The 54668-nt window shown below is 58.8% G+C and carries 58 protein-coding genes (2 of these 58 cut by a window edge); 28 read left to right on the top strand and 30 right to left on the bottom strand.

Annotation, left to right across the window (positions count from 1 at the left end):
* From AC07OG_RS12380 to cysB, 5 genes are all read left to right on the top strand, one after another.
* Positions 1 to 110, top strand: partial view of a thioredoxin family protein gene (locus AC07OG_RS12380; protein ID WP_060540929.1) — the final stretch only. It extends 277 nt beyond the left edge of the window; the window shows 110 of its 387 coding nt (coding positions 278-387); the start codon falls outside the window, past its left edge; it ends in the stop codon at positions 108 to 110.
* On the top strand, positions 107 to 1063 hold the full coding sequence (locus AC07OG_RS12385) for a putative 2-dehydropantoate 2-reductase (protein ID WP_495067153.1): 957 nt from the start codon (positions 107 to 109) through the stop codon (positions 1061 to 1063). Before AC07OG_RS12380 ends, AC07OG_RS12385 begins: the two co-directional genes overlap by 4 nt.
* A gap of 20 nt (positions 1064 to 1083) precedes the next feature.
* Positions 1084 to 1989, top strand: a complete 906-nt coding sequence (locus AC07OG_RS12390; protein ID WP_495067154.1) for a 5'-nucleotidase — start codon at positions 1084 to 1086, stop codon at positions 1987 to 1989.
* A gap of 95 nt (positions 1990 to 2084) precedes the next feature.
* Complete coding sequence (locus AC07OG_RS12395) at positions 2085 to 2588, top strand: universal stress protein (RefSeq protein ID WP_060540932.1); 504 nt, start codon at positions 2085 to 2087, stop codon at positions 2586 to 2588.
* Positions 2589 to 2701: 113 nt separating this feature from the next.
* Positions 2702 to 3676 (top strand): HTH-type transcriptional regulator CysB, encoded by a 975-nt coding sequence (cysB, locus tag AC07OG_RS12400; protein ID WP_053161674.1) that lies wholly within the window; start codon positions 2702 to 2704, stop codon positions 3674 to 3676.
* 6 nt (positions 3677 to 3682) lie between these two features.
* On the opposite strand, the gene AC07OG_RS12405 is transcribed toward cysB, so the two are convergent.
* Together AC07OG_RS12405 and AC07OG_RS12410 are read right to left on the bottom strand one after the other, a co-directional pair.
* A complete protein-coding gene (locus tag AC07OG_RS12405) occupies positions 3683 to 4165 on the bottom strand; it encodes a GreA/GreB family elongation factor (RefSeq protein ID WP_060540934.1) in 483 nt (160 codons plus the stop codon).
* A 2-nt stretch (positions 4166 to 4167) separates the two neighbouring features.
* Positions 4168 to 4578: a hypothetical protein gene (locus AC07OG_RS12410; protein WP_060540935.1), complete on the bottom strand. Its 411-nt coding sequence runs from the start codon at positions 4576 to 4578 to the stop codon at positions 4168 to 4170.
* Between the two features lie 123 nt (positions 4579 to 4701).
* Here AC07OG_RS12410 and earP point away from each other — a divergent pair, with 123 nt between their 5' ends.
* Both earP and AC07OG_RS12420 read left to right on the top strand, forming a co-directional pair.
* The gene (earP, locus tag AC07OG_RS12415) at positions 4702 to 5844 is read left to right on the top strand and encodes an elongation factor P maturation arginine rhamnosyltransferase EarP (RefSeq protein ID WP_495067155.1); all 1143 of its coding nucleotides are present in this window, start codon (positions 4702 to 4704) and stop codon (positions 5842 to 5844) included.
* Positions 5845 to 5892: 48 nt separating this feature from the next.
* On the top strand, positions 5893 to 6462 hold the full coding sequence (locus AC07OG_RS12420; RefSeq protein ID WP_060540937.1) for an elongation factor P: 570 nt from the start codon (positions 5893 to 5895) through the stop codon (positions 6460 to 6462).
* A gap of 204 nt (positions 6463 to 6666) precedes the next feature.
* On the opposite strand, the gene AC07OG_RS12425 is transcribed toward AC07OG_RS12420, so the two are convergent.
* The 3 genes from AC07OG_RS12425 to AC07OG_RS12435 all read right to left on the bottom strand — a co-directional run bounded on the left by AC07OG_RS12425 (position 6667) and on the right by AC07OG_RS12435 (position 8921).
* Complete coding sequence (locus AC07OG_RS12425; protein ID WP_060540938.1) at positions 6667 to 7086, bottom strand: organic hydroperoxide resistance protein; 420 nt, start codon at positions 7084 to 7086, stop codon at positions 6667 to 6669.
* Positions 7087 to 7418: 332 nt separating this feature from the next.
* Entirely contained in the window at positions 7419 to 7880 is a 462-nt protein-coding gene (locus AC07OG_RS12430; protein ID WP_495067156.1) for a MarR family winged helix-turn-helix transcriptional regulator, read from the bottom strand.
* Positions 7881 to 7964: 84 nt separating this feature from the next.
* Positions 7965 to 8921: a LysR family transcriptional regulator gene (locus AC07OG_RS12435; RefSeq protein ID WP_495067157.1), complete on the bottom strand. Its 957-nt coding sequence runs from the start codon at positions 8919 to 8921 to the stop codon at positions 7965 to 7967.
* 125 nt (positions 8922 to 9046) lie between these two features.
* On the opposite strand from AC07OG_RS12435, the gene AC07OG_RS12440 reads away from it, so the two are divergent.
* Complete coding sequence (locus AC07OG_RS12440; RefSeq protein ID WP_060540941.1) at positions 9047 to 9781, top strand: sulfite exporter TauE/SafE family protein; 735 nt, start codon at positions 9047 to 9049, stop codon at positions 9779 to 9781.
* Here AC07OG_RS12440 and AC07OG_RS12445 read toward each other — a convergent pair.
* Positions 9771 to 10625, bottom strand: coding sequence for a LysR substrate-binding domain-containing protein (locus AC07OG_RS12445; protein ID WP_060540942.1), 855 nt, complete (start codon positions 10623 to 10625; stop codon positions 9771 to 9773). The two genes, AC07OG_RS12440 and AC07OG_RS12445, sit on opposite strands and share 11 nt — an antisense overlap.
* A gap of 95 nt (positions 10626 to 10720) precedes the next feature.
* Here AC07OG_RS12445 and AC07OG_RS12450 point away from each other — a divergent pair, with 95 nt between their 5' ends.
* The 3 genes from AC07OG_RS12450 (at position 10721) to AC07OG_RS12460 (ending at position 12641) form a co-directional block, all read left to right on the top strand.
* On the top strand, positions 10721 to 10942 hold the full coding sequence (locus AC07OG_RS12450) for a DUF1127 domain-containing protein (protein ID WP_060540943.1): 222 nt from the start codon (positions 10721 to 10723) through the stop codon (positions 10940 to 10942).
* A gap of 160 nt (positions 10943 to 11102) precedes the next feature.
* Entirely contained in the window at positions 11103 to 11342 is a 240-nt protein-coding gene (locus tag AC07OG_RS12455; protein WP_082457509.1) for a DUF1127 domain-containing protein, read from the top strand.
* A gap of 69 nt (positions 11343 to 11411) precedes the next feature.
* Complete coding sequence (locus AC07OG_RS12460) at positions 11412 to 12641, top strand: winged helix-turn-helix domain-containing protein (RefSeq protein WP_495067158.1); 1230 nt, start codon at positions 11412 to 11414, stop codon at positions 12639 to 12641.
* Between the two features lie 93 nt (positions 12642 to 12734).
* Here the strand turns inward: AC07OG_RS12460 and AC07OG_RS12465 are convergent, their stop codons facing one another.
* Entirely contained in the window at positions 12735 to 14081 is a 1347-nt protein-coding gene (locus AC07OG_RS12465) for a class II 3-deoxy-7-phosphoheptulonate synthase (protein WP_060540945.1), read from the bottom strand.
* Positions 14082 to 14231: 150 nt separating this feature from the next.
* On the opposite strand from AC07OG_RS12465, the gene AC07OG_RS12470 reads away from it, so the two are divergent.
* Entirely contained in the window at positions 14232 to 14987 is a 756-nt protein-coding gene (locus AC07OG_RS12470) for a spermidine synthase (RefSeq protein ID WP_060540946.1), read from the top strand.
* 120 nt (positions 14988 to 15107) lie between these two features.
* Here the strand turns inward: AC07OG_RS12470 and AC07OG_RS12475 are convergent, their stop codons facing one another.
* Entirely contained in the window at positions 15108 to 15899 is a 792-nt protein-coding gene (locus AC07OG_RS12475; RefSeq protein WP_218425320.1) for a crotonase/enoyl-CoA hydratase family protein, read from the bottom strand.
* 421 nt (positions 15900 to 16320) lie between these two features.
* On the opposite strand from AC07OG_RS12475, the gene AC07OG_RS12480 reads away from it, so the two are divergent.
* Positions 16321 to 17994 carry a DEAD/DEAH box helicase gene (locus AC07OG_RS12480; protein ID WP_060540948.1) on the top strand — a complete coding sequence of 558 codons (1674 nt, stop codon included), beginning with the start codon at positions 16321 to 16323 and terminating at the stop codon, positions 17992 to 17994.
* A gap of 205 nt (positions 17995 to 18199) precedes the next feature.
* Here AC07OG_RS12480 and AC07OG_RS12485 read toward each other — a convergent pair whose 3' ends face one another.
* A complete protein-coding gene (locus tag AC07OG_RS12485; RefSeq protein ID WP_495067159.1) occupies positions 18200 to 18967 on the bottom strand; it encodes a DODA-type extradiol aromatic ring-opening family dioxygenase in 768 nt (255 codons plus the stop codon).
* Between the two features lie 103 nt (positions 18968 to 19070).
* Here AC07OG_RS12485 and AC07OG_RS12490 point away from each other — a divergent pair, with 103 nt between their 5' ends.
* The gene (locus AC07OG_RS12490; protein WP_060540950.1) at positions 19071 to 19727 is read left to right on the top strand and encodes a thiopurine S-methyltransferase; all 657 of its coding nucleotides are present in this window, start codon (positions 19071 to 19073) and stop codon (positions 19725 to 19727) included.
* A 194-nt stretch (positions 19728 to 19921) separates the two neighbouring features.
* Here the strand turns inward: AC07OG_RS12490 and htpX are convergent, their stop codons facing one another.
* Both htpX and AC07OG_RS12500 read right to left on the bottom strand, forming a co-directional pair.
* The gene (gene htpX / locus AC07OG_RS12495) at positions 19922 to 20812 is read right to left on the bottom strand and encodes a protease HtpX (protein ID WP_095061105.1); all 891 of its coding nucleotides are present in this window, start codon (positions 20810 to 20812) and stop codon (positions 19922 to 19924) included.
* Between the two features lie 314 nt (positions 20813 to 21126).
* Positions 21127 to 22338 carry a pyridoxal phosphate-dependent aminotransferase gene (locus tag AC07OG_RS12500; protein WP_060540951.1) on the bottom strand — a complete coding sequence of 404 codons (1212 nt, stop codon included), beginning with the start codon at positions 22336 to 22338 and terminating at the stop codon, positions 21127 to 21129.
* 224 nt (positions 22339 to 22562) lie between these two features.
* On the opposite strand from AC07OG_RS12500, the gene msrB reads away from it, so the two are divergent.
* From msrB to AC07OG_RS12515, 3 genes are all read left to right on the top strand, one after another.
* Positions 22563 to 22958 (top strand): peptide-methionine (R)-S-oxide reductase MsrB, encoded by a 396-nt coding sequence (gene msrB / locus AC07OG_RS12505; RefSeq protein ID WP_218425322.1) that lies wholly within the window; start codon positions 22563 to 22565, stop codon positions 22956 to 22958.
* Positions 22959 to 23160: 202 nt separating this feature from the next.
* Positions 23161 to 23646, top strand: coding sequence for a glutathione peroxidase (locus AC07OG_RS12510; RefSeq protein WP_060540952.1), 486 nt, complete (start codon positions 23161 to 23163; stop codon positions 23644 to 23646).
* Positions 23643 to 24104 (top strand): MarR family winged helix-turn-helix transcriptional regulator, encoded by a 462-nt coding sequence (locus AC07OG_RS12515; RefSeq protein ID WP_060540953.1) that lies wholly within the window; start codon positions 23643 to 23645, stop codon positions 24102 to 24104. The genes AC07OG_RS12510 and AC07OG_RS12515 overlap by 4 nt, the downstream gene beginning before the upstream one ends.
* Here the strand turns inward: AC07OG_RS12515 and AC07OG_RS12520 are convergent.
* Positions 24088 to 26409, bottom strand: coding sequence for a hybrid sensor histidine kinase/response regulator (locus AC07OG_RS12520; RefSeq protein ID WP_495067160.1), 2322 nt, complete (start codon positions 26407 to 26409; stop codon positions 24088 to 24090). The two genes, AC07OG_RS12515 and AC07OG_RS12520, sit on opposite strands and share 17 nt — an antisense overlap.
* 164 nt (positions 26410 to 26573) lie before the next feature.
* Here AC07OG_RS12520 and AC07OG_RS12525 point away from each other — a divergent pair, with 164 nt between their 5' ends.
* Both AC07OG_RS12525 and AC07OG_RS12530 read left to right on the top strand, forming a co-directional pair.
* Positions 26574 to 27464 (top strand): ATP-binding protein, encoded by an 891-nt coding sequence (locus AC07OG_RS12525; RefSeq protein WP_218425324.1) that lies wholly within the window; start codon positions 26574 to 26576, stop codon positions 27462 to 27464.
* Positions 27461 to 27943 (top strand): GAF domain-containing protein, encoded by a 483-nt coding sequence (locus AC07OG_RS12530; protein ID WP_060540956.1) that lies wholly within the window; start codon positions 27461 to 27463, stop codon positions 27941 to 27943. Before AC07OG_RS12525 ends, AC07OG_RS12530 begins: the two co-directional genes overlap by 4 nt.
* On the opposite strand, the gene AC07OG_RS12535 is transcribed toward AC07OG_RS12530, so the two are convergent.
* From AC07OG_RS12535 to AC07OG_RS12570, 8 genes are all read right to left on the bottom strand, one after another.
* Positions 27944 to 30886, bottom strand: a complete 2943-nt coding sequence (locus AC07OG_RS12535; RefSeq protein ID WP_495067161.1) for an HD domain-containing phosphohydrolase — start codon at positions 30884 to 30886, stop codon at positions 27944 to 27946.
* 48 nt (positions 30887 to 30934) lie between these two features.
* On the bottom strand, positions 30935 to 34576 hold the full coding sequence (locus AC07OG_RS12540; RefSeq protein ID WP_495067162.1) for a transporter substrate-binding domain-containing protein: 3642 nt from the start codon (positions 34574 to 34576) through the stop codon (positions 30935 to 30937).
* 8 nt (positions 34577 to 34584) lie between these two features.
* A complete protein-coding gene (locus tag AC07OG_RS12545; protein WP_060540959.1) occupies positions 34585 to 35211 on the bottom strand; it encodes a response regulator transcription factor in 627 nt (208 codons plus the stop codon).
* Positions 35212 to 35443: 232 nt separating this feature from the next.
* Positions 35444 to 35836: a response regulator gene (locus AC07OG_RS12550; protein WP_495067163.1), complete on the bottom strand. Its 393-nt coding sequence runs from the start codon at positions 35834 to 35836 to the stop codon at positions 35444 to 35446.
* A 178-nt stretch (positions 35837 to 36014) separates the two neighbouring features.
* Complete coding sequence (locus AC07OG_RS12555) at positions 36015 to 37343, bottom strand: deoxyguanosinetriphosphate triphosphohydrolase (protein WP_495067164.1); 1329 nt, start codon at positions 37341 to 37343, stop codon at positions 36015 to 36017.
* A 200-nt stretch (positions 37344 to 37543) separates the two neighbouring features.
* Entirely contained in the window at positions 37544 to 37888 is a 345-nt protein-coding gene (locus tag AC07OG_RS12560; protein WP_060540962.1) for a hypothetical protein, read from the bottom strand.
* A complete protein-coding gene (locus AC07OG_RS12565; protein WP_060540963.1) occupies positions 37885 to 38274 on the bottom strand; it encodes a phage holin family protein in 390 nt (129 codons plus the stop codon). The genes AC07OG_RS12560 and AC07OG_RS12565 overlap by 4 nt, the downstream gene beginning before the upstream one ends.
* A 1-nt stretch (position 38275) precedes the next feature.
* Positions 38276 to 38590: an ElaB/YgaM/YqjD family protein gene (locus AC07OG_RS12570; RefSeq protein ID WP_060540964.1), complete on the bottom strand. Its 315-nt coding sequence runs from the start codon at positions 38588 to 38590 to the stop codon at positions 38276 to 38278.
* Positions 38591 to 38915: 325 nt separating this feature from the next.
* On the opposite strand from AC07OG_RS12570, the gene AC07OG_RS12575 reads away from it, so the two are divergent.
* Entirely contained in the window at positions 38916 to 40124 is a 1209-nt protein-coding gene (locus tag AC07OG_RS12575; RefSeq protein WP_060540965.1) for an ammonium transporter, read from the top strand.
* Position 40125: 1 nt separating this feature from the next.
* Here AC07OG_RS12575 and AC07OG_RS12580 read toward each other — a convergent pair whose 3' ends face one another.
* Positions 40126 to 41838 carry a cation:proton antiporter gene (locus AC07OG_RS12580; protein WP_495067165.1) on the bottom strand — a complete coding sequence of 571 codons (1713 nt, stop codon included), beginning with the start codon at positions 41836 to 41838 and terminating at the stop codon, positions 40126 to 40128.
* Between the two features lie 207 nt (positions 41839 to 42045).
* Between AC07OG_RS12580 and AC07OG_RS12585 the strand changes: the two genes are divergently transcribed.
* The 3 genes from AC07OG_RS12585 to AC07OG_RS12595 all read left to right on the top strand — a co-directional run bounded on the left by AC07OG_RS12585 (position 42046) and on the right by AC07OG_RS12595 (position 43728).
* Positions 42046 to 42282: a glutaredoxin family protein gene (locus AC07OG_RS12585; protein WP_060540967.1), complete on the top strand. Its 237-nt coding sequence runs from the start codon at positions 42046 to 42048 to the stop codon at positions 42280 to 42282.
* Between the two features lie 167 nt (positions 42283 to 42449).
* The gene (locus AC07OG_RS12590; RefSeq protein ID WP_060540968.1) at positions 42450 to 42767 is read left to right on the top strand and encodes a hypothetical protein; all 318 of its coding nucleotides are present in this window, start codon (positions 42450 to 42452) and stop codon (positions 42765 to 42767) included.
* Between the two features lie 70 nt (positions 42768 to 42837).
* Positions 42838 to 43728 carry a pseudouridine synthase gene (locus tag AC07OG_RS12595; RefSeq protein WP_218425335.1) on the top strand — a complete coding sequence of 297 codons (891 nt, stop codon included), beginning with the start codon at positions 42838 to 42840 and terminating at the stop codon, positions 43726 to 43728.
* A gap of 85 nt (positions 43729 to 43813) precedes the next feature.
* Here AC07OG_RS12595 and AC07OG_RS12600 read toward each other — a convergent pair whose 3' ends face one another.
* Together AC07OG_RS12600 and mobA are read right to left on the bottom strand one after the other, a co-directional pair.
* Entirely contained in the window at positions 43814 to 44035 is a 222-nt protein-coding gene (locus tag AC07OG_RS12600; protein WP_060540970.1) for a YgdI/YgdR family lipoprotein, read from the bottom strand.
* Positions 44036 to 44109: 74 nt separating this feature from the next.
* Positions 44110 to 44712 carry a molybdenum cofactor guanylyltransferase MobA gene (gene mobA / locus AC07OG_RS12605; RefSeq protein ID WP_495067166.1) on the bottom strand — a complete coding sequence of 201 codons (603 nt, stop codon included), beginning with the start codon at positions 44710 to 44712 and terminating at the stop codon, positions 44110 to 44112.
* A gap of 81 nt (positions 44713 to 44793) precedes the next feature.
* Between mobA and moaB the strand changes: the two genes are divergently transcribed.
* Positions 44794 to 45333: a molybdenum cofactor biosynthesis protein B gene (moaB, locus tag AC07OG_RS12610; protein WP_060540972.1), complete on the top strand. Its 540-nt coding sequence runs from the start codon at positions 44794 to 44796 to the stop codon at positions 45331 to 45333.
* Positions 45317 to 46543 (top strand): molybdopterin molybdotransferase MoeA, encoded by a 1227-nt coding sequence (locus AC07OG_RS12615; protein ID WP_495067167.1) that lies wholly within the window; start codon positions 45317 to 45319, stop codon positions 46541 to 46543. The genes moaB and AC07OG_RS12615 overlap by 17 nt, the downstream gene beginning before the upstream one ends.
* A 62-nt stretch (positions 46544 to 46605) precedes the next feature.
* Here the strand turns inward: AC07OG_RS12615 and AC07OG_RS12620 are convergent, their stop codons facing one another.
* Complete coding sequence (locus AC07OG_RS12620) at positions 46606 to 46917, bottom strand: hypothetical protein (RefSeq protein WP_495067168.1); 312 nt, start codon at positions 46915 to 46917, stop codon at positions 46606 to 46608.
* A 226-nt stretch (positions 46918 to 47143) separates the two neighbouring features.
* Between AC07OG_RS12620 and yegS the strand changes: the two genes are divergently transcribed.
* Positions 47144 to 48049 (top strand): lipid kinase YegS, encoded by a 906-nt coding sequence (gene yegS / locus AC07OG_RS12625; protein ID WP_060540975.1) that lies wholly within the window; start codon positions 47144 to 47146, stop codon positions 48047 to 48049.
* Here the strand turns inward: yegS and AC07OG_RS12630 are convergent.
* The 3 genes from AC07OG_RS12630 to AC07OG_RS12640 form a co-directional block, all read right to left on the bottom strand.
* The gene (locus tag AC07OG_RS12630) at positions 48046 to 48705 is read right to left on the bottom strand and encodes a response regulator (RefSeq protein WP_495067169.1); all 660 of its coding nucleotides are present in this window, start codon (positions 48703 to 48705) and stop codon (positions 48046 to 48048) included. The genes yegS and AC07OG_RS12630 overlap by 4 nt on opposite strands.
* Positions 48702 to 49595 carry a sensor histidine kinase gene (locus AC07OG_RS12635; protein WP_495067190.1) on the bottom strand — a complete coding sequence of 298 codons (894 nt, stop codon included), beginning with the start codon at positions 49593 to 49595 and terminating at the stop codon, positions 48702 to 48704. The genes AC07OG_RS12630 and AC07OG_RS12635 overlap by 4 nt, the downstream gene beginning before the upstream one ends.
* A 504-nt stretch (positions 49596 to 50099) precedes the next feature.
* A complete protein-coding gene (locus AC07OG_RS12640) occupies positions 50100 to 50567 on the bottom strand; it encodes a hypothetical protein (RefSeq protein ID WP_218425339.1) in 468 nt (155 codons plus the stop codon).
* Positions 50568 to 51025: 458 nt separating this feature from the next.
* Between AC07OG_RS12640 and AC07OG_RS12645 the strand changes: the two genes are divergently transcribed.
* Together AC07OG_RS12645 and AC07OG_RS12650 are read left to right on the top strand one after the other, a co-directional pair.
* Entirely contained in the window at positions 51026 to 51961 is a 936-nt protein-coding gene (locus AC07OG_RS12645) for a chemotaxis protein CheV (RefSeq protein WP_060540979.1), read from the top strand.
* Between the two features lie 307 nt (positions 51962 to 52268).
* Entirely contained in the window at positions 52269 to 53075 is an 807-nt protein-coding gene (locus tag AC07OG_RS12650) for an MOSC domain-containing protein (RefSeq protein ID WP_060540980.1), read from the top strand.
* Between the two features lie 72 nt (positions 53076 to 53147).
* On the opposite strand, the gene ppnP is transcribed toward AC07OG_RS12650, so the two are convergent.
* The 3 genes from ppnP to AC07OG_RS12665 all read right to left on the bottom strand — a co-directional run.
* Positions 53148 to 53432 carry a pyrimidine/purine nucleoside phosphorylase gene (ppnP, locus tag AC07OG_RS12655; protein WP_007943304.1) on the bottom strand — a complete coding sequence of 95 codons (285 nt, stop codon included), beginning with the start codon at positions 53430 to 53432 and terminating at the stop codon, positions 53148 to 53150.
* Positions 53433 to 53501: 69 nt separating this feature from the next.
* Positions 53502 to 54044 carry a 3'-5' exonuclease gene (locus AC07OG_RS12660; protein ID WP_218425341.1) on the bottom strand — a complete coding sequence of 181 codons (543 nt, stop codon included), beginning with the start codon at positions 54042 to 54044 and terminating at the stop codon, positions 53502 to 53504.
* 70 nt (positions 54045 to 54114) lie between these two features.
* On the bottom strand, positions 54115 to 54668 hold the final stretch of the coding sequence (locus AC07OG_RS12665; RefSeq protein WP_495067170.1) for an acetyl/propionyl/methylcrotonyl-CoA carboxylase subunit alpha. The gene runs 1408 nt beyond the window's last position; the window shows 554 of its 1962 coding nt (coding positions 1409-1962); its start codon lies off the right edge, out of view — the gene reads right to left on this strand; it ends in the stop codon at positions 54115 to 54117.

Here is a 54668-nt window from a genome sequence, read left to right on the forward strand (position 1 = left end):
TCGTGCGTGACGGTGAGTTTTATGGGGCATTGCAATCGCGCCTGACCCGTATCGAGCTGAATGCAGCCTTGGGCCAGGCGTTGGGTGGAACAGCAGAGGAGTTGCCATGAAGGGGACAGTTGCCAAGCCGGTAGTCGGCATTATCGGGACGGGCGCAATTGGCGGTTTCTACGGTGTGATGCTGGCGCGGGCAGGGTTTGATGTGCATTTTCTGCTGCGCAGCGAGTTCAGCGCGGTGGCCGAGCGCGGCCTGCACGTTGATAGCGCGCCCCATGGCGCGCTGACGTTGAATCCGGTTCAGGCTTATTCGTCGGCTGAAGACATGCCACCCTGCGACTGGTTGCTGGTCGGCGCAAAAACCACCAGCAACGCGGATCTGGCACCGGCCATACTCAAGGCCGCGGCGCCGGGGGCGAAAGTGCTGCTGCTGCAAAATGGCCTGGACGTGGAAGACAGCTTGCGCCAATTGCTCCCCGACTCACTGCATGTGCTAGGCGGGCTTTGCTATATCTGCGTCCATCGCGAAGGCCCCGGGGTGATCACTCATCAGGCGCTCGGCGCGGTGCATGTCGGCTATCACAGCGGTTGTGCCGATGAAGCGGCGCGCACAGCGATCGTCGAAGAAGGCGTCGGCCTGTTCCGCGCTGCCGGCATCGACTCCCAGGCCATGGCGAACCTGAATCAGGCGCGCTGGCTGAAACTGGTGTGGAATATTCCCTACAACGGTCTTTCGGTTTTGCTGGGGGCAAGCACCACACCGCTGATGGCCGATGCCGATAGCCGTATGCTGGTCAAGGCATTGATGGATGAAGTGGTCCAGGGCGCCATCGCCTGCGGCCATGAGGTGCCGACGGGTTACGCCGAGCATTTGTTCAAGGTCACCGAGAATATGCCCGACTACTGGCCGAGCATGTACCACGACTTCCTGCACAAGCGACCACTGGAGCTGGCCGCGATCTATGCCCGTGCGCTGGTGGTGGCCAGGGCGGCGGGATGTGAAATGCCGCGCATCGAGGCGTTGTACCGCAGCTTGAGTTTTATTGATCGACGCAACCTGGGTTGATCGACCCGAGGGGGAAGGGCATGCCGAAGGTTATTGACGACAAACTGGTGCTGGCGATTTCTTCGCGGGCGCTGTTCGACCTGAGTGAAAGCCACAAGGTTTACGAGGCGAGTGGTGTCGAGGCCTACCGGCAATATCAGATTGAACACGAGGACGAAATCCTCAAACCCGGCGATGCCTTTCCGTTGGTGCAAAAGCTCTTGAGCCTCAATGCCAGGCTGGGCCGCGCCCGGGTCGAGGTAATTCTGGTGTCGCGCAACAGTGCCGACACCGGCCTGCGGGTGTTCAACTCGATCGACCATTACGGGCTGGCGATTTCCCGCGCGGCATTTGTCGGCGGGCGCAGCCCGTACCCCTATCTAAAGGCCTTTGGCTGCGACCTGTTTCTCTCGACCCACGCCGAAGACGTACGCAATGCACTGGACGCCGGGTTTGCAGCGGCGACCATTTTGTCCGGCGGTGCCAGCCGCGCGGCCAGTGACGAATTGCGCATCGCCTTCGATGGCGATGCGGTGCTGTTCTCCGACGAGTCGGAGCGTGTCTATCAGTCCGGTGGTCTGGAAGCGTTTCAGGCCAGTGAGCGCGAAGCCGCCCGTGAGCCATTGCGCGGCGGGCCTTTCAAGGGTTTTCTTGCCGCGCTCAATCTGTTGCAGCGTGAATTCGCGGACGACGCCTGTCCGATCCGCACCGCCCTGGTGACGGCCCGGTCGGCTCCGGCCCATGAACGGGTTATCCGTACCTTGCGCGAATGGGATATTCGTCTGGACGAGTCGCTGTTTCTTGGGGGCCTGACCAAGTCGGCGTTTCTCGAGGCGTTCGCGGCCGATGTGTTTTTCGACGATCAGGCCGGGCATTGCGAATTGGCCCGTGAAGTCGTCGCCACCGGTCACGTACCCCATGGCATCAGCAATGAGCTAAAGGTTTAACCCCGCCGTTCAATGTGTTACGCCGGACGTCGTAGTCGCCAAGGCACTGCTAAGCTGAATCAAATCCGAGCCATCTTGCCACTCAAGGAGGTCATATGATTCGTTCGATGTTGTATGCCACCGACCTCGGACTGTACGCACCTGTAGTGATGCAGCACGCCCTGGAGCTGGCTCGAACCTTCAATGCCAACTTGTATGTGGTGCACGCGGTCGAGCCCATGGGGCTGTTTGCCGAATCTGTATTGCAGAGCTATCTCGATGAGCAGGCACTGAACGAGTTCCACAGCCAGGGTCTGAATACGGTGATAGCCAACATTGAACAGCGCGTACTGGACAGTTTTCGTGAAGAGTTGGGTGAGGATGGCGAGCATGACCTGGCGCGCATCCAGGCGGTACGCGTGCTGCAGGGGGATCCGGCTCAGGTGATTCTGGAGCAGGCGCAGAAACTCTCCGTGGATTTGCTGATCGTAGGTAGTCACAGCCAGGGGGCAGGTGTGGACACGCCATTGGGGCGCACCGCAGCGCGTGTGCTGCAGCTGGCCAAGGTGCCGGTCTATCTGGTGCCGCTGGTGCAACGTCGTCGCCAGGGGGATTTCTAGAGCATCAATAGTGGCAGTCTGATAAAAAAGTTCTAGATTTATTCTTCACGCCATTAATATAGTTATATACCGTCGCTGATGCCCGTGGCGTCTACCTGCTTTGAGGGATTGATATGAAGCTTCAACAATTGCGCTACATCTGGGAAGTGGCGCACCACGACCTCAACGTTTCCGCTACAGCCCAAAGCCTTTACACCTCTCAACCGGGTATCAGCAAACAGATCCGTCTCCTTGAAGACGAACTGGGCGTCGAAGTTTTCGCCCGCAGCGGCAAGCACCTGACCCGCGTCACACCAGCCGGTGAGCGCATCATCACTACCGCTGGCGAGATTCTGCGCAAGGTCGAAAGCATCAAGCAGATTGCCCAGGAGTTCTCCAACGAGAAGAAAGGCACGCTGTCGATTGCCACCACTCACACCCAGGCGCGATATGCGCTACCGCCGGTGATCAGCAATTTCATCAAGCAATACCCGGATGTTGCCCTGCACATGCACCAGGGCTCGCCGATGCAGATCGCCGAAATGGCCGCTGACGGCACCGTTGATTTCGCCATTGCCACCGAAGCGCTGGAACTGTTCGGCGACCTGGTGATGATGCCGTGCTATCGCTGGAACCGCTGCGTGGTCGTGCCCCAGGGTCACCCTTTGACCAAGCTGTCGAAGCTGACTCTCGAAGCGCTGGCCGAATACCCGATCGTGACTTACGTGTTCGGTTTCACCGGCCGCTCGAAACTCGACGAAGCCTTCAGTCATCGCGGCCTGACGCCGAAAGTGGTGTTCACCGCGGCCGACGCCGACGTGATCAAGACTTATGTGCGTCTGGGCCTGGGCGTAGGCATCGTGGCGAAAATGGCCGTCGATACCAAACTCGACAGTGACCTGGTGGTACTCGATGCCAGCGAGTTGTTCGAATCCAGCGTGACCAAGATCGGTTTCCGTCGCGGCACCTTCCTGCGGGGGTTCATGTGCGACTTCATCGAGAAGTTCGCGCCGCACCTGACCCGCGAAGTCATGGCCAAAGCCATTGCGTGCCACAACAAGCAGGAGCTGGAAGAGCTATTCGACGGCGTCGAACTGCCCGTTCACTGATTTTGGCTAGACGACCTCGGTGACAGCGTACTGTTGCCGGGCACCCGCCACCAGAATCTCCACCTCATCACCCTCGAACTTGCCCAGCAGGCTTTTGCCCAGGGGAGAGCGGGGGGTGATGACGGTGATCAGCTGGCCCACCAGATCGACTTTCAAACCTGCCGCGTCGGGCGCCAGAAACAGCCATTGCTCGCGACCCTTTTCGTCTTCGAGCCCGAGCAACGCGCCCACTTCAATGCCCCGCCGAGCGTCGTAGGCACGCAGTACCAGATTCTGGCAGAGCGTCAGCGACTGGCGAATTTCCTCCACCCGCCTGGCCTGCCCGGCCGCCAGGTAAGAGGCCTCCAGGCCCAGGGTGTCGTACTTGTTCTCGGCGATGTTTTCTTCGTGGGTCGCGGTTTCGTAAGCGGTTTGCGCAGCACGTTCGGCGATGTCGAGATCGATCCGCAGCTTGTCGAGAATCAGTTGGTGGACGCTGAGTTTGTTCATGATCAATCGCAAAACTGCAGGACGTTGGCGCGACTTTTTTCGCTGGGTATGGTCCGGTCCTGCTGCAGCCAGAACTGGCAGGCAGGATTGGCCAGATTGCGGCCGCTGCTGCGCGCCTGGTCGAGTCGTTGCTGTTGTTCATTCTTGCGCAGGTTTTCTTCGTACTGGTCGAACAGCGGGCTCTGCGCCGGGATGTCCGGTACCGGTTGCGCCGCTACCGGCGGTTTGGCCAGTTGCTCGATCGCTGCCGAGACCGGGGCCAGTTGCTCGCTGAACAGCAGGCGCGAAGCGAGCCAGCAGGTCAGCGCGATGGCGACGAAACCCAGCCATACACCGAGGGCAATACTGCCGGTCAGTTGCAGGGCATTGAGCCGGATCGGCAAGTGACGGCGGGGGGTGGCACGGTAGGTCATGGTTGCCTCCTGGCGAAGGTCGCGGGCGAGTGCCGATTGTCGCATGAAGATTAATCGCCGTCGGCTCTTCTGCACGGGGTAATTTATGCGGACAATCGGCGCCTTTGCCAACGGGAGCCCGCAATGCCTGAACTGAAAACCCGCTGGGATATATTTTGCACCGTGGTGGATAACTTCGGCGACATTGGCGTGACCTGGCGCCTGGCCCGGCAACTGGTAGCCGAACAGGGTCTGGCGGTACGCCTGTGGGTCGATGATCTGCGGGCTTTCGAGCGTCTGTGCCCGGATATCGACATCCACCTTGCGCAACAGTGGCAACAGGGTGTCGAGGTACGACAGTGGCCCGCCGAGTGGCCGCCGACGCAAGCTGGCGATGTGGTGATTGCCGCGTTCGCCTGCCAGTTGCCCGGCGCTTACATGGAGGCCATGGCGGAGCGGGAAAAACCGCCGCTGTGGATGAATCTCGATTACCTGAGCGCCGAGGACTGGGTGATTGGCTGCCACGGCTTGCCTTCGGTGAAGTACAAGAATGTGCAGAAGTACTTTTTCTTCCCCGGATTCCAGAAGGGCACCGGCGGTCTGTTGCGTGAGCGCGAGTTGCTGGAGCAGCGCCGGCAATTTCAGCAAAGTCCCGAAAGCCAGCGAACATTCCTGCAAGGTCTGGGAGTTGATCGCGCGCCGGGCGCGCAGTTGATCTCGCTGTTTGCCTACGAAAATACCGGGCTGGCCAGTTGGCTCGATGCAATGGCCGCAGATTCGACGAGCACTCATCTATTGGTGCCCGAAGGTCGGATTCTTGGCGATGTCGAGCGTTGGCTCGCAAAGAAGGGGCTGCCAGCCGGCGCCGTGCATGTACGGGGTGCCTTGACCGTGCAAGTGCTGCCGTTCGTCCGACAGGATCAATATGACCGCTTGTTGTGGTGTTGCGATTTCAATGCCGTGCGCGGCGAAGATTCCTTCGTGCGCGCCCAATGGGCCGGCCGGCCGTTGCTCTGGCACATCTATCAGCAGGAAGAAGACGTCCACCTGGACAAGCTCGAAGCCTTCCTGGAACTCTATGTAAAGGGCCTGTCTGAACCTGCGGGCGAGGCGATCAGCGGTCTATGGCGAGCATGGAATGCCGGTGAGAAAATGACCGACCACTGGCAATCCACTCGTAAACACTGGCCAGAGATGGAAAAACACGCCGAGAAGTGGTGTCTGGAACAGGCCTTGCAGGCCGATCTTGCCACGGCGCTGGTACAGTTTTATGGAAATTGGATATGATACGCGGCCTAGATTTTTGTAAATCCCATCCAAATTCGGATATTCGCAATGAAAACTGGTAAAGAACTGAAACCCGGTACCGTGATCCGTCTCGAAAACGATCCTTGGCTGGTTCAGAAAGCTGAATTCACCAAGTCTGGTCGTAACAGCGCGATCATGAAGACCAAGCTGAAAAACCTGCTGACCGGTTACAAGACCGAGATCGTTTACAGCGCCGACGACAAACTGGACGACGTAATCCTCGACCGTAAAGAAGCGACCCTGTCCTTCATCAACGGCGACACCTACACGTTCATGGACACCACTGACTACACCATGTACGAGCTGAACGCCGAAGACATCGAAAGCGTTCTGCCATTCATCGAAGAAGGCATGACCGACGTCTGCGAAGCCGTGTTCTTTGAAGAGCGCCTGGTTTCCGTAGAGCTGCCGACCACTATCGTGCGTCAGATTGACTACACCGAAGGTTCCGCTCGCGGCGACACTTCCGGCAAGGTGATGAAGCCTGCCAAACTGAAGAACGGTACCGAGCTGTCGGTTGCTGACTTCATCGAAATCGGCGACATGATCGAGATCGATACCCGCGAAGGCGGTTCCTACAAAGGCCGTGCCAAATAAGCACTGCTTGAGGAATGAAAAAGCCCGACCATTGAGTCGGGCTTTTTTTCGCCTGGATGAAACCCGTCTCCTGCAGGAGCGAGCGTGCTCGCGATGGTCTTTAACGATAACGCGGGCTTGCTGAGTGCCCGCGTTGTCTGGACGCTCCTCGTCGGTACGCCGCCCGGAGCCTGCTCGCTCCTACAGTAGGGCGCTGGACAACGGTTAGACCGCAACGTGAAGACGCACATCTACATTGCCACGGGTAGCGTTGGAGTACGGGCAAACCTGGTGGGCGGCGTCGACCAGGCTTTGCGCGTCGGCCTGTTCAAGTCCTGGCAGGCTGACATGCAGGTCGATGTCCAGACCGAAACCGCCAGGGATCTGGCCAATGCCGACGTGTGCGGTGATCGAAGTATCGTTCGGGATGCTGCGTTTGCTCTGGCTGGCAACGAATTTCAGGGCGCCGATGAAGCAGGCTGAGTAGCCAGCGGCGAACAGTTGCTCCGGGTTGGTAGCTGCGCCACCTGCACCGCCGAGTTCTTTCGGGGTAGCGAGTTTGACGTCGAGGATGTTGTCGCTCGAAACCGCACGACCGTCACGGCCACCGGTGGAAGTTGCGACTGCGGTGTAGAGAGTTTGCATGGTGGAAGCCTCATTTGGAATTTGGTGTTTTGCGCTAAATGTTTGCGCGTTAAGTAAGTGCGAGATGAATATATCGCGCAAATAATTAGTGCGCAATATAAATTCTGAAAAAATCCCCAGTGATCAAGTCGATGACGGCATGTGACGGGTTGTGAGAGCCGGTTTAGAGCCTTTCCGGCAGGCTTCTCAGCGATGAATATTTTTGCCCAGTGAAAAACAACTGTGGGAGCGGGCTTGCTCGCGAAGGCGCAGGGTCAGGCAATCCAGAGGTTGACTGACACATCGCTTTCGCGAGCAAGCCCGCTCCCACAGGTTTTTTGTATGACTTGAGGTTAGAGGCTGGCTTGCAGGTGGCTGCGCAGTTCTTGTAGCTCCGCTTGCAGTTTCTGCAGTCGCTGCAGCGTCATCCCGCTGGCGCCGAGGATGCATTGGGGGATGCCACGGGCCTTGTCGCGCAGGGCGCGGCCCTGTTCGGTGAGTTCGACGATCACCACCCGTTCATCTTCGCGACTGCGGGTGCGGCTGAGCAGGCCTTCGGCTTCCAGGCGCTTGAGCAGGGGTGTGAGCGAACCAGGGTCGGTCAGCAGCCGTGTGCTGATTTCGCCTACGGTCAAACCGTCCCGTTCCCACAGCACCATCATCGCCAGGTATTGTGGGTAGGTCAGGCCCAGCGCTTGCAGCAGGGGTTTATAGACCTTGGTCATCATCAATGAAGTGGAATGCAGGGCGAAGCAGGCCTGATTGTCCAGCAACAGATGGTCGCAGTTGTCCGGGGTGCCGTGTTTGGTGGTCATGTCAAAGCCTTGATCTGTGATTTATAGAATCTAGCGGCCAAATCTTTAATGCGCCAGATAATTTTCAATCAAGGTTTACCCACGTCAGTGCTGTTGCAGATGGGTTTGCAGCACCAGATCCCAAGGCGGTATGGGGCTGAAACGGGTTTTCAGGTATTCCAGCAACAAGCGGCTGCGGGAGTTGGGTTGCTGCTCCAGGCGCAAGGCATAGATACCGGCGCTCTCCGGCTTTGGCAGGCCGGTTTCGCAGAACAACGGCAGCAGTTCACCGCGCAGCAGGTATTCACTGGCGAGCCAGGTCGGCAAGTGTGCGATGCCCAAACCGGCCAGCGCACCGCAGACCAATGCTTCGGCATTGTTGGCGCTCATTCGGATTCGCGCCGGGCGGTGCAGATACATCTGCCCGTCGCGTTCGAAGCGCCAGGCGAACGGTGGGGCGAGGCCATCCCAGTCGAGGCCATCGTGTCCGTTCAATTGCTCCGGATTGGTCGGCACTCCGCGTCGCTGCAAATAATCCGGACTGGCGCATGCGATGCGCACCATGCTCGCAAGCGGCGTGGCCACCAATCGGCTGTCAGCCATCAGTCCGGCACGCAGTACGAGATCGACCTTGCCCAGATTCAAACCTTGCATGTCGACAAAACTGTCGATCAAGTGCAACTGGACGTCGAGGCCGGGATACAGCAATAAAAAGTCGGCAACCACGGGGGCCAAGTGTCGCCGCCCGAACGCCGCCGGTGCATCCACCCGGATCAGGCCTTCCGGCGCGCTGCTCAGGGACACAGCTTCGGCCCGGGCCAGGCGCAGCTCGGCGACAATCCGCCGGGCGCGCTCGGCAAAGGCCAGTCCCGCCGGTGTGGCACGTACCGCATGGGTGCTGCGAAGGAACAACTGGCTGCCGACCGCACGCTCCAGGCTGTCGATCCGTCGTGACACTGCCGAAGGTGTCAGCGGGTGGCGGCGCGACGCGGCGGAAAAACTGCCGGTTTCCAGCACATCGAGAAACAAACCAAGTTGCTCGGTCAGTTGATTGGGATTCATGGCGTTCTGCGCTTATGCGGATGTGGCAAAGCCATTGTGCGTCGCTATGCGTTTCCCCGCCACAAACATCTGCGTAGGATCAAAGCCTGATGTGAGTGGGGGAAATCGCAGTGATTGAGCTTTTGATGTACCTGGTGTTTGGCGCAGCCCTCGGCACACTCGGCGGGTTGTTCGGAATTGGTGGCGGCTTGATTGCCATTCCGCTGCTGGGCGTTTTGTTCGGCCTGGATCAGCAAATTGCCCAAGGCACGGCGCTGGTGATGGTAGTACCGAATGTGATGCTGGCACTGTGGCGTTATCACCAGCGCAACAAAATCGAATTGCATCACGCCCTGCCACTGGCCTCGATGGGGTTCTGCTTCGCCTGGCTCGGCTCGATCTGGGCAGTAGGCATGGATGCGCAAACCATGCGTCTCGGCTTTGTCGCGTTCCTTGTCGCACTGTCGGCCTACAACCTGGCGCGAATGTTCTCTACTCGCTCGTCGGCTACTTCGCAGATGAACTACTCATGGCCATGGCTGGGTGTGTTGGGTGCGGCTTCCGGCACCATGGGCGGGCTTTTTGGCGTGGGTGGGGCAGTGGTCGCCACACCGGTATTGACCAGTCTGTTTGGCACCAGCCAGGTGGTCGCGCAAGGGTTGTCCCTGGCGCTGGCGCTGCCGAGCACCGGTGTCACACTGGTGACCTACGCGGTGCATCATCAAGTGGATTGGCTGATCGGTGTGCCCTTGGCGGTTGGCGGTTTGATGAGTATCAGTTGGGGCGTGAAAATCGCCCACGCACTGCCGGAACGATTGCTGCGAGGACTGTTTTGCGGCTTCCTGGTGTTCTGCGCGGTAACGCTCGCCTTTAAGGTTTGAAGCCGTCGGCGATGTGTTCGGCCAGGCATTCGGTGATCGGCGAGGGATTATGCAGGTTGCGCACGAGCACGATGCTGGCTTCCGGCAGCAGTGGCAGCCCCTCTGCTTCACCGAGAATGCGCATGTCCGGAGTGATCAGGCTCTCCAGTTGCGCAGTGATTGCCAGGCCCGCGCTGACCACCGCCATGATCGCCGACAGACTGTCGCTGTTGTACGCAACGCGATAATCGCGACCGATGGCGTCGAGGGCATTGCACGCCCAGAGACGACAGAAGCAATCACTGTTGAACATCGCCAGCGGCAACGGCGTTTGTTCGTGGGCGCTGTAGCATTGCGCTTCGGCCCAGACAAAACGCTCCTTGCGTAACAACTGGCCGATTTCGCTACCCGGCTCGCGGGTGACGATCGATAGATCCAGGTCCTGGCGCATAAGCAGTTGCTTGGATGATTCGCAGTGCACTTCGATCTGGATCAGCGGATAGGACTGGGCGAACCGTCGCAGAATCCCTGGCAGGAAACGCATCACGTAATCGTCCGGTGTACCGATGCGCACCGTTCCGATCATGTCTGGCTCGCGCAGGGTATTGAAAACCTCGCTGTGCAGCTTGAGGATTCTGCGGGCATAACCGAGTAGCACCTGGCCTTCGGCGGTCAGGCGTACCTGGCGTCCGTCGCGCTGGAACAACTGGCGCTGCAGCACGTCCTCTTCCAGCCGTTTCATCTGCATGCTCACGGCCGACTGGGTGCGATTGACCAATTCACCAGCTCGGGTAAAGCCGCCCTGGTCGGCGATCGCAACAAAGGTGCGCAGCACTTCGGTATCGATACTCGGGTAGGCCGACATACATCAATCTCCGAGATGGTTGCCATCAGAAACATTTGTTGGATTGATCTTAGCCCCGGGGGGAGACTTGAGCCATCCAAACGGAGGGCAACAAGATGAAAGGTCAACATGGTTTTATCAATGCCGAAAAACATTCAATTCATGTCGTCTCCGACCTGCTGCACAAATTCAGCCGTTGGTATGAATTGCATCGTGAACGCGAGTTGCTGGCGGGTATGAGCGACGAAGCCTTGAAGGATATCGGCTTGAGTCGAGCAGACGTCGCACAGGAGGCCGAGCGGCACTTCTGGCAAGATCCCTTGAGCAATGGAAAATAAATTGAAACCGCAGGAAATATTCGGTCACCGCCCCATGAATCATGGCAAGTGCCTGCAAACGTGGGGTGGGTGCCGAGCGGAAACAGACAGTCATAGAACCTGACTGGAGCTTCCCCGCCAACAGTACAAGACTGCCGCCTCAATCCTGAGGATGGTCGTCATGGAAGACAAACAATCTGCTGCAAAAGTCCTGTCCAAATCGTTGCGCAACGCCTCGGGCAACTGCGCTGTGCATTTTTCCCGAGCCTTGGTGCAAGTGGCACGCTGGCGGCAACTGCATCGAGATCGTGCCGAGTTGTCGCGCCTGAGCGATGATCGTTTACGTGACATCGGCTTGAGCCGGGCGGATGTCAGACGCGAAGCGTGCCGGCCTTTCTGGGAAGATCCGCTGAAGCGGTGAGGGCGGCGGTGGCGTTTTTTACGCAGAGGGCTAAGGTGGAGTGGCCTCGTCATCAACCAGAGCCATTGAATGCCTGCACTTCTTTGCCTGTCCTTGAAAAAAGCCAGACGTCTGGCGCTGACTGCCCAGGCGTTTACCGCGCGTCGCCCGTGCGCATTGGTTACACCGGCACGCATTAATCGATTGATCGAGCGCCTTGGCATTCTGCAGATCGATTCGGTCAATGCCTTGGTGCGCTCACATTATCTGCCGCTGTTTTCTCGTCTCGGCAATTACTCATCCGATTTGCTCGACCAGGCTGCCTGGAGCTCGGGGCGCCGACGCACGTTGTTCGAGTACTGGGGTCATGAAGCTTCCTTGCTTCCGTTGTCCATGTACCCGTTGCTGCGCTGGCGCATGCAGCGGGCGCGCCGTGGCGAAGATATCTATCAGCAATTGGCGCGTTTTGGCCGGGAGCAGCAAGATACGATTCGCCGGGTCCTGGCTGCTGTTGAGGAGCAGGGCGCGCTGGCTGCTGGAAGCCTGTCAACCCGTCAGGAGCGGGCCGGGCCATGGTGGGACTGGAGCGCGGAGAAGCATGCGCTGGAGTGGTTGTTTGCCGCCGGTGAAGTGACTGTGGCGGGGCGGCGTGGATTCGAACGGCTTTATGACCTGCCGGAGCGGGTGATTCCCTCGGCGATCCTCGCCCAGCCGCTGCTCACGGAAGCCGATGCTCAGCGTGGCCTGTTGCTGCATGCGGCAACCGCCTTGGGTATAGGTACGGAAAAGGATCTGCGAGATTACTTTCGCCTGAACCCGGGTGATGCTCGTGCGCGCCTGGCGGAACTGGTTGAGGCGGGGGCGTTATTGAGCTGTGAAGTCCAGGGCTGGCGGCAGCCGGCATTTTGTCTGCCCGATGCGAAGTCGCCACGCAAGGTCGAAGCCAGCGCCTTGCTTTCACCTTTTGATTCGCTGATCTGGGAGCGCAGCCGCACCGAGCGCCTGTTCGATTTTCGTTATCGACTGGAGATCTACACGCCACAGGACAAGCGGGTCTACGGCTATTACGTGTTGCCGTTTTTGCACAACGAACGGATCGCCGCCCGGGTTGATCTGCGCGCCGAGCGGGCGGCGGGTCGGTTGGTGGTGCACGCGGTGCACGAGGAAGTGCCGGGGCTGGATGGGGAGGGGATGCGGGCGCTGGCGCTCAATTTGCGAAAGCTGGCGGACTGGCTAGGGCTGGCGCAGGTTCAGCTCAATTGTCAGCGCGAAAGTGCAGGGCGGTTGCGGGTGGCATTGGTACGGATTGAAGGTGACTGAACTGGCCCCATCGCGAGCAGACTCCCACATTGGATTTGTGAACGACACAGAACCAGTGGGGGAGCGAGCCTGGTCGCGATGGGGGGATGCGATTTACCGCCGAACCTGCTTGAGGGTTTCGGCAATCAAAAACGCCAACTCCAAGGACTGATCGGCATTCATCCGCGGGTCGCAATGGGTGTGGTAACGATCCGACAAACCGTCTTCGGTAATCGGTCGGGCACCGCCGATGCACTCGGTGACGTTCTGCCCGGTCATCTCGATATGAATACCGCCGGCATAGCTGCCTTCGGCTTGGTGAACCTGGAAGAACTGCTTCACCTCGCCAAGGATCTGCGCGAAGTCGCGGGTCTTGTAACCGCTGCTGGCCTTGATGGTGTTGCCATGCATCGGGTCGCTGCTCCAGAGCACCTGCTTGCCTTCACGCTGCACTGCGCGGATCAGTTGTGGCAAATGGTCGCCGACCTTGTTCGCGCCCATCCGCGCAATCAGGTTGAGACGACCGGGGTCGTTGTCCGGATTAAGGACGTCGATCAGCCGGATCAAGTCTTCAGGGTTCATGCTTGGGCCGACCTTGACCCCGATCGGATTGTTCACCCCGCGCAGGAATTCAACGTGTGCGCCGTCGAGCTGGCGGGTGCGGTCGCCTATCCACAGCATGTGCGCCGAGCAGTCGTAATAGTCATTGGTCAGGCTGTCGCGGCGCACGAACGCTTCTTCGTAATTCAACAGCAGCGCTTCGTGGGCGGTAAAGAAGCTGGTTTCACGCAGTTGCGGCGAAGTGTCCATGCCGCAAGCGCGCATGAAGGCCAGGGTTTCATCGATGCGATCGGCCAGGTGGCTGTATTTTTCCGCCAGCGCCGAGTTGGCGATGAAGTCCAGATTCCACTTGTGGACCTGATGCAAATCGGCAAACCCGCCCTGGGCGAACGCGCGCAACAGGTTCAGGGTCGCGGTGGACTGGTGATAAGACTGCAGCAGGCGCTCCGGGTCCGGCACGCGGCTTTTTTCATCGAAACCGATGCCGTTGACGATGTCACCCCGGTAGGCAGGCAGCGTCACGCCGTCGATGGTCTCGTCATTGGCCGAGCGGGGCTTGGCGAATTGCCCGGCCATGCGCCCGACCTTGACCACCGGGCAGCCGGCAGCGAATGTCATGACGATCGCCATCTGCAGCAGCACCTTGAAGGTGTCGCGGATTTTCGCGGCGGAGAACTCTGCAAAGCTTTCGGCGCAGTCACCGCCCTGCAGCAGAAACGCTCGGCCCTGGGTCACTTCGGCAAACTGACGGCGCAGCTCCCGGGCTTCGCCGGCAAACACCAGTGGCGGGTAGCTGGCCAGGGTCTGCTCGACGTGCAGCAAGTGCGCGGCGTCGGGGTATCGGGGTTGTTGCTGGATCGGCAGGGCGCGCCAGCTGTCAGGACTCCAGGGTTGGCTCATCACGGTCTCTAATGTTTTACGCTCGGACGACCATGTTATCAGCAATTAGTGCGTGACCTGTTCCCGTCGCTTGGCCGACAATCGCGCCTTTGCCGTGCCCTGCGCGCGGTGTTATCGCGTCGCCGCCCCGGGTGACGATCAGGAGACAAGATGACTGAGGAGCGCGTCGAGCATCTGCTCGCCGAGGTACAGGACGAGTTTGGCGTGATTCGCGTACTGGAAGTGGCCGACTACCGTTTTCTCGAATTCGGTGATGCCATCGAGCAAAGCTGTGTGTTCACCGCCGATCCGAGCTGGCTGGAGTACGACTATACCCGGGCGATGCTGATCGGTGCGTTGTGTCACGAGCAGCCGGAAAGCGCGCTGTTCCTCGGTCTCGGAGCCGGCACGCTGACCCAGGCGTGCCTGAAGTTCTTGCCGCTGGAAGACGTCGAAGCCATAGAACTTCGTCCCGACGTACCGCGCCTGGCCATCGAATATCTGGGCCTGGATGACGATCCGCGGCTGTATATCCGTGTTGGCGATGCGCTGGAATTGCTCGATAGCGCCGAGCCGGCTGATCTGATTTTCGTCGACCTGTATACCGATGTCGGTCCGGGGGTCGGGCATTTGGCCTGGAGTTTTCTGGAAAACTGTCAAAAACGCCTGAATCCGGGTGGCTGGCTGGTGATCAATCAGTGGGCCACCGATGATGGCAAGCCATTGGGTGCAGCCTTGTTGCGCGGTTTGTATCACCGTCATTACTGGGAATTGCCGGTGAAGGAGGGCAACGTGATTCTGATCGTGCCTTCGGAACTGGATCAGCAACTTGACCTGGAAGGGTTGATCGCCCGGGCTGAAGGCCTGGCGCCACGGTTGGGTTATTCGTTGCAGTCGTTGATCAAGGCGATTCGGCCGGCGACATAATTGGTTGATTGTGATGGCCCCTTCGCGAGCAGGCCCGCTCCCACATTTGATCTGAATCGATCACCAATCCAATGTGGGAGCGGGCTTGCTCGCGAAGGGGGCCTAAAAACCAATACAAGGCTAAAGCCCCTTGAAAACTCCGGGCCGCCGCTCAACCATGGAGCGCACGCCCTCGGCGGCATCCTCGCTGGCCAGTAACTTCTTCACCAACGGTGGTAACCCTTGTGCTGCGGCGGTTTCCCCCTCATAGCGGGCCTGTCGGGCCGACATCAAGGTTGCCTGCACACCCAGCGGCGCCTGGCGGGCGATGCGCTCGGCCAGCTCCATCGCCCGTGGCAGCAAATCTTCGCTGGCCATGACCTCCTGCACCAGTCCCAAGCGCAATGCGTCATGGGCATCGAACTCATCTCCGGTCAGCAGCCAGCGCATGGCGTTGCCCCAACCGGCGACCTGATGCAGGCGCAAGGTTGCCCCACCGAACGGGAAGAGCCCGCGCTGCACCTCCATTTGCGCAAATCGGGTATTGCTGGCGCACAGGTTGATGTCGGCTGCCAGCATCAACTCGATGCCGATGGTCAGGCAGTAACCCTGCGCGGCGACAATTACCGGTTTACTGACTCGAGGACCGGGAGAAATACCCCAGGGGTCGGCGCCACCGGGTGGCGGCAGCCAGCCATTGGCCAATGTCGCGCTGGCGTTGACCAGATCGAGCCCGGCGGTAAAGTGTTCGCCGTGGCCGAAAATCACCGCCACCCGTGCTTCGCTGTCGGCTTCGAATTCGCCGTAGGCCAGACTCAGTTCGTTGAGCAGATCGAGATCGAAGGCATTGCGCTTGGCCACCCGATCCAGACCGATCATCAGAACATGACCCTGCCTTTGGCGGCTGACTCGGCTGGAAGAAGGCTGATTCATGGAGCAGTTCCTCGGGTGGGGAAGGGGCTGTCAGACAGGCGGTCTGCACTGCAAGGGTGAACCGTTTTAGCTTCTTCAGCCGCAGGGCCGGGCCTTTGAAAAGTAGACGCTCGATCGATTATCCGCAAAGCCTGTGACGCAAAGGTTTATCCAGCGCATTTACGATAAAAAAAGCTCCCTTTTTGGGCGAATTCCGGTATAGTGCGCGCCGGCCTTTAGCCGGGCCGCGTTTAGGTGGCGCAATTCCCCGAAGTCAGATTCGGTTGCAAGTTCGCCCAGCGAACACTTCCTAAACGATTCTTTCATTCATTCGTTTTCGCAAATCCCCGCCGACAAAGCTGCCAGGGCGACTCTTGAGTCTCAACACGGCACGCGCAGCTTTGGAGCATGGGTCTTTGCGGATGCACTTAGAGGCAGACCCATGACCCAGGAATCCGGCGGATTCGCCGCTTTTAATCTTAATCCGAATATTCTTGCAGCCGTCACCGCGACTGGCTACGAAGAGCCATCGGCTATTCAGCAGCAATCGATCCCGATCATCATGGCCGGACACGACATGATTGGTCAGGCGCAAACCGGTACGGGTAAAACCGCAGCGTTCGCCCTGCCGATCCTGCATCGCATCGATCCTGCAAAGCGCGAACCGCAAGCCCTGATCCTGGCGCCAACTCGTGAGTTGGCGCTGCAAGTAGCAACCGCTTTTGAAACTTACGCCAAGCAAATGCCCGGCGTTACCGTTGTGGCCGTTTACGGCGGCGCGCCTATGGGCCCGCAACTCAAAGCAATCCGTAATGGCGCACAGATCGTTGTCGCTACTCCGGGCCGTCTGTGCGACCACCTGCGTCGTGACGAAAAAGTCCTGGCGACCGTGAACCACCTGGTTCTCGACGAAGCCGACGAAATGCTCAAACTGGGTTTCATGGACGACCTCGAAGTCATCTTCAAGGCCCTGCCTGCAACCCGTCAGACCGTATTGTTCTCGGCTACCCTGCCGCAGTCGATCCGTGCCATTGCCGAGCGCCATCTGCGCGATCCGCAACACGTGAAGATCCAGACCAAGACCCAGACCGTTACCGCGATCGAGCAGGCTCACCTGCTGGTTCACGCTGACCAGAAGACTTCTGCCGTTCTCAGCTTGCTGGAAGTGGAAGACTTCGACGCCCTGATCATGTTCGTGCGCACCAAGCAAGCGACCCTGGACCTGGCCAGTGCCCTGGAAGCCAAAGGCTACAAAGCCGCTGCGCTGAACGGTGACATCGCCCAGAACCAGCGTGAGCGCGTCATCGACTCCCTCAAGGATGGCCGTCTGGACATCGTTGTGGCGACCGACGTTGCTGCTCGTGGCCTGGACGTTCCGCGCATCACTCACGTGTTCAACGTTGACATGCCGTACGATCCGGAATCCTACGTTCACCGTATCGGCCGTACCGGCCGTGCCGGTCGCGAAGGTCGTGCGCTGCTGCTGGTGACTCCACGTGAGCGCCGCATGCTGCAAGTGATCGAGCGTGTAACCGGTCAAAAGGTTGCTGAAGTTCGCCTGCCGGACGCTCAAGCCGTTCTGGATGCGCGCATCAAGAAACTGACCAACAGCCTGTCGCCGCTGGTGGCTGAAGCTGAATCGACTCACGGTGATCTGCTCGATCGCCTGACCGCCGACATCGGTTGCAGTCCGCGTGCCCTGGCCGCAGCCCTGCTGCGCAAGGCTACCAACGGTCAAGCGCTGAACCTGGCCGCTATCGAGAAAGAGCGTCCACTGGTGCCGAACAATGCACCGCGTGGCGATCGTCCAGAGCGTTCCGGTGATCGTCCTGAGCGTGGTGACCGCGAGCGTCGTGCTCCGATGCCACTGGGCGAAGGCCGTGCCCGTTGCCGTACCGCGCTGGGTGCGCGTGATGGTATCGCTGCCAAGAACCTGCTGGGCGCCATCCTCAACGAAGGTGGTCTGGCGCGTGAAGCGATCGGTCGCATCCAGGTGCGTGACAGCTTCAGCCTCGTCGAGTTGCCAGAAGATGGTCTTGAGAAGTTGCTGACCAAGCTCAAGGACACTCGCGTTGCCGGTAAGCAGTTGAAGCTGCGTCGCTACCGCGAAGATTGATCCGCTCTCGGGCTGATTGATCGAACATAAAAAATCCCCGACTGGTTCGGGGATTTTTTTTGCCTGCAGTTCAAGCCCGGCTGAAGTGTGCCGGTGGCCCCTTCGCGAGCAAGCCCGCCCCCACAGGCGACCGCGTGACTTTGGAAAGAGTGCGATCAAATGTGGGAGCGGTCATGCTCGAGAAAGTCGCGACGCGGTCTTGCTGTCAGCCGAAGCGATAGATGTCCATGCCCAGTGCACCCATGGTGAACCCCTGATGGGCAATGTTGAACGGTCCTCCCGCGGCACGGGCAAAATACAGCGGCAACAAGTGCTCGTCGCTGGGATGGTTGCGCACGGCATTCGGCGCTTGTTGGCGATAGTCGTGCAGCGCGGCTTCGTCATTTGCGGCGAGTTTGTCGATCATCCATTCGCGAAATGCCAGGGCCCAGGGCTCAACGCTCTCGGGGCCGGCATGCCAGTCCAGTTCCCGCAGATTGTGGGTGATGCTGCCGGAGCCGATCAGCAGCACGCCATGCTCGCGCAGGCTGGCCAGGGCTTGGCCAACGCGGGTTTGCAGGGCCGGGCCGCCACGGGTGGGCAGGGACACTTGCACGATCGGGATGTCCGCCTGAGGATACATCAACGATAAGGGCACCCAGACCCCATGATCGAAGGGGCGCCCGAGGTCAATCCGGGCGGGTAGGTTGCTCGCCTTCAACAGCTCGACAACTTCTGCGGCCAGCTGAGGATTGCCAGGCGCCGGGTATTGCACTTCGAACAGGGCTTTGGGAAAACCGCCGAAATCATGCCAGGTGTCAGGCTGCGGATTGCCGCTGACCAGCAATTCGTTGCTTTCCCAGTGCGCAGAAACAATCACGATGGCTTTTGGCTTCGGCATTTGCGCTGCCAGACGCGCGAGAGCTGGCCCACTGGCACCAGGTTCCAGGGCCAGCATCGGGGAGCCATGGGATATATACAGGCTGGGGAACATGAATGAGCTCCTGAGGGTTAAGATGTCACCATCTTCAGTCAGATCATTGATCTAAATCTAATATAAGTTTTAGGGTGTTTTGATCGAATATTCGGGGTTATTTATGCAGCCGGAGTTTTGGCACAAGAAGTGGGCGTCGAATCAGATCGGCTTTCACCTGCCGCAGGTCAACCCTCATCTGAAGCGGTTCTGGCCAGCGCTAAACCTTGAAGAAGGTGCCCGGGTGTTAGTACCGCTATGTGGTAAAAGCCTGGATTTGCTATGGCTCGCTCACCAAGGTCATGAGGTCTTGGGCGTCGAACTGTCGGAAAAGGCCGTCGAGGAGTTTTTCAGCGAGCATGGCTTTGATCCGGCCGTCAGCGAACAGGGGCCGTTCAAGGTTTATCGGGCAGGTTCGATTGAGCTGTGGTGCGGCGATTTCTTCGAGCTGACGGCCGGTGACGTTGCCGATTGCTCCGCGCTTTATGATCGCGCGGCGTTGATCGCGCTGCCGGCGCCAATGCGAGAGCGCTATGCGGCCCATTTGAAGCGGATACTGCCCAATGAGTCCCATGGCCTGGTGATCACCCTGGACTATGACCAGGCGCAAATGCCCGGGCCGCCATTTGCTGTACTCGATGATGAGGTGCAGCGGTTGCTCGGGGACTCATGGGCGCTGAAGATCCTGGAAGATCAGGATGTGTTGAGCGAAAGCGGGAAGTTTCTGGAGGCGGGTGTCACGCGGCTGGAGGAGCGGGTGTATCGGGTTTCCAGTCAATAATTTGTTTTGCCCGTGCCGTCCTCTTCGCGGGCAAGCCCACTGCAACAGGGGCGGGCGCCGCAGATCTTGTGGACGGCTCGGAACCTGTGGGAGCGGGCTTGCCCGCGAAGAGGCCCGGAAAAACACTGAAGCTTCCAGGCAGACAAAAAAAGGCCCGCATCACTGCGGGCCTTTTCATTTGCACTACGAATCACTTAGCCCCGACGACGAGCCAGTGCGTCGATACGCTCTTCCAGCGGCGGGTGGCTCATGAACATGCGGGCGAACCCTTGTTTGATACCACCGTTGATGCCGAAGGCATTCAGGGTGTCCGGCATGTGCACCGGCAGACCTTGTTCTGCCCGCAAGCGTTGCAGCGCGCCAATCATCGCGGCGGTGCCGGCCAGGTTTGCACCCGCTTCGTCGGCACGGAATTCACGCTTGCGCGAGAACCACATGACGATGGAGCTGGCCAGAATGCCCAAGACCAGTTCGGCGAAGATGGTCGCCACGTAGTAGGCGATACCCTGGCCTTCTTCGTTCTTGAAGATCACCTTGTCGACAAAGTTACCGATGATCCGCGCGAAGAACATCACGAAGGTGTTCACCACGCCCTGGATCAGTGCCAGGGTGACCATGTCGCCATTGGCTACGTGGCCGATTTCGTGGGCCAGCACCGCCTTCACTTCATCTGGCGAGAACCGTTCGAGCAAACCCTGGCTCACGGCAACCAGTGCATCGTTCTTGTTCCAGCCGGTGGCAAAGGCGTTCGCCTCGTAGGCCGGGAAGATCCCGACTTCCGGCATCTTGATCCCGGCTTCGCGGGACAGTTGCTCGACGGTTTGCAGCAGCCATTGTTCGTGACGCGTGCGCGGCTGAGTGATGATCTGGGTGCTGGTGCTCATTTTCGCCATCCACTTGGAGATGAACAGCGAGAACAGGGAACCGGCAAAACCAAAGACCGCACAGAAAATCAGCAGCTGATTGAGGTTGAGATCAACCCCATTGGCCGCCATGAACCCGTTGAAGCCGAAAAGGCTCAGGGTGATGCTGGCAATCAGCACGACCGCCAGGTTAGTGGCCAAAAACAGCAGGATGCGCATCATGGTTGTAGAAATCTCCTTTTGCTAAAGATGTAGCGTACTGCGGGGTATATAAGGTGATGCACCGGGGTATTCAACCGGGTGACTATTTCAAACTGTGTCCTACAGCAACAGTCTAGCTGTTTGAAGGACATTTCCGACGTCGAAGCAGCAGGCGTTTGTAAACCGGTTCACGTCACAGGCCCCGCCGTTGTTGGGCCCGGCGGGAGAGTGCAGCCCCGTCGAGGATAGCGGTGGCGTTAACGGGCAGGACGTGAAGATATGTTGCTGAATCAATCACCGTGCGAGCTGTGCGAGCATCGCACGGTGATAGTAGCTTACTGGCGGTAGGACTTGAGGAAGGTGCCGATACGTCCGATGGCCATGTCCAGGTCGTCGACACGGGGCAGGGTCACGACGCGGAAGTGGTCGGGCCAGGGCCAGTTGAACGCGGTTCCCTGAACCACCAGCAGCTTTTCGGACAGCAGCAGGTCCAGGACGAACTTTTCGTCGTTGTGGATCGGGCACACCTTGGGGTCGATCCGCGGGAAGGCATAGAGTGCTCCCATCGGTTTGACGCAGCTCACGCCGGGAATGTCGTTGAGCAACTCCCAGGTGCGGTTGCGTTGCTCCAGCAAGCGGCCTGGAGGCAGTACCAGGTCGTTGATGCTCTGGTAGCCACCCAGGGCGGTCTGGATCGCATGCTGGCTCGGCACGTTGGCGCACAGGCGCATGTTGGCCAGCATGTCGATGCCTTCGATGTAACTCTGGGCGTGGTGTTTAGGACCGGAGATGGCGATCCACCCGGAACGGAAACCCGCCACGCGATAAGACTTGGACAGACCATTGAACGTCAGGCACAGCAGGTCCGGTGCCAGGGACGCGGTGCAGATGTGCACGGCATCGTCATACAGGATCTTGTCGTAGATTTCGTCGGAGAACACCACCAGATTGTGCTGGCGGGCCAGTTCCAGCATGCCTAGCAGGACTTCTCTCGAGTACACCGCACCGGTCGGGTTGTTCGGGTTGATGATGACCAGAGCCTTGGTGTTCGGGGTGATCTTGGCCTTGATGTCGGCCAGGTCCGGCCACCAGTTGGCTTGTTCGTCGCACAGGTAATGCACCGGGTTGCCGCCCGACAGGCTCACCGCAGCGGTCCACAGCGGGTAGTCAGGAGCCGGCACAAGCACTTCGTCGCCGTTATTGAGCAGGGCCTGCATCGACATCACGATCAGTTCGGAAACGCCGTTGCCCAGGTAGATGTCTTCGATACCGACACCTTCCACCTGTTTTTGCTGGTAGTACTGCATCACCGCCTTGCGCGCACTGAACAGGCCCTTGGAGTCGCTATAGCCCTGTGCGGTCGGCAGGTTGCGGATCACATCCTGGAGGATTTCGTCCGGCGCTTCGAAACCAAAAGGCGCCGGGTTGCCGATATTCAGCTTGAGGATGCGATGGCCTTCCTCTTCCAGGCGTTTGGCGTGCTTGAGCACCGGGCCGCGAATGTCGTAGCAGACGTTGGCGAGCTTGTTCGATTTGCTGACCTGCATGGCGATGTGTTCCCGAAAGTGAACGATCCAGGCGGTGTATAAACTACCGTACTGGGAATTCTGCGTTCTTGCTCAAACCTGGCGCTTGGGCCGCTCGCCCCAAAATCCGTTTGAGTGCGTGTAACGCTGCTGCCAGACTGGCGTCAAATGAGGCGCAATCATACGTGCCGCCCGATCAGTGGAAAAGATACAGATCGGGCTTTTTCAGCCGCCGAGGTGTGATGATGGAAAAGTTGCAAAAAACCCTGGAAGAATGGAAGGCGATGCTCGACCCGGAGCAGTACAACGTGTGCCGCCTCAAAGGCACCGAGCGACCGTTCTCCGGCAAATACAACGCCACGAAAACTGATGGCGTCTACCACTGCATTTGCTGCAATGAAGCGCTGTTCGACTCCAGCACCAAGTTCGATTCCGGCTGCGGCTGGCCGAGCTTCTACGCACCGATCGCCGACAGTGCCATGGTCGAGATCCGTGATGTCAGCCACGGCATGATCCGTACCGAAGTGGTCTGCGCCAAATGCGATGCGCACCTTGGGCATGTGTTTCCCGATGGTCCGCCGCCGACCGGCCTGCGCTACTGCATTAACTCGGTGTGCCTGGATCTCGTCCCCCGCAACTGATCCCGGGTTGTCCGTAAGAGCCGGCTTGCCGGCGATAGCGTCGGCAATTGCGATGCAAGGTTCAAGGGCCTGATCGCTGGCAAGCCAGCTCCTGCGGTTCGGAATTTATGTCGGAAGGAGAGAACGGGGCGATCAATTAAATTGCACGCAATTCAATTGCTCGCTATTTTGTCATTCCTGTCTTCCATTCGGAACCTGCGCCATGAGCGACAATCTGCTGAGCATCCCTTGCACCACCATCAAGGGTGAACAAAAGACCCTGGCGGATTTCGCCGGTAAAGCCGTGTTGGTGGTCAATACCGCCAGCAAGTGCGGTTTCACCCCGCAGTACAAGGGCCTCGAAGAGCTGTGGCAGACCTACAAGGATCAAGGTCTGGTGGTTCTCGGTTTTCCCTGCAATCAGTTCGGCAAACAGGAGCCAGGTAACGAAGGGGCGATTTCCGAATTTTGCGAGTTGAACTACGGGGTCAGTTTCCCGCTGTTCAAAAAGATCGAAGTCAATGGCACCGGCGCTCACCCGCTGTTCGTGCAATTGAAGAAACGCGCACCGGGTCTGTTGGGCTCCCAGGGCATCAAATGGAATTTCACCAAGTTTCTGATCGGCAAGGACGGCCAGTTGGTCAAGCGCTTCGCCCCGGCCACCAAGCCGCAGGACCTGAGCCGCGAGATCGAAGCCCTGCTCAAATGAACAGTTTGTCCATCGACTCCCTGAGCCTGGACAGCCAGCTCTGCTTCAAGCTGTACGCCGCTTCCCGGGCGGTCATCCGTGCCTACAAGCCGATGCTCGATCAGTTGGGCCTGACCTACCCGCAATACCTGGCGATGCTGGTGTTGTGGGAATGGCAGGAGAACGCCCCGCAGCAGCCGACCGTCAAGGCGCTGGGCGAGCGCCTGGCGCTGGACTCTGGCACGCTGACGCCTTTGCTCAAGCGCCTGGAGCTGCTGCACCTGGTGCAACGTCAGCGCTCGGCACGGGATGAGCGTGAAGTGCATCTGAGTCTGTCGCCTGCCGGCCGGGGCCTGCGCGATCAGGTTGGGCCCCTCAAGGCGCGGTTGTTATGCGATAGCGGGGTTGATCTTGATCGACTCAATGACTTGCGCGACGGGCTTGATCACCTGCTGGGTCAGATCAAGGCACTGACTTAGCGGGAATCCACAAATCGAGGAGGGCGGCCAGTTCTTCGCGCCTGAAGGGTTTGGCCAGGTAGTCACTCATGCCCGCCGCACGACAGCGTTCACGCTCTTCGGACATGGCGTTGGCCGTCAGGGCGACAATGGGCAGCTGTGGCCAGCGTCCGCTGTGGCGAATTTGCCGACTGGCCTCGTAGCCATCCATGACTGGCATGTTGCAGTCCATCAGCACCAGATCGAAGTCCCTGAGTTCAAGTTGATCCAGTGCCTCGGCACCGTGGGCGGCAGTGACCACCTCGCAGCCGAGTTTGCCGAGCATACCCTTGGCCACCAGCTGGTTGACCGGATTGTCCTCTACAAGTAGCACGCGTCCACGGGGTTGCGAGTTCAGCGTGTCGAGGCGGGCATCGTTGAGTGTCTCGGTCTGCGGTTGCAAGAGGCGTCGCAAGGCCTGGTACAGCGCGTTGCGCGCCAGAGGCCGTGCCTGCTGCTGCAAGGGCGCCAGAGCGCTGACTTCTTCGATGGGCATGAAATTGCCGTAGGCGGTCACCAGCAGAATCGGTGCGGTAACGGTGGGGCGCAGACTGAACAGGCATTCGGGGCAGTCGGTGATCAGGACATCGAGTTCTACGCCCAGTAGCGGGTCATCAATGGATCGGCGTTGATAGTCGAGTCCCCAGCCAGGCAGCAGGCTGCTCAGCAGTTCACCCAATCCACTGCTGGCGTCGGTGATTGCGATGACCTTGCCCTGCAGCAGGGGTGCAGGTATTACGCGGGTATGGGCGGGTAACGGCAGCTCGGCGCAGAACTGGCTGCCAAAACCCGACTCGGAACTGATCGTCAGGCGCCCTTGCATGGCTTCGCAGAGGTTGTAGGTCAGGGCCAGGCCCAGCCCGGTGCCGCCGAACTGCCGGGTAATGCCGGCGCCGGCCTGGGTGAAGGGCTGGAGTATCTTGACCTGGGCGTCCTGGGGAATTCCGATACCCGTGTCGCAGACTTCGATTCTGACGCCATTTGCAGCGTTTGAAAGGCGCACATCGACGCGACCGAAGCGGGTGAACTTCAGGGCATTGGATAACAGGTTGCTGACAATTTGCCGAACCCGGGTCGGATCGCCGAGTACCAGTGCCGGGAAGCGCGGATCGATCAGGCAGGTCAGCTCGACGCTTGGCGCGGCATTTTGCGAAAGCAGGTTGGCGGTGTCTTCGACCAATGCGCCGAGGTCGAAGGGGATGTGTTCGAGTTCGAGCTGGCCGGCATCGAATTTCGACAAGTCGAGAATATCGTTGAGCAACTCCACCAGAACTTTGCCCGAGTCATGGGCGATGGATAGCTGCTGTTGCTGCTCGGGGTTCAGCGGGCCGTCGAGCGATAGCGCGATCATTCCCAGCAAACCGTTGAGAGGGGTGCGGATTTCGTGGCTCATGTTAGCCACGAATACCGAGCGCGCTTCGGCCATGTCGAGGGCTGTACGGCGGGCGACTTCCAGTTCCTGGTTGGACAGGCTGAGCCGTGCGTTAATGGCCTTGAGTTCGGCAGTGCGGGCCGAGACGATGTTTTCCAGTTGTCCGAGGTACTCGGTCAGGCGGTTTTCGGCGCTGCGCCGCTGCTGGATTTCGGTGGCGATATTGGCGAATTGCTGGTTGGCGACCTTGACCAGCACGCCGATTTCGTCATTGGCGTGCCCCGCGGGGCACTCCAGGGATGTCGGTTGCGTACTGCGCGGGTCGCGACCGCTCAGCTCGTGGATGATGCGTACCAGAGGCTTGGTCAACATGACATAAAACAACGCCAGCAGGATGCCCGACAGCAGCAGGCTGCGGGCGAAACCATTGAGCAGGGTGACTTCGGCCCGGCGCAGAAAGCGGTTGCCGAAGGAGAAGGTGTCCACATCCAGCTGCAGCGTTCCGAGGGCTTCGCTGTTCATGTGATCCAGATAGAGACGGTCTTCGAACTGTCTATGGGCTCCGAACAGGAAGTCGCTGAGCACTCGATAACCGCTTTGCATGCCTTGTCGTTTGACGTTCGCCAGCACGATACCGTTGTCGTCGGTCAGTTTTGCACCAATGATCGCCGGCGAGCGCAACAGCCCTTGGGTCAACTCCCTGGCGAGCTCGGCGTCGATGTTGTAGGCGATGCGTGAGGCCGGGTTGTGGCTGATTTCCAGCAAAGACAGGATTTCCCGGTTGATGGAGGCGTCTTCACTGGCATAATCGATGCCTATTTGCAGCACGCTGAGCAGCGTGCCGAGAATGAAACCAACCAGCACGGTAAGCCGGGCCTGCTTGTATGACAGCCGGTTGGTGAACTTGATATCCATGGGGGGTTGAACCACTTCCGTTTTCTTCGCTGCTCAAGCATAGCCGATCATGCAGGGCGACCGAAGTTCTGGAGAGCCTTGTTCAATCAGGTAAGCCGGTCACCGGACGCTGTGCTTCGTCGCTGTATCGCCATCATTACTGTCAACGTGTCCGAGGAGAAGTCGTGGATTCCCGATTGAATGCTTTTCTTGAGCGCGCCGATGCCGTACTGGCTCGAATCGAGCCGTTGCTGCCCGCGCCTCGCCCCGCTATCGACTGGACGCATTGCCTGGCCGCGCGCTGGCAGCGCGAGGCGCGCAGCGGCTTTCTGCTGCCGCTGCAGGTCAGCCTCGACATGCGCCTGAGCGACCTGATTGGCGTCGATCGTCAGGTGGAGCAACTGGGGCGTAATACCCAACAGTTCCTCGATGGCATGCCGGCCAACCATGCACTGCTCTGGGGTTCACGCGGCACCGGCAAATCTTCGCTGATTCGCGCCTTGCTCGCTGAACACGCCCAGGCCGGTCTGCGCCTGATCGAAATTGAACGCGATCACTTGGCGGACCTGCCACGAATCGTTGAGCAGATCGGCAAATTGCCCCAGCGTTTTGTGCTGTTCTGCGACGACCTGTCGTTCGAATCGGGCGAGGGTGATTATCGAGTGCTCAAAAGCGTGCTCGACGGCTCGCTGGAGCAGGCGCCGGACAATGTTTTGCTGTACGCCACCTCCAACCGTCGGCACCTGGTGCCGGAAAAGGAAAGCGATAACGAAAACTGGAAGCGTGTTGATGGCGAACTGCATCCCAGCGAGGCGGTGGAAGACAAGATCGCCCTGTCGGATCGTTTCGGCCTGTGGTTGTCGTTTTATCCCTTCACCCAGGAACACTTCCTCAATGTGGTCGAGCACTGGGTCGGTCAGTTGGCCAGCAAGGCCGGCCTGCCGTGGCAACGCACCGAAGAGCTGGACGTTCTGGCGGTGCGTTGGGCCACTGGGCGGGGCAATCGCAACGGGCGCTGCGCCTATCAATTTGCCCGTTACTGGGTCGGGCTCAAACTGCTGGAGCACAAGGCATGATCGATTTACAAAAGAGCGGCCAGGGCCTCGAAGGCTACGGCATGCTGCACGCACAGCTTGAATCCTTGTTGGCGGACGAGCGTGATTTCATCGCCAACGCCGCGCAGTTCTCGGCGTTCCTGTTCAACCAGCTTGACGACCTGAACTGGGCCGGTTTTTACCTCAATCGCAATGAAGAACTGGTGTTAGGTCCGTTCCAGGGGCAGATCGCCTGCGTGCGCATTCCGTTCGGTCGCGGGGTATGCGGGACGGCAGCAGCCACCCTGCAGACCCAACGGGTCGAGGATGTGCACGCGTTTCCCGGTCACATCGCCTGTGACAGCGCGTCGAACAGTGAGTTGGTCGTGCCGCTGGTCAAGGACGGCCGACTGATCGGTGTGCTTGACCTCGATAGTCCGAAACTGGCGCGCTTCACCGCCCAAGACCAGGCCGGTATCGAGCAGCTTGCGGCGATTTTCCTGCGTCTGAGCGACTGCTGATCAAGCCAGTCCGGCCTTGGCCAGCAGGCTTGAAGCGTCCACCGCATCAATTTGCTGGGAGTCGAGAAAGCGCTTGGCGTACTGCAAATAAATTTGCGCGTTGATGAACAGTCCGAAGAGTTCAGGATCGATGTGGGCATCACGGCACATGCAGGCCATGATGCCCAGCGCCTCACTCAAGGTCTTGGCCTTCTTGTAGGGGCGATCGGCAGCCGTCAGCGCTTCGAAAATATCGGCTATTGCCATCATTCGCGCCGGCAGGCTCATTTGCTCGCGCCTCAAGCGTTTCGGATAACCGGTGCCGTCCATTTTCTCATGGTGGCCGCCGGCAATTTCCGCGACCGTGCCGAGATGGCCGGGGAAGGGCAGGTGGCTGAGCATCCGAATCGTCTGCACCATGTGGTGATTGATGATGTAGCGCTCCTCGGCCGTCAGGGTGCCGCGCACAACGCTCAGGTTGTACAACTCGCCCCGGTTGTACTTGTAGGCGGGCACGTCGAGTTTGAAGCCCCATGGGTTGTCTTGGGCAATCAGCTCGCTTTGCGCACGCTCGAACAGGTGTTCCGGCTTGTCCGCCAATAGCGGCTCGCTGACGGGCAGAGCCGGGGCGGGTGTTCGTGCCTGTCGCCGGTTTTCTTCCCAGGAAACCCCGAGACGGTCATCCAGGGTGCGGGTCCAGGTACGTTGCGCCAGACTGCGCAAACGTTGCAGGTCTGCCTCTGCCATGGCTTCGCCACCAAGGTTGCAGCGGGCGACGAAGGCGAAATCCTCATCCAGCCCGGCCAGGGTCGCGTTGCGCAGCTCTGTCAGGGGCTTTGCGTCACCGCCCATGGCGACGGCCTGCCAGTAGTCGATCCAGGCATCGCGTTTGAGCACCTCGAAGCGGGTGCGGATTTCGTGGATGCGATCGTTCAGGGTTTCCAGTTTCGTGGCTTTGTCGACCACATATTCCGGGGTGGTGACTTTGCCGCAATCGTGCAGCCAGGCTGCGATGTGCAGCGCCTCCCATTCATCTTCGCCGGGTTGATAGCTTTTGAAGGCAGGCTCCTGGCTGGCAGCTGCGGCGTGGGCGAGCATCAGGGTCAGTTCCGGGACACGCTGGCAATGGCCACCGGTATAGGGGCTTTTCGCGTCGATCGCGCCGGCAAGCAGTTGAATGAAGGCGTCCAGCAATTGTTTTTGCCTGGCTTGCAGGCGTTGACTTTCAATACTGACAGCGGCCGCGCCGGACACCGCCTGGATGAACGCGATGCGATCGGGCCGCAGTTTTTCCTGATCACTCTGATTGCCGCTGTCGGCGAGCAGCAGTACCAGCAAGCCCACGGTTTCGTTATGCCGGTTGTGCAAGCGGATACCGATCAGATGAACCCGGGGGCAGGCCAGTGCCCGGAGCACGGGTTGCAGGTCTGCCGCCTGATCGAAACCGAGACTGGTGACGATATTGTCGGTTTTCGCCAGTTGCAGCATCCAGGCCGGACTCTGCGGGTCTTCAAGCGCGTGGCCTCGAATGTCGTACGACGACAGCTCCTCGGAACTGTTGTTGAGCACCAAGCCGTGGGGCTCCATGCGATCGCCGTCTCCTTCACGAAGGTAAATAAGGCCGGCCTGGGCCTGGGCGATTTTCGCGGTTTCAAATAACACTCGTTCGAGCAGCGGGGCGAAACGGGTTTCGGCGCTCAGGCTGTCGGTGATCTGGAAGAAACTTGCCAGGGTGTCCTTCATCCGCGCCATCGACACACTCAGTTGATCGACTTCGAGGACTGGCGAGCGCCGGGAAACCGGGAAGTTGAAGTCGAAACTGCGAATCGCATCCGCTTCCTGCACCAGTGCACGCAGGGGTTTGACCAGGACTCTTGACGTCAACCAACCCAGAGGCAGGCACAACAGCAATGTTGCCAGGGTAATCAGCGCGCCTTGCCAGCGCATGCGGTAGGCGTCGGCGAGCAACTCATCTTCCGGGACCAGCATTGCCAGTTGCAGCCCGTGGGGGCCGCCCTCCTGCAGGCTGCTGCGGGCCACGATCCATTGTCGACCATAGGCGTTGAGCCGATTGCCCGCCACAGGATTCTTGAGCAGCGCGCCGAGACTGGGGCTCAGGTCCGCCGCCTTGATCAGGCGCGCGGTCTTATCGTCGATGATCAGCCGGGAACTGTCGGGGTAGGCGATGGCATTGCCTTGGGCATCGAACAGCACGATTTCGGTACTGGGGGTCACGACGTGCCTGGCCAGGGTTGCACTGAGCTCGGCCAGGGTCAGGTCGGCGCCCATGACGGTGTTTTCGTCGCTGCGTCGGGCCAGTGTGGTACCAATGTTGTGGGTGGAGAAAAAAATGTAGGGTTCGGTGGTGATCTGATCGTTGTCGCTACGGGCGTGGGTAAACCAGGTGCGACTGCGTGGGTCGTAAGTATCGTTGGGGTTGTCCCGATGGCTGACGAGAGTCAGGTCTTGAGCGAAAAACAACGACTGGGAATGGACCATTCCGGCGTTGTCGTGTTCGATGCTCCAGACCTGATAAGCCGCCGTCTGCGGGGCATCGAGCAGCGCTTTGAGGTCCGGGGTGCGTAGGGGGCGTACCATGAAAAAATCGCCGTTGCCGTAACCTACATACAGCGAGGCCAGGTCAGGATTGTCCTTGAGCGACTGGCTGAACGGTGCGAGCAGCGCCAGGCGTTGTTCCAGGTCAGGGGCATGCCCCGCCGGGTTGACGACAAGCAGGCTCAACAGATGACGAATCGGTTCATAGGTGGCTTGCAGGTCCAGGCGAACGTCCTGCTCGATGCGTTCAAACAGCTTTTCACTGCTCGAAAGAATGATTTGCGTGGTTTGCCGATAGTTGAAAATGCCCAGCACTACCCCGGTCAACAGCAGCAGGAAAGTGAACATCACGCTGATATGGACGTGTAGCGGAAAGCGCCGTGCGTCCGGATGCAGTGGGTTGGGCATTGCAGGTTTCTCCAGGCTGGAAACGCACTGCTGAGCGTTCAAGCATAGTTAAGGCTCTGTCATCGTGCTCTCGGCGTTGTACTCAAGCTGTTGCAGCAATGCCTGTTCCAATTCAAGCAACGCGCGCTCCATGGCTGTTATGCATTGAGCCACCTTTTCACCATGGAAATCCCCATGACAGGCTGTTTCGAGCGCCTCGCAGCGCTCGATTACGCCAGATGCCTGGACGATACGGGCTGCGCCCTTGATCTTGTGGGCGAAGTCGAGCAGTGACTGCTTGTCCTCTGGAAACGTTAAAGCCAGCAGCGATTGCAGATCGAGCCGGTTGCTCTTCACCAACTCGCTCAGCAAGCGCCTGTTCAAGGTCGGGTTACCCCCTGTCAGCAGGTGCAAACCATTGAGACTGAATGGTAGAACGCCATGGCCCGGCTCGATGCCATCGACCCTTTGACTCAAGGCGTTCAGGCTGAGGGGCTTGAACAGGCAGTCATCCATCCCGGCCTGCTTGCAGCGTTGTATTTCCTCTGGCTGCGCATTGGCGGTAAAGCCCAGGATGGTGCAGGGCGGGCGCCGGGCTTGCCGTTCGTGCCGGCGTATGGAGCGAGCCAGTTCGTAGCCGTTCATGACCGGCATGTTGCAATCGGCAATGACCAGATCGAACGACTCGGCTTGCCACGCCTCGAACCCTTCCTGACCATTGACGGCAACCTTGCTTCGGTGGCCGAGGAACTCCAGTTGCTGGCACATGAGCAAGCGATTGGCTGAATGATCGTCCACCACCAGGACATTCAGTGCGCTCCGTGCGGTAGAGATTTGTACTTCGGCCGTATTCGGCACAGGTTGTGCCGGCAATGTTTTGAGCTGCAACGAAACCTCGACTTGAGTGCCGACCCCCGGCTGGCTGCTCAATTGCAAGCTGCCCCCCATCATCTCGCACAGGTTGCGGCTGATCACCAGCCCCAGCCCTGCACCACCCCTGGCCGATTGCGCGGCGTTGTCGGCCTGGGCGAATGGTTCGAACAGACGATGCTGATCCCGTTCGCTGATGCCCATGCCACTGTCCCGGACCTTTAGGCGCATTTGCACCTGATCGGGCTCGTCAACGCAGCTCAGCTCAACAATGACCCGGACTTCGCCCCGTTCGGTGAATTTGATGGCGTTGCTGACCAGATTGGACAGCACTTGCTTGAAGCGCAACGGGTCCAGCATGACATCGATTACGGGGTAGGCCGGATGGAATTCCAGCAGAAGATCCAGGTTTTTCTGTCGAGCCAGGCCATCGAAAATTCGTACTACCGAGGTGACGAGCTCCCCGGGATTGACGCGCTCCGGGCTCAGGCTCAAGTGTCCGGATTCGATCCGGGCAATATCGAGGATGTCGCCAATCAATCCCAGCAGGTCCTTCGCCGAGCTGTACGCAACATCAATGGCCGGTCGATCCGGGTGCTGAAGGTCTATGCGCTTGAGGGTCAATTCGAGCATGCCGATAATCGCGTTCATCGGCGTACGGATTTCATGGCTCATGGTGGCCAGAAAGGTACTCTTGGCACGATTGGCTTCATCGGCACGTTCCTTCGCGCAACGCAGGTCATCGAGCAATTGCCGCCGCTCACTGATGTCGATCCAGCCACCGATAATGCCGCGCACTTCGCCGCTGGAGTCCCGATAGGGAAGAATCCAGTGATAGATCGTCAAGCGCCTGCCATCGATGTGCAGCTCACGGTCGATAATCAGCGGGGTGCCGTTGGCAACAACACGCTGGTAATCGGCCTGAAATTCCCGGGCTTCGAACACATTGCTCATGGCGCCCTGCATGACGCTTTTGCCGATGACGTCCTCGCGTCTGGCGCTAAACGCTTGCAGGTAACTGTCATTGCAACTTTGCAGCAGGCCCTGGCGGTCGCGTACGTAGATTGGATGTGGCGTACCGTTGACCAGCGATCGCATGAACTCGAATTGATCGTTCAATGCGCGCTCGGCGGCCTTGCGCTGTTTGATCTGGCGGCGCATGTAATCGTTCCAGGCCACGGAAAGCAGCAGTAGCACCCCGGCACCGATGACGATCTGATAAAACAACCGATGATAATTTCGCCAGGTGCTGTGGGCGGTCGCTGAATAGCCACGCCAGCGGCTGTTGATGATGCCCAGCTCCTCCGGTGCGATGCTCAGCAAAGCCTTGTCGAGAATGGCGTTCAGGTCCCCGGCTTGCCGGGCTGTCGCCAGGGAGAACGCGGCCTGTTCGGTGCCGATGGTGGTGCTGATCTGCAGTGTGTGTTCGAAGAGCTGCGAGGAAATGAAGTAGTTGGCGATTATCAGGGAGTTCACCGCGCCTTCTGCCTTGCCTTCGGCGAGCATCTCTACTGCGCTGAAACTGTCCGGGGTTTCGATCAGCTTGATGTGGGGGAATTCGCTGCGCAGGTAATCGAGCAGCGGGTTACCTCGGGCTATCGCCAGGCGCTTGCCTTGCAGCTGGGAAAGATTGCTCGGGCTATCCTTTGCTTTTCGGGTCAACAGGACGTAGGAATTTTCCAGAAAGGGGCGAGTAAAATTCAATGTCGCCTGACGTTGTGCACTGGGCAGCAGGGCAGCGATCACGTCGGCCTGGCCGCCCTTGACCTGTTCGATCATCTCATCGTCGTTGCGGCTGCGCCGGATGTCGAAGCGCAGACCGGTGCGTAGCCTGATCAGCTCAAGCAGGTCTGCGGTGACCCCGCGAAAATTACCCTCACTGTCGAAAAAGGTCAGCGGGGCAAAGGCTTCATTGACCACCACGCGCACGACTGGATGTTGCGCCAGCCACTGCTCTTCGCGGTCGGTAAGCTGCAGTTTCTGATCCGTAAGCAGAATATCGCTGCCTGCACTCCAGCGCTTTGCAATGTTTTCTCGTTCAGTCGAGGGGATGGCCATGAGCATCCTGTTGATGATGCCGAGCAGCTCGGGGTTGTTCCTGGTCACGGCGAAGCTGAAGCCATGGGCTTCATGTTTGCCGAAATTGGCCATGCGAATGTTGTTCAGGTACCCCTTGTTGATCATGTAGTGCGTCGAAATGGTGTCGCCCAGGAACACATCCGCCTGATCGAAAGCGACGGCACTGATAGCGTTCTGGTACGACGGATAGGAGGTGATGATCGCCTGGGGGTACATCGCCTTGACTTCCGACAGCGGCAAGTAGTGATAAAGCATGCTCAGGCGTAAACCTGCCAGTCCGTCGGTCAGGGATCTGGTTTCGCCCTCCCGCGTCACCAGTACCGGTTGATCGACGGCGTAGGGTATGGAGAGCGCGAGGTCGGCATTACCGGCTTCGAAGCCATTGGCAGTACCGAGTAAATCGACTTCGCCGCTTTCAAGAGCGGAGATCGCAGCCCCCCGGGACTCGAAGCGCCTGACCTTTATTGGCAGGCCGGTAACGGTGCCCAGGATGCCGGCGTAATCGGCAGTGAACCCTTCGTAGTCATGACCGCTGGTGGTCAGGTCAAAAGGCGGATAATCCTGAGCCGAGGTGCCAAGTACCAGTTCGCGTTTGTCGTTGAGCCATAACCGTTGTGCTTCGCTGAGCTGGACTTGCAGATGTCCGGCGTTTGAGCGGCTGAGCAACGTGTAGTTTTCACTGGTTTGCGCTGCGAGCAGTGAAGTGCTCAGGCACAAACCTGCGGTCATCCTTATCAGATTATCCTTCAAGCGACTGGGCATCCGGCTTCTCACACGAGTGCGTTGCGTTTTGCCATTTCGATCAGCTCAACCAGTGATTGGGCTTTGAGTTTCTGCATGAGTCGCTTTTTATAGGTGCTGACGGTCTTGTTGCTGAGAAACATGCCTTTGGCAATTTCCTTGTTGGAGCGTCCTTGCGCAAAAAGTTGCAATACCATTAGTTCCCGATCGTTTACCGACTTGAATAATTCAAGTTCGGCGCAACGCGCCTCATCACCCCGGGCCGGATTCAACGCTTCACTCGGGAAATAGTTATATCCTGATAATACCGCTTTAATAGCGCTGACCAGTTCGCTGAGTTCTTCCTGTTTGCATACATATCCCGACGCACCTGATTGCATGCAACGAATACCGAACAGGGTCGGACATTGGGCTGTCAATACGAGAGTTCTCAAAGGTGTGTTCATGGCGTTTAAACGGGACAGCACTTCCAGTCCGTCGAGTTTGGGAATGCTGATGTCGAGAATGACCAGGTCAGGCATGCATTCTCTAATCATTTGCATGGCGTCGACACCATTGTCGGTCTCGCCTACGACTTTGTAGTTTTCGTGTTCCAGTAACATTCGAACGGCCAGGCGGATGACAGGATGATCGTCGACAATAAAAACGGAGTTCATATTCAAATCCCATGCGAGCTCAAATAAAGCGCGCACCATAGCTCAGATGGTTGGCAGGACGTATGAACTGGCGAGCCCGTGGTGGCAATATAGGAAAAGTCCTACGCGTGAAAAAGAATGGACCTACGTATCAAATAGATTTTTAAGAAATAATTTGTGCTTTTGGTTGTTTATTCAAAGTTTTCATTTGCAAGTTGTGTTGTGTTTTTTTTCGGATTTTAATGCGTTGTTTTTATACAGGCGTCAAGGCCAGCAGACTTCTGAACTCCGCTTGTTCCAGGGGTTTCATCAGATAGCCCAGTAATGGCAGCTGATGTTCGACGGCTGTTCTTTTGAGTCCGTCCAATTCAGCGCTCGTCAGACTACTCAACAAGATGGCCTGTCTGATCATTCCTTGCTGGCTGGCGTATCGGACCAGGTCGAGTCCGGAAAGCCCGGGCAGGCATTGGTCGCATAAAAGAATATCGAAGGGTTGTGCCGCCCTGGACATTTGTTGCATCGCCGCATGGGCGCTGTCGGTGGATGTCAGTTGGGTGAAGCCATAACTTTCCAGAAGATATCCAGTGACTCTGAGCTGGAATGGATGGTCTTCCACCAGCAAGATACGCAGATCGTTTTCGGTCATGAGAACTCACTTCATCTGGCGAACAGAGGGAGGGTGATTGTTTCGTGTGAGAAGCGCACGGGCGATCAGTTCGCTCTACAGGGTATGTAGGACGATTCGGTAAACCTTGAGTGCATTTGGTTTTGGGGAAGGAGATCAGCCAGATCTGACGGCGAAATGGCTGATCAGTCGACACTCGTCAGTGACTTGAGCGGCCGGTCATTTCCAGCGCCATGTCACTGGCGTAGCTGTCGGTCATGCCGGCGATGAAATCGATCATGCGCAGGAACGATGTGTGCAACGAGCCGTGGGGATCGGGCGCATTGTTGCCCAACAGATCGAGGACGCGGCGGCTTTTGAACGAAGGCGTGCGACCGTTGTGTTGTTCCAGCGCGGCTCCGCAGAACGCGTTGAGGAGGATTTCCAGGGTGGTGTAGGCGCCTATTTCGTGCAGGGTCTTGCGCTTGTCCTGGAAGATTTTTTTACGAGCCATGTCCTTGGCATTGAGCACACAACGCTTGGCGGGGCCGTGCATGTGCTCTACCAGATCGCCGGGCAACGTACCGGCCAGCAGCGCCTGTTGTTGCTCGACGAAGGCGCGGGCCGCGGCATTGGTCAGGTGTTCAATGGCCTTGCCACGCAGGATCGCCAGCTTTCGACGGCGTGAATCGTTGGGGCCGAGCTGGCGATAGGTTTCCGGCAGATCGTCACCGACCAGGTTGAGCAGCAGGGACTCGACTTCAGCGTATTCCAGCAGCTCCATTTCCAGGCCATCTTCGAGGTCGATCAGCGCGTAGCAGATGTCATCGGCGGCTTCCATCAGGTACACCAGTGGATGACGCGCCCAGCGTTGATCCTCCAGCTGCGGCAGACCGAGCTTGTGGGCGATCTGCTCCAGCAGCGGCAGCTCGCTCTGGTAGCAACCGAATTTGTGTTTCTTGTAGCCCAGGGAGTCGGCGTGCTTCGCCGTCCACGGGTATTTCAGGTAGGTACCCAGGGTCGCATAGGTCAGCCGGCTACCGCCGTCGAACTGGTGGTATTCAAGCTGGGTGAGTACCCGAAAGCCTTGTGCATTGCCTTCGAAGTTCAGGAAGTCATTGCGCTCGGTTTCGCTCATCGCATCCAGCCAGCCACGACCGGCGGCTTGCTGGAACCAGTGACGAATAGCATCTTCACCGGAGTGGCCAAAAGGTGGATTGCCGATGTCATGGGCCAGGCAGGCCGATTGCACCACCATTCCCAGGTCGCTGGGCTCGCACCAGTCGGGCAGAGAGCTGCGGATGGTTTCACCGACCCGCATGCCCAGGGAGCGGCCCACGCAGCTGACTTCCAGCGAATGGGTCAGGCGCGTGTGTATGTGATCGTTGCTGGAGACCGGATGCACTTGGGTCTTGCGCCCGAGGCGGCGAAACGCCCCCGAGAAAATGATGCGGTCATGATCTTTGTGAAAAGGACTGCGGCCCAGTTCTTCAGGGCTGTGCAGAGGCTTTCCGAGGCGTTCGCGGGTAAGCAGGGTGTGCCAATCCAAGGCTGGTTCTCTCCGTCCGGTGACTGATGGCCTAGCTTCCCGTTTCGCGACGGCACCTGCAAGCGCAACGGTAACCGGCCAGCGTCGAGGCGATGAGCCGCAGATTTGTGCCTGCCGCCCGGGCATGTACACCGCAATGCCCCCCTCGGCAGAAGGAGGCATCTGGCAGCCATGGTAGAAAAGCAGGTCGAACCTGCTGGTCAGTTTCTGTGCGAAGAACCTTGCATCACCAGTTTGATCAGCGGCCCAAGGGTATTGCCCAGGCGAACCAGACGGCTCAGGGTGCTGATGCCGCCAGCGTTTTTTGCCCCCTTGCCGGTCAGGAATCCCAGCAAAGTGACGGCGGCCACGCCCCAGAGTGGCGCGTGCTTGATGCCGAAACCCTCCTGCAGGTTGTGCGTCATCCCGCGCATGCGTTGCAGCGGCTCCAGCAGTTGCCGGGATTCATGGCGGATTTCCTGGCGATGCATTTCCATGCGCAGGCGGATCAGTGTCTTGCGCATTTCTGCGCGCGTGCTGTTGCGTGGCAGTTCTGGCAGGTTCATGGCAGCAGGCGCTCCCGATCGTTGGCCAGCTCTTCGAGCGTGCCATGGAAGGGTGAGGATTCATCGTAAATCGCAGCTCGCAAGCGAATTGCACAGAAGATCGCGGCGAGCGCATAAAACACGCAGAGGCCGATGATGGCGGGCAGGCGATACGTGTCCCAGAACAGGATCATTACCAGTCCCGACAACCCCACCAGCAATAGCAGCGCGAACACCAGCGCGAGCCCCGCAAACAGCAACAGGCTTACCGTGCGGGCCTTTTGCTCTTGCAGTTCGATACCGAACAGTTCGACATGACTGTGCAGCAATCCCAGGAAAGCGGCACCCAGGCGCCGCGATGATGCGCTTGTACCCGTCACGGACGGGCCGGATTCACCGATTGCCATATCAGCGCCGGCTGGCCAGCAGGCCGATCAGGAAACCCACACCGGCCGCGATCCCGACCGATTGCCATGGATTGGCTTGAACATAGTCTTCGGTTGCGGTAACGGCAGCCTGGCCGCGCTCGCGCAGGGAGTCTTCAGTCAATTTCAAGGTTTCGCGGGCGCGCAGCAGACTGTCGTGGATCTGCTCGCGCAACTCATCAGCCTGATCACCGGCCAGGGTGGCGGTGTGCTCCAGCAGGCGTTCGGTGTCGCTGACCAGAGTCTGGAAGTCGTTCATCAGGATTTCTTGAGCAGTCTTTGCCTTGATGCTGGCCATGTGGGATCTCCATAGGTGGCTTTCTGAATCGTTCGAGTATGAGCCTTGAATGAAGGTTCAGTACAAATGACTGGTACAACTTTTGCTATCTCGTGGTGCGCCAGCTACGCCGTTGCGCTATTGCCGGGCATGCTTTGAGTAAAACCGTAGTACCGGAATCCGAATACGGACACCCGTGCGGGCCATGTTTTGTCCGGACAGCATATGTGCGCCAAATCGGTTCAACCGGTTGAACCTCCTGATTGCGTGAGGCCGCAACATGGTGCATGGAGCGCTGCCGCGAACTGCTTTGGTGCTTTTTTTCAGCCTTGAGGTCTGCCAACCGATGGAAAACCTGCAAAGTGCTGTGGACAGTCTGGTCCATAGTTCCAACACACTGTTCATTCTGATCGGTGCGGTCATGGTGCTCGCCATGCACGCCGGTTTCGCCTTTCTGGAAGTCGGAACGGTTCGGCAAAAAAACCAGGTCAACGCGCTGTCGAAAATCCTCAGCGATTTTGCCGTTTCGACCCTGGCCTATTTCTTTATAGGCTATTGGATTTCATATGGTGTGACTTTCATGCAACCGGCCGCTGTGCTCAATGCCGACCATGGCTATGGGCTGGTGAAGTTTTTCTTTCTGCTGACCTTTGCCGCGGCAATACCGGCGATCATTTCCGGGGGCATTGCCGAGCGCGCCCGATTTGTCCCGCAGCTGTGCGCAACGGTGCTGATCGTGGCTTTCATCTATCCATTCTTCGAGGGCATGGTCTGGAACGGCAACTTCGGCTTGCAAGCCTGGTTGCTTGAACGCTTCGGTGCCGGCTTTCATGACTTTGCAGGTTCCGTGGTGGTCCATGCCATGGGCGGCTGGCTGGCACTGGCGGCGGTGTTGTTGCTTGGGCCGCGCAATGGCCGTTATCGCGACGGCCGCCTGGTTGCATTCGCCCCCTCGAGCATTCCGTTTCTGGCGCTGGGTTCGTGGATTCTCATCGTCGGCTGGTTCGGCTTCAACGTGATGAGTGCGCAGACTCTGCAAGGCGTCAGCGGGCTGGTGGCGGTCAATTCGCTGATGGCCATGGTCGGCGGGACGATGGCTGCATTGATCGTCGGTCGTAATGACCCCGGCTTTCTGCATAACGGTCCATTGGCAGGGCTGGTGGCGATTTGTGCCGGCTCGGACCTGATGCACCCGGTGGGTGCGCTGGTCACAGGGGCCATCGCCGGGGCACTGTTTGTCTGGTGCTTTACCGCCGCCCAGGGCAAATGGCACATCGACGATGTACTGGGTGTGTGGCCGTTGCATGGTCTGTGTGGCGCGTGGGGCGGCATAGCCTGCGGGATTTTCGGCCAGAGTGCCTTGGGCGGCCTGGGCGGGGTCAGCCTGATCAGTCAGTTGCTGGGCACTGTACTTGGCGTGAGCGTGGCGCTGGCCGGTGGCTTTGCGGTGTATGGCGTGATCAAGGCGTTGCATGGGTTACGCCTGAGTCAGGAAGAGGAGTATTACGGCGCGGACCTGTCGATTCACAAGATCGGCGCCGTGAGTCAGGATTGAGTCAGGTCTCTTCATCTGTGGCGCCCGGATAGAAGCCATGCAGCAGGCGATAGCGGTCGCGTCGCACCTGATCGACATGAACTTGCACCTGCTGGTCGGACAGACCCAACAGGATCAATGCCTGGGAGGCGAGCATCAGGCTGGACTCCAGCAATTCAGGCACGACTTCGCTGGCGCCGGCCTCCTTGAGTTCGGCCTGGCGACTGTCATCACGGGTGCGCACAAGGATCGGTACGGTCGAATGGCAACGGCGTGCCTGCTTGAGTATCAGCAGCGCCACATCCGTGCGGTCGACAGCGATTACCAGCAACTTTGCCCTCTCAAGTCCTGCGGCAATCAGCAATTCACGACGTCGGGAGTCGCCGTAATGCACGCATTTTTCAGCGACCGCGGCTTCCTGAATTCGCACGGGATCATTGTCCAGAGCAATGTAGGGTTGCCGGGCATGGTTGAGCAAACGGCCGATTGCTTGACCGACGCGGCCATAGCCACAGATCACCACATGGTTGTGCAGGCCGGCACTGAGTGCGCTGATTTCCTCGAGTTTGGTTTCTTCGCTGGATTTATGGTGCAGGCGAGCGGCGATATGTGGAGCTGCGCGCAGTAGCAACGGAGTCAACAACATCGAGCAGAATGTCGCAGACAGCAACGGGCCACCGAGGTCGCCGAGCATCAATTTGTGCAGCTGCATCTGCGCCATCAAGGCGAAACAGAACTCTCCACCCTGGGCCAAGGCCAGGCCGCTGCGCCACGCGGTTTCACTGTCGCTGCCGCGCCACTTGAGCAATAGCGCAACCACGCAGCCCTTGATCAACATCAAGCCCAGAGTCAGGGCGAGAATCAGCAGGCCTTGGCTGGTAAACAGCTGCAAGTCGATCAACATGCCGATACTGACGAAGAACAACCCAAGCAAGATGTCGCGGAACGGTCGCAGGTCAGCTTCGATCTGATGGCGGTAATGACTTTCACCCAACAACATGCCGGCAAGAAATGCCCCCAGGGCCGCAGACAGGCCGAGCAAGTGAGTCAGGGAGGCTGTCAACAGCACAATCACCAATGCCAGCAACACAAACAGTTCTGGTGAGCGGGCTGCCGCCACTTCATGGAACAGGCGCGGAAGCAACCAGCGGCTGGCCAGCAGCAGGCCGACGAACAGCACGACGGTTTTGCCCAGGGTCAGTGGCAGCGCCCAATACCAGAGCTGCTCGCTACTGCCGGCGAACACCGGGACCAGGGTCAGCAACAGCACCGCCATGATGTCCTGAAACAACAGTACAGCGATGGCATTCTGGCCATGGCTGCTGAAGATTTCGCCGAGGCTGCCCAGTTCCTTGCTGACAATGGCGGTAGAGGACAGCGCCAGGCCGGCGCCGAGCAGCATGGCAGGTGTGGAAGGAATGCCGAGCAACATCAGTAATCCGCCCAGCACAAGCGCCGAGACCAGCATCTGCAGGCTGCCAAGACCCAACACCAGCCGGCGCATTGCGAGCATTTTCGACAGGGAAAACTCCAGTCCGAGCGAGAACAACAGAAACACTACGCCCAGCTCTGCGAGGTCCGGCAGCTCTTCGCTTCTATTGACCCAGTTGAAGGCGGCCGGCCCGATCAGCATCCCCACGCATAGATAGCCCAGTACCGGTGGCAGTCGAAGCCGCTGGAACAGGGCGATGACCACCAGGGAAGAGGCAAAGATGATCAATAGATTGCTGAACACTAATCACCCCGGTGAATAAGTCTGCTCTACAAGCGTAGAGGCAAATAAACCCTGAGCATCCGGTAAATGACGGCAGTGGCAACTGATGTGCGTCAGGATATCTCTGTTCGCCCCGACCCTTTGATGGTGGCGCAGGGAGTATTCAACCGCTCGACGGTTTTTCGGGGCAGGCCTAGAATAGTCACTCAATTTTCTGGTTGAGCGCTCATGCTTCCTGAATGTCAGTTGTTCGGCACCCTTGGTTGCCATCTGTGTGAAGTCGCCGAAGCCATGCTGATGGAGTTCGTCGAGCGCGGCCTGCTGGTGGAACTGGTGGATATCGCTGACGACGAAACCTGGTTCGAGGCTTACAGCTTGCGCATTCCTGTGCTGCGACGGGTTGATACCGGTGCAGAGCTGGGCTGGCCGTTCAGTGCCGATGAACTGGTGGCGTTCCTGCTCTGAGCAATGCGCTGGCGGTGCTCCCGTCTGTCGAACTTTATGATCGATACCCTTGGCTTAACCGGTGTTGTTCGGATACTGTATGTGCATACAGTTATTCGCAATACCCGGTTTGCGGCTCCTGATCGTCAGGAATGCGCAGGCAAGGCCGGGCGAGAGAGGGATCAGTCGTGGTCAATGTCGAACAGTTGAAGAACAGCGTGAACCGGATGTCTGCGGACGTGGTCAGCGAGGCGGTCCATGAGTTGCGTCTGGATGGCCTGGTGACCGAGGGTAAGACGCCCTTCAACAAAACCCATTTCAATACCTGCTTCGCAGAGATCGAGGCCCTGTTTCAGCGGGCTGGCTATCACCGGCAACTGGACGTCGTGGGCTATCAGGGTCTGTTGTATGCATTGTACGACCCGGCTCGCTGGGAAGCGGTCGATGTGTTGCGCTGGCTCAAGGAATACACCGAAGCGGCGGCGCGCACGCAGATTTCGGCCTGAGGATTATCTTCTAGGCTCGTTCACGCCGCTGCTGGATAATGGCGCTCAGCATTGAGGGTTAGAGCGTCGTATGTCCACTTCATCATTTTGCGCGGCAAAGAGTCAGGCCAGCACGTTGTATTTGCCACCGGGGCCTTGGTTGACCGTTCTCGAATGCCTGTGCGAGCACTTCAGCGCCATTGGCCGTGAACAGTGGCTGGATAGAATCGCTCGTGGTCGTGTCCTCGATGGGCACGGCCAGCCGATCGCCCTGGATCTCGCCTACAAGGAAGGTTTGCGGATTCACTATTTTCGCGAAGTGCCGGACGAAAAACCGATCCCGGTGATCGAGTCGATTCTGTATGCGGACGAGCACCTGGTGGTGGCCGACAAGCCGCATTTCCTTCCGGTGACACCGGCAGGTGAATACGTTGAACAGACTCTGCTAAGACGCTTGATCCGTCGATTGGACAACCCGCATCTGGTACCGCTGCATCGCATTGACCGGCACACCGCAGGCCTGGTGCTGTTTTCCGCCAACCCCCAGAGTCGTTCGGCTTATCAGTCGTTGTTCCCGACCCGGCAGATCGAAAAACGCTATGAGGCCATCGCCCGGGCCTTGCCTCAACACTCGTTTCCGCTGGTTCACAAAAGCCGCCTCATCGATGGCGAGCCTTTCTTCCGCATGCAGGAAGGTCCGGGTGCGAGCAACACCGAGACGGCTGTCGAGGTCAAGGAAACGCACGGAGATCTGTGGCGCTATGGGCTTTACCCGGTGACGGGCAAGAAGCATCAGCTGCGGGTGCACATGTCGGCATTGGGAGCCGGTATCTGCAACGATCCGTTTTACCCCGAGGTACTCAAGGATGCAGAAGATGACTACGCCAATCCTTTGAAGCTGCTGGCCCAGGGGCTGAAGTTTATCGACCCGGTGACAGGTCAGGAAAGGCAGTTCGAGAGCGAAATCACCTTGCAATGGTGATCATCAACCCTGGACGATCTGCTTTCTCCAGCCATGAAAAAGCCCGCATTCAGCGGGCTTTTCTGTATCCGGCGTCTCGTAGGAATTACAGCTCCTTAACGGTACGAACCTGATCCTTGTTGATGCGCGTCTGCTTGCCATCGAGCTGTTCGAACTCGTAGAAACCGGAATCCTGGTCGAAGTCCGGGGTGTCGACTGCCTGGATTTCGCGACCGTCATTCAAGGTGATCACTGTTGGCGATGCGCAACCGGCGAGGGTGGCGAGGCCCAGTGCAAGCATGAAAGTGGCGAGGGTCCGTTGTGTCATGAGTGTGTCTCCGAATATGAATTCTTTGGTTACTGAACTTGAGACGTATACAGCGCCAGCAAGTTCCTTGGGTATCAGTTTGACACAGTGTGGTGAGTGCTCAACAGCTGCGGCGTGTTGAGGTTGGCCAGGCGAGGATCATTGTCAGGGCATGTCAAGGCGGTCGCACCGAGCTTGCGCATCAGTCGGCCGGGGCTGCGCTCACCCTCGTTCCAGGCTTTGTCGAACTCAGCCCGCAGCGCTACAGGTATCACACACAGCAGCGGCTCCCAGTGTTCGTCATGGCGAAGCATCAACGGCTGGTCCGGGTGTTGGCCGGCGGATTCGCGCATGCTGGTCAGCAGGGCCGCATCGACGCGCGGTACATCGCAAGGCAGCACCAGCAGATGGGGATGACGCGCGGCTTTGAGGCCCGCGCGAATACCGGCCAGCGGCCCCGGAAAGTCACCTTCATCGTCATGGACCAACTGATCGGCATAGGCTGCGTACCGCTGCGGGTTTCGGTTGCAGGAAATGATCAGGTCGTCCGTCAGAGGGCGGGTCTGACGATGCAGATGTGCAATCAGCGGTTCGCCCTGCCAGTCCAGTAGCCCCTTGTCCTGGCCGCCCATGCGTTGGCCACGACCGCCCGCCAGGAGCAAAATGGAGCAAGTCAATAAATTCGTACGGGTGGTCATTGCAAGTCTCCACGCAGGCGGCGAAAAAACGGGGCGCTGTGATATAACACCGGGCTGTTTCTCCTACAACTGGACGAGCCTATGAAAGCCAAGGCTGATGTACCTTTCGCACCGCTCAACATCGCGGTGCTGACTGTCAGTGATACCCGCACACTGGAAACCGATACCTCGGGCCAGGTCTTTGTCGATCGGCTGGTCGCTGCCGGTCATAACCTGGCTGCCCGGGTGATACTCAAAGATGACCTGTACAAGATCCGTGCGCAAGTTGCCACCTGGATCGCCGATGATGTTGTGCAAGTGGTGTTGATCACCGGTGGCACCGGCTTTACCGGGCGTGACAGCACACCGGAAGCGGTCAGTTGCCTGCTGGACAAGCAGGTCGATGGCTTTGGCGAGCTGTTCCGCCAGATATCGGTGGCGGACATCGGCACCTCGACCGTTCAGTCGCGAGCATTGGCTGGCCTGGCCAATGGCACGCTGGTGTGCTGCCTGCCGGGGTCGACCAATGCAGTACGCACCGGTTGGGACGGCATACTTGCCGAACAGCTGGATGCGCGGCATCGCCCATGCAATTTCGTACCGCACTTGAAGCAGGCGTCAGCCTGTGAATCCCGTGGGTAAGCCAGGCAAGACCGGCAGCCTGATGCCGGTCGAGGTGGCCTTGGCACGCTTGCTCGAAATGGCCGATGACACGCCAATTGTCGAGCGTGAGCATTTGCCGTTGGCTCAGGTTCAAGGACGTGTGCTGGCGCAAGACCTGGTGTCGACGCTTGATCTGCCGCCGTGGCCCAACAGCGCCATGGATGGTTACGCCTTGCGCACGGCCGACTGGGCTGGCGAGCCACTGGTGGTCAGTCAGAAGATCTTTGCCGGGCAGGCTCCCGACCCCTTGCAGCCCGGAACCTGCGCGCGAATCTTCACCGGTGCACCGGTTCCCGCCGGTGCCGACTGCGTCGAGATGCAGGAAAACGCCGAGGTCCAGGCGGATCAGCGAGTGCGTTTCATCCAGGCCATGAAACCGGGCCAGAACATTCGCCCCCAAGGCCAGGAAACTACCGTCGGTGAGCTGGTGCTGCCGGCTGGCACGCGTCTGGGGCCCATAGAGCAGGGGTTGGCCGCTTCCCTGGGATGTGCCGGGCTGGAAGTGGTTCGCAAAGTGCGCGTTGCGGTGTTGTCCACCGGAGATGAATTGATCGAACCGGGACAGGCGTTGGGGTCTGGGCAGATTTACAACAGCAATCGAGTGTTGCTCTGCAGTTGGTTGCAGCGCCTGGGTTGTGAAGTCGTCGATGCGGGAATTCTTCCGGACGATCTGCAAACCACCCGTACCCGACTGGGTGAATTGCAGGACGTCGACCTGATTCTCTCGACCGGTGGCGTATCGGTAGGTGAGGCGGATTTTCTCGGCATCGCCTTGCGCGAGGAGGGGGAGTTGTCTCTGTGGAAGCTTGCCATCAAACCGGGGAAACCACTGACATTCGGGCATTTTCGTGGCGTACCGGTGATTGGGTTGCCGGGCAATCCGGCATCGACGCTAGTGACTTTTGCCTTGTTGGCCAGACCCTATCTCCTGCGCCGCCAAGGCGTAAACGACACCGAACCGCTCAAGGTGCGAGTGCCGGCAGGCTTTGACTGGCCGATTCCCGGCAATCGACGGGAGTATTTACGCGGGCGCATGGAAAACGGTCAGGCAATCATCTACAAAAACCAGAGCTCCGGCGTACTGCGCAGTGCCGCCTGGGCGGACGGTCTGGTTGAAGTACTTGAGGATCGCACGCTGGTGCAGGGCGATATCGTCAACTTCATTCCACTGAGTGAAGTCCTCAACTGATGGTGGCCGCCGCCTTTTCACGCAAGCCCGGTGATTGAACCGGGTTTAGCGTTTCTGGTCGCTCAATGACTCAGGATCAATGAAATGATCTGCTCGAATCGGCTATTGGCGATCCAGCCAAGGAGCCCGAGAACAACGGCGGTTCCGCCAGCGGAATAGGCCAGCCTGTATTTGATTGACTTGACGTCATCATGGAACTCATCCACATCTCTGGATATGTATCTGAGTCGAGTTTCCAGTTCAACGATGCGAGGCTCCAGCGCTGTTTCTTCGGTGGCTTTCCCATTGTTGCCGGGCTGGTCGTGATGGTCGGGGCGTTTTTCTGCAGGTGTTAAAACTTGCATCACCGGTGACCTGTTGGTTTGGTTTTGCATTGCACATCCTTGTATTGATTTTGCTGATGACTAAAACCTTGGGACCAAAGTGTACTAATCCCGATTTTTGGTCAATTGAGCCGATTCCTCACGTTTTGTAAGAAAAATCTCGACATCCATATTTCCACATTTGCCCAAATGCAAATTATTGGTTTTTTTTGCAACTTTTATAGGGCGCTTCGTGGTCAACATTCTCCGGATGCCCTTCAAACCGGGAGCGACAATGATGAGCGAGCGCAAGGCCTTATTGATTCTGCATGGCAAGCAGGCGCTCAACGACGCGGTTCGTGAGGCGGTCGAAAGCAAGCGTGAGCAAGGTTGGGAGGTGGCCGTTCGATTGACCTGGGAGGCCGGGGACGCGCAAAGGCTGGTCGAGGAGGCCTTGGCTGGCGGATATCGACAGATCATTGCCGGTGGCGGTGATGGCACTCTGCGCGATATCGCCGAGGCCATGGCGTCGCAATCGACCAAGGCCAGCCTGGTGCTGATGCCTCTGGGCACTGCCAATGATTTCGCGCGCGCAGCGGGGGTGCCCCTGGAGCCCGATCAGGCCCTGGAACTTATGGACACCGCGCCCACTGCCATCGACCTTGGGGAGGTGGGCGGGCAGATCTTCCTGAACATGGCCACAGGTGGTTTTGGCAGTCTGGTCACGGCGAACACTTCCGAAGACTTGAAGAAAGTCCTCGGCGGCGCGGCCTATCTGTTTACCGGTCTTTCACGCTTCGCTGAGTTGCATGCCGCTTATGGTGAGCTGCAGGGGCCGGATTTCCACTGGAGCGGCGATCTGCTCGCACTCGGCATCGGCAACGGGCGTCAGGCTGGCGGAGGGCGGGTGTTGTGCCCGCAGGCGCTGGTGGATGACGGGTTGCTCGATATCAGTATCCTGCCTGCGCCGCAGGAAGTCGTCGGCACCTTGAAAAATCTGCTTTCCGAAGGTTTTGGCATCGACAGCATGTTTGTACGCGCCCGGTTGCCATGGGTTGAAATCAAGGTGTCGGAGGGGCTTTTCATCAATCTTGATGGCGAACCGCTGGAGGGCGACAGCCTGAGGTTTGCGGTGCGGCCGGCGGCGCTGCTCGTGCATCTGCCCGAGCGCTCGCCGTTGTTGAGTACGGGTGAGGCCGACTAGTCGTCCAGACTGATGATCTGTTCGCGTACTGCGAAAAGTACCAACCCGGCGACATCGAAAATCTGCAGGCGCTTCATGATCTGTGAACGGTGGGTTTCGACGGTCTTGACGCTCAGGTACAGGCCGCTGGCGATTTCCCGGGTGGATTTGCCGCGGACAATCAGGCGCAGGATTTCCAGCTGGCGCGCCGTCAGATTGTGCGAGTCGGCGGCCTGCGGCGGGTGTTTCTGATTGCGGATCAACGCCTGATTGATGACGGTATGGGCGATGGCCGGGCTCAGATAGCGCTCGTTGTTGCGCAGGGCCTCCAGCGCGTGCTCGAGTTCGGTGGCCGTCGTGTCCTTCAACAGGTAGCCATGGGCTCCGGACTCCAGTGCCTGCATGATGATCGCGGGATCGGTATGCATCGAAAGGATCAGCACCTTGCTCTGCGGGCAGATTCGTTTGAGCTGTAGCAGTGCTTCAAGGCCACCGGTCTGGCGCATGGAGATATCCAGCAGCACGATATCCGGGGACAACTGTTCGACCATTTCGAGCAGTTGCGCGCCGTCATTGGCTTCGCCGATGACCGCATATCCGGGAAGATCCATTACCAGGGCACGCATGCCAGCCCTGATCAGCGAGTGGTCATCCACCAGAAGTAAATTACAAGTCAATGCATAACCTTATTCGGACTGGCCCGTTCGAGCGCACGAGGCGCCCAGGGAAATAGAGCTTCGATCTGAGTGCCTTTGCCGGGCTCGCTGATAACGGTCAGCGTGCCGCCCAGTTGATCAATCCTTTCCGTCATCCCGGCCATCCCGCGTTGTCCCTCACGGCCTGGGTCGATGGCAGGTGCAAAGCCTCGACCATCGTCGCTGATTTGTAACTTCAGGCCTTGTGGCAGGCGCTGCAGACAGACCAGCAGGTTTTTCGCCTCGGCGTGTCGCAGGATATTGGTAACCGCTTCCTGGGTGATTCGGAAAGCAGCGACGGCCATTTCTTCCGGTATACCGGTCAAGCGCTGCTGGCACTCCAGACTCCAGTGCACTGGCGTATTGGCCAGGGTCTTGAGCAGATGTGCGCGCAGACTGGCTTCCAGGCCCAGGCTGGCCAACTGGCGGGGATTGAGAATGGCCGATACATCGCGAACTTTGGCCAGTGTTTCCTCCAGCGTCTCGCACAGAAGCGAGCATTGCCCCTGAAGGTCCTCGGGCATCCGGCGTTTGAGCCATTCGCTTTGCAGCTTTGCCGCTGTCAGTAGTTGGCCAATATCGTCATGCAGTTCGCGGCTCAATCGGTGACGTTCGCTTTCCTGAACTTGCAGCAGCCGGTCGGCCAGTTCTTGCGGCTCAAACTTGATGGACTTGCGCGAAAGCAGGTATTGCACCCAGACACCGCCCAAGGCGGCAATGTCGAGCGACAGAAGCCCGAGGGGCAACTGCAATGACCGAATGTAGATCAGCAGGCTGCCGAGGCTCGAACAGATGCATAGAAAAAGCGTGAGCCTGCACGCATTTTCCCGGCTGGGCGGCCGCAGGGTTATTGACTTGAGGCTGGCGTGCATAGCGGTTGGAGCCATTGGGTGTTCGCTGACGGGCAGACCGGTCATGCTGATTGACGGTCTCTGTTTTTGTTAGGTGGAGCGTCGACTTCAACGGGGCACACTTTCTCGGCAGCAAATCAGCCATGAGCCTGGTTTGGGCTGTGCTGGCCTGAATTCACACTGCTAATAATTGGCGTCAACTAATAAGCGCCATAATAGCACTTAAGATACCGTCGGTCGCGGTGGGATAGTTGTTCAGATAGTCTGGCTTTTGGCTGGCCTGGATGCCGGTTCCAAAATGGAACGCATGACTGTGTGATGAGCTGGTTGGCTATTTGCGGTCTTTAGTAGTTGCTGCCAGGCAGAACCCTGGACGTTGATGGACACGCAACTACCGAAAGTAATAGTTGTTTGTTCACACATGTCGTTCATGGATATGAAGTATCCAATTGCGACATGTTCGAACGCGAATTTCATAGCAATTGCGACGTCCCGGATACACAACCATGGCGTAGCCGGGTTTGTTCAGGCGTGCAGTTCCGAGTAGGAAACGAGGGCGAGCGGTCTGGTGTTGACCGGTTGAAACCCGCTTTGTCCCACCTGAACGGCAAACGCTTCGATCAGGGTCACCTGTTCACTGTCGTCCAGACTCAACTGGCCAGTGGTCTGGTCAATGAGTTCGAGCTGCCAGGCAATCAGGGTCAGGCAGTCTTTCAGGGCGCTCAGCGCTTCGTCATGCAGGTTAATGTGATTCTGGGCGTGGTTGAGCAGGTCATGGATGTGCAGGGAAAACTCCGAAACGGCTGCCAACGCCAAGGCATCAGCCTTGTTGGCCAGCTTCAGGAGGGTGTTGAGCATGCAGTCGATGGCGTCCCTGTCGTTGCTGATCAATTGCAGGTGGCTGAGGCATTCTTCGGTTTTGGCCAGGAGTGTTTCAGCCTCGACGAGAAACTCCGGGAGCCGCTGAGCCCACTGTGTACGTTCGTTCGGCATACTTACCTCCACAACGTCATGTCAAATGAGGGGATGTCGTGTGTGTCGAGGAGGACGGTCGGGACCTCGCCGTTGTCAGTCAGACCAGGCAACGAGCTGCCGCCAGCCATGGAGCGGACAGGGGAACACAAGAGGGTGCTAGGCCAATTAGCTGCGATCGCACACAAAAGCCTGACTCCGTTCATGCAATGAGAATGGCGTCACATTAATGGCAATTGGATATTGCGAATATCAGGTTGTAACTGATTGTGGCTAGGGGAATCCCCTACGCAGCGGAACCTGTCGAGCAATCGGTGGTCGCGCGACGGGGGCAGCCAATGAAATGTGCCGCTAGTAAAGCATGATGTCAAAGTGACATCAATGCTTGCGCGTGGCATTTTAGAGCGGATCAAGCTTCGGTGATAACAGCCGATAACCATCTTTAGTGAATTCACCCGAACAAGACCAGGAGCCCATTGATGGCTGGCATTCTCGACACGGTAGACCAACGCACGCAACTGGTGGGTGAGAATCGCCTGGAAATTCTCATGTTCAGGCTCGCCGGACGGCAATTATTCGCGATCAACGTCTTTAAAGTGCAGGAAGTCTTGCAGCTGCCGAAGTTGACCCTGATGCCGCAGCGTCACCCTTTCGTTTGCGGTGTGGTCAACCTGCGTGGCCAGACTCTGCCGGTCATCGATTTGTCCCAGGCCATCGGCATGCGTCCATTGGTTCCGGGGCCTGGCAGCACGATTATTGTCACCGAATACAACCGCTCCGTGCAGGCATTCCTGGTCGGGGGCGTGGACCGCATCGTCAATATGAACTGGGAGGCCATCCTGCCGCCACCCACCAGTGCTGGTCGCCAGCATTACCTGACGGCTATCAGCAAGGTCGATGATCAACTGGTGGAAATCATCGATGTGGAAAAAGTCCTCGCCGAAATCGTCCCCTACAATGCCAAGGTATCCCGGGAAAAGCTCGACGACCCGGTGCTGGAACGTGCCCGTGGCCGCGAAGTGCTGCTGGTCGATGACTCGAATGTGGCCTTGTCGCAACTGCGTGACACCCTGGGTCAGCTCGGGGTGAAGATGCATGTCGCCAGTGACGGCTTGAAAGCCTTGAACAGGCTCAAGGCCTGGGCCGACAGCGGGATCGATATGACCGAAAAACTGCTGATGGTGTTCACCGATGCGGAAATGCCGGAAATGGACGGCTATCGTCTGACCACCGAGATCCGCAATGATCCGCGTCTGCGCGGGTTGTACGTGGTGCTGCACACCTCCCTGTCCGGCAGCTTCAACGAATCGATGGTCAAGAAGGTTGGCTGCGACGATTTCCTCTCCAAGTTCCAGCCGGACAAACTCGTCGACGTAGTGCGCCAGCGTCTGATACTCGACGAAGTGCCAGCCTGATAACCCCGCCTTCTACAGGGTAATGCTGTTCACTTAAGCTGGGGCGCACACTTGTGGCGAGGGGGCTCGCCCCCGTTCGGCTGCGGAGCAGTCGTAAAACCACTACACGCGGTATACCTGATACACCTCGGTGGCAGGTTTTGGGGACGCTTCGCGGCCCAACGGGGGCGAGCCCCCTCGCCACAAGGTGTGTGCCCGCTTAAGTGAACAGCATTAGCCTCCTACAGGGGACGTTGGCGCCATCCAGGCTTTGATTCGCCGCTGAAGCTCGTATAGGGTGACGCTTTTGCCTGACAAGGAGCTGGCCATGCTGCGTCTGAGCGCGCTTTATCGTTATCCGTTGAAATCGGGCAAGGGCGAGACACTGGCACAGATCAGTCTCGACAAACTGGGGCTGGACGGCGATCGACGCTGGATGCTGGTGGACGAGGCCAGCGGACGTTTCCTGACCCAGCGAGCGGTAGCGCAGATGAGCCAGCTGTCGGCATTGTGGAATGCTCAAGGGGGTCTGACCCTTGCGGCGCCCGATCATGCGCCGATCAATGTTGCCTTGCCCGGCAGTGCCGCTCAATTGCGCGGCGTGACGATCTGGCGCGACACCTTGCGGGTCCCCGATGCGGGTGATGAGGCCGCTGCCTGGGTCAGCGAGTTCATCGGCAAACCGACGCGGCTGGTGCAGGTGCCGCTCGATCGTGCGCGCACGACCCAGGCAGGCTACGGCAAGGATGACGATCAGGTGGCATTCGCCGATGGCTTTCCATTGTTGCTGATCGGCCAGGCGTCCCTGGAGGAGCTGTCGCAACGGGTCGGGCGTCCCCTGGAGATGTTGCGTTTCCGTCCCAACCTTGTGATCGAAGGCAGCGAAGCCTACGCCGAAGATGGCTGGAAGCGTATTCGCATCGGCGAGGTCGAGTTCCGGGTGGTCAAGCCCTGCTCGCGCTGCATCCTGACCACGATCGATCCGCAAACCGGGGAACGCAGCGATGATCGCGAGCCTCTGGCAAGCTTGCAGAAGTACCGTTCCCAGGCGGATGGCGCAATGTTCGGCCAGAATCTGGTCAACGACAGCAATGGTCGACTCGAAGTCGGCATGCCGGTCGAGATCCTCGAGTAGTCCCCGGTAGAACGAAAAATGCCCGCGTCCAGGAACGCGGGCATTTTTTTGTCGCGGTGAAAATCCGCAGGTTTAGCCGCGGTATTCGCACAGGTAGGCAGTATCGACGGCAACCTTGAGCTGGAACTTGCTGTTGGCCGGCACGTTGAACTGGCTGCCGGCGGCGAAGGTTTCCCAGCCGTTGCTGTCCGGCAGTTTGACCGTCAGGGCGCCGCTAACGACGTGCATGATTTCCCGCTGGCTGGTGCCGAATTCGTATTCGCCCGGAGCCATGACGCCGATGGTCGCCGGACCTTCTGCGGTGCCAAAGGCGATCGACTTGACGGTGCCGTCGAAGTACTCGTTGACTTTAAACATGGGCGATTCCTCGAAAAGGGCTGAAAAGGGCCGGCCAGTATGCACAAGGCCCTTGGCGCCGTCACCTGTCTAAAGCGGAAGAACCAGCGGCAGCAGGCGTGCGGTATTGCGCGCATCCTCCAGCGCCCGGTGCTGCTGGCCGGTGAACTGCATACCGGCCAGTTGCAGGGCGCCATTGAGCCCCAGCGGCCGTTCCAGTCTTCGGGCCTTGGCGAAGCGTTGCTTGAGGTTCATGTGGGTCACCTGGGTCAGTACGCTGTCCAGTTGCAGCCGCTGCCATTCCAGGAGCAGCTGTTTGCGATCGTAGTCGCCCCAACTGGCCCAGCCTTCAAGGCGTGTGTGATGCTGGCCGAGCCAGCGCTCGAACGCAGGCCAGACCTCGCGCAGAGGTTGTGCGGCATCGATGCTGGCCTGGGTGATGTGGGTCAGCTCGCGGCAAAACGGGGTCAGCAATGGCCGGCGCAGCGGCCGGACAAAGCGCTGGAAGTGATCCAGCTCACGTCCCTTGCGATCGACCAGAGTGGCGCCGATTTCAATGATTTCCATATCTGTGATTGGCCAACCGCCCTCATCGGTGGTGGCCTCCAGATCAATGACCAGCCAGTGAGGCATCGCAGGGTTCCTGGTATCCGCGTCCTATAGGCGTTGAGCGTAGCTAAACCCGGCCGTTGCGCCTAGCGGCTTATTCGACCTCCAGCAGAATCTGACGGTTTTTCACCTGGTCGCCGACCTGAACTTGCAGCCGTTTGAGTACGCCGTCGATACCTGATTTCAGCGGATGCTCCATTTTCATGGCTTCCAGCACAACCAGCAGTTGCCCCTTGGTGACCGGGCTGCCTTCGCGCACGAGCACGTCGACGATCGCTCCGTCCATTGGCGCCTTGAGGGTGCCGGAGCTGACGTTGGCCAGGCTGCTGACCGGTGCCTGAGTGCGATCCACCAGGCGCAGGCTGCCTGGGCGGGTGAACAGCCAGAGTTGCCCGGCGTCCAGACGGTAGTGGTGGCGTTGGCGAATGCCGTCGATCTCCAGGGTCGCCTGGCGTCCATCGTCGTGGATGACCTGCAGGTCGAGCTGACGGCTGGCGGCCTGAATCCGCAACGACCCGCCGGGCTGCGCATGCAATGCCACAGGCCAGACCTGATCTTCAAGACCGATACGATAGTGCAGCGGTACGCTGGCGTTGTTGCGCCAGCCGGCCAGCGTGGTGTGATGAGTCTGCGCCGAGGCCAGATAAA

Source organism: Pseudomonas sp. GW821-FHT09H03, from assembly GCF_059415945.1.

What these genes read in the sequence shown, in the direction of transcription:
- AC07OG_RS12540 (WP_495067162.1), bottom strand. Translation starts at nt 34,576, where the DNA reads ATGCCCAGTCGCTTGAAGGATAATCTGATAAGGATGACCGCAGGTTTG.
- AC07OG_RS12575 (WP_060540965.1), top strand. Translation starts at nt 38,916, where the DNA reads ATGGAAAACCTGCAAAGTGCTGTGGACAGTCTGGTCCATAGTTCCAAC.
- AC07OG_RS12425 (WP_060540938.1), bottom strand. Translation starts at nt 7,086, where the DNA reads ATGCAAACTCTCTACACCGCAGTCGCAACTTCCACCGGTGGCCGTGAC.
- AC07OG_RS12490 (WP_060540950.1), top strand. Translation starts at nt 19,071, where the DNA reads ATGCAGCCGGAGTTTTGGCACAAGAAGTGGGCGTCGAATCAGATCGGC.
- AC07OG_RS12435 (WP_495067157.1), bottom strand. Translation starts at nt 8,921, where the DNA reads ATGAATCCCAATCAACTGACCGAGCAACTTGGTTTGTTTCTCGATGTG.
- AC07OG_RS12395 (WP_060540932.1), top strand. Translation starts at nt 2,085, where the DNA reads ATGATTCGTTCGATGTTGTATGCCACCGACCTCGGACTGTACGCACCT.
- AC07OG_RS12440 (WP_060540941.1), top strand. Translation starts at nt 9,047, where the DNA reads ATGTACCTGGTGTTTGGCGCAGCCCTCGGCACACTCGGCGGGTTGTTC.
- AC07OG_RS12550 (WP_495067163.1), bottom strand. Translation starts at nt 35,836, where the DNA reads ATGACCGAAAACGATCTGCGTATCTTGCTGGTGGAAGACCATCCATTC.
- AC07OG_RS12600 (WP_060540970.1), bottom strand. Translation starts at nt 44,035, where the DNA reads ATGACACAACGGACCCTCGCCACTTTCATGCTTGCACTGGGCCTCGCC.
- AC07OG_RS12570 (WP_060540964.1), bottom strand. Translation starts at nt 38,590, where the DNA reads ATGGCCAGCATCAAGGCAAAGACTGCTCAAGAAATCCTGATGAACGAC.
- AC07OG_RS12510 (WP_060540952.1), top strand. Translation starts at nt 23,161, where the DNA reads ATGAGCGACAATCTGCTGAGCATCCCTTGCACCACCATCAAGGGTGAA.
- AC07OG_RS12650 (WP_060540980.1), top strand. Translation starts at nt 52,269, where the DNA reads ATGCTGCGTCTGAGCGCGCTTTATCGTTATCCGTTGAAATCGGGCAAG.
- AC07OG_RS12530 (WP_060540956.1), top strand. Translation starts at nt 27,461, where the DNA reads ATGATCGATTTACAAAAGAGCGGCCAGGGCCTCGAAGGCTACGGCATG.
- AC07OG_RS12385 (WP_495067153.1), top strand. Translation starts at nt 107, where the DNA reads ATGAAGGGGACAGTTGCCAAGCCGGTAGTCGGCATTATCGGGACGGGC.
- AC07OG_RS12640 (WP_218425339.1), bottom strand. Translation starts at nt 50,567, where the DNA reads ATGCCGAACGAACGTACACAGTGGGCTCAGCGGCTCCCGGAGTTTCTC.
- htpX (WP_095061105.1), bottom strand. Translation starts at nt 20,812, where the DNA reads ATGATGCGCATCCTGCTGTTTTTGGCCACTAACCTGGCGGTCGTGCTG.
- AC07OG_RS12660 (WP_218425341.1), bottom strand. Translation starts at nt 54,044, where the DNA reads ATGCCTCACTGGCTGGTCATTGATCTGGAGGCCACCACCGATGAGGGC.
- ppnP (WP_007943304.1), bottom strand. Translation starts at nt 53,432, where the DNA reads ATGTTTAAAGTCAACGAGTACTTCGACGGCACCGTCAAGTCGATCGCC.
- AC07OG_RS12405 (WP_060540934.1), bottom strand. Translation starts at nt 4,165, where the DNA reads ATGAACAAACTCAGCGTCCACCAACTGATTCTCGACAAGCTGCGGATC.
- AC07OG_RS12410 (WP_060540935.1), bottom strand. Translation starts at nt 4,578, where the DNA reads ATGACCTACCGTGCCACCCCCCGCCGTCACTTGCCGATCCGGCTCAAT.
- AC07OG_RS12560 (WP_060540962.1), bottom strand. Translation starts at nt 37,888, where the DNA reads ATGAACCTGCCAGAACTGCCACGCAACAGCACGCGCGCAGAAATGCGC.
- AC07OG_RS12500 (WP_060540951.1), bottom strand. Translation starts at nt 22,338, where the DNA reads ATGCAGGTCAGCAAATCGAACAAGCTCGCCAACGTCTGCTACGACATT.
- AC07OG_RS12465 (WP_060540945.1), bottom strand. Translation starts at nt 14,081, where the DNA reads ATGAGCCAACCCTGGAGTCCTGACAGCTGGCGCGCCCTGCCGATCCAG.
- AC07OG_RS12535 (WP_495067161.1), bottom strand. Translation starts at nt 30,886, where the DNA reads ATGCCCAACCCACTGCATCCGGACGCACGGCGCTTTCCGCTACACGTC.
- AC07OG_RS12645 (WP_060540979.1), top strand. Translation starts at nt 51,026, where the DNA reads ATGGCTGGCATTCTCGACACGGTAGACCAACGCACGCAACTGGTGGGT.
- AC07OG_RS12485 (WP_495067159.1), bottom strand. Translation starts at nt 18,967, where the DNA reads ATGTTCCCCAGCCTGTATATATCCCATGGCTCCCCGATGCTGGCCCTG.
- AC07OG_RS12520 (WP_495067160.1), bottom strand. Translation starts at nt 26,409, where the DNA reads ATGGATATCAAGTTCACCAACCGGCTGTCATACAAGCAGGCCCGGCTT.
- cysB (WP_053161674.1), top strand. Translation starts at nt 2,702, where the DNA reads ATGAAGCTTCAACAATTGCGCTACATCTGGGAAGTGGCGCACCACGAC.
- yegS (WP_060540975.1), top strand. Translation starts at nt 47,144, where the DNA reads ATGAGCGAGCGCAAGGCCTTATTGATTCTGCATGGCAAGCAGGCGCTC.
- AC07OG_RS12445 (WP_060540942.1), bottom strand. Translation starts at nt 10,625, where the DNA reads ATGTCGGCCTACCCGAGTATCGATACCGAAGTGCTGCGCACCTTTGTT.
- AC07OG_RS12475 (WP_218425320.1), bottom strand. Translation starts at nt 15,899, where the DNA reads ATGAATCAGCCTTCTTCCAGCCGAGTCAGCCGCCAAAGGCAGGGTCAT.
- AC07OG_RS12470 (WP_060540946.1), top strand. Translation starts at nt 14,232, where the DNA reads ATGACTGAGGAGCGCGTCGAGCATCTGCTCGCCGAGGTACAGGACGAG.
- AC07OG_RS12460 (WP_495067158.1), top strand. Translation starts at nt 11,412, where the DNA reads ATGCCTGCACTTCTTTGCCTGTCCTTGAAAAAAGCCAGACGTCTGGCG.
- AC07OG_RS12595 (WP_218425335.1), top strand. Translation starts at nt 42,838, where the DNA reads ATGTCCACTTCATCATTTTGCGCGGCAAAGAGTCAGGCCAGCACGTTG.
- AC07OG_RS12455 (WP_082457509.1), top strand. Translation starts at nt 11,103, where the DNA reads ATGGAAGACAAACAATCTGCTGCAAAAGTCCTGTCCAAATCGTTGCGC.
- AC07OG_RS12430 (WP_495067156.1), bottom strand. Translation starts at nt 7,880, where the DNA reads ATGACCACCAAACACGGCACCCCGGACAACTGCGACCATCTGTTGCTG.
- AC07OG_RS12585 (WP_060540967.1), top strand. Translation starts at nt 42,046, where the DNA reads ATGCTTCCTGAATGTCAGTTGTTCGGCACCCTTGGTTGCCATCTGTGT.
- AC07OG_RS12515 (WP_060540953.1), top strand. Translation starts at nt 23,643, where the DNA reads ATGAACAGTTTGTCCATCGACTCCCTGAGCCTGGACAGCCAGCTCTGC.
- moaB (WP_060540972.1), top strand. Translation starts at nt 44,794, where the DNA reads ATGAAAGCCAAGGCTGATGTACCTTTCGCACCGCTCAACATCGCGGTG.
- AC07OG_RS12480 (WP_060540948.1), top strand. Translation starts at nt 16,321, where the DNA reads ATGACCCAGGAATCCGGCGGATTCGCCGCTTTTAATCTTAATCCGAAT.
- AC07OG_RS12420 (WP_060540937.1), top strand. Translation starts at nt 5,893, where the DNA reads ATGAAAACTGGTAAAGAACTGAAACCCGGTACCGTGATCCGTCTCGAA.
- AC07OG_RS12545 (WP_060540959.1), bottom strand. Translation starts at nt 35,211, where the DNA reads ATGAACTCCGTTTTTATTGTCGACGATCATCCTGTCATCCGCCTGGCC.
- AC07OG_RS12620 (WP_495067168.1), bottom strand. Translation starts at nt 46,917, where the DNA reads ATGCAAAACCAAACCAACAGGTCACCGGTGATGCAAGTTTTAACACCT.
- mobA (WP_495067166.1), bottom strand. Translation starts at nt 44,712, where the DNA reads ATGACCACCCGTACGAATTTATTGACTTGCTCCATTTTGCTCCTGGCG.
- AC07OG_RS12635 (WP_495067190.1), bottom strand. Translation starts at nt 49,595, where the DNA reads ATGCACGCCAGCCTCAAGTCAATAACCCTGCGGCCGCCCAGCCGGGAA.
- AC07OG_RS12450 (WP_060540943.1), top strand. Translation starts at nt 10,721, where the DNA reads ATGAAAGGTCAACATGGTTTTATCAATGCCGAAAAACATTCAATTCAT.
- earP (WP_495067155.1), top strand. Translation starts at nt 4,702, where the DNA reads ATGCCTGAACTGAAAACCCGCTGGGATATATTTTGCACCGTGGTGGAT.
- msrB (WP_218425322.1), top strand. Translation starts at nt 22,563, where the DNA reads ATGGAAAAGTTGCAAAAAACCCTGGAAGAATGGAAGGCGATGCTCGAC.
- AC07OG_RS12565 (WP_060540963.1), bottom strand. Translation starts at nt 38,274, where the DNA reads ATGGCAATCGGTGAATCCGGCCCGTCCGTGACGGGTACAAGCGCATCA.
- AC07OG_RS12390 (WP_495067154.1), top strand. Translation starts at nt 1,084, where the DNA reads ATGCCGAAGGTTATTGACGACAAACTGGTGCTGGCGATTTCTTCGCGG.